This is a genomic window from uncultured Sphingomonas sp., from assembly GCF_934560975.1.
Lineage (GTDB): Bacteria > Pseudomonadota > Alphaproteobacteria > Sphingomonadales > Sphingomonadaceae > Sphingomonas_I.
Genome location: NZ_CAKTFO010000001.1, coordinates 230687 through 286958, shown reverse-complemented (window position 1 = coordinate 286958; position 56272 = coordinate 230687). Strand labels below are relative to the sequence as shown.

54 protein-coding genes, 1 tRNA gene and 2 pseudogenes (2 of these 57 cut by a window edge) are annotated in these 56272 nt (G+C 66.5%); 34 read left to right on the top strand and 23 right to left on the bottom strand.

Annotated elements, in window-relative coordinates; genetic code table 11:
• The 11 genes from treY to Q0D93_RS01220 form a co-directional block, all read left to right on the top strand.
• Positions 1-359 carry the end of a malto-oligosyltrehalose synthase gene (treY, locus tag Q0D93_RS01270; RefSeq protein WP_294390255.1) on the top strand. 2113 nt of this gene lie to the left of the window's left edge, so only the last 359 of its 2472 coding nucleotides appear in the window; its start codon lies beyond the left edge, outside the window; it ends in the stop codon at positions 357-359.
• Positions 360-428: 69 nt separating this feature from the next.
• The gene (locus Q0D93_RS01265; protein WP_294390252.1) at positions 429-710 is read left to right on the top strand and encodes a hypothetical protein; all 282 of its coding nucleotides are present in this window, start codon (positions 429-431) and stop codon (positions 708-710) included.
• Positions 707-1144 (top strand): periplasmic heavy metal sensor, encoded by a 438-nt coding sequence (locus Q0D93_RS01260; protein WP_294390250.1) that lies wholly within the window; start codon positions 707-709, stop codon positions 1142-1144. Before Q0D93_RS01265 ends, Q0D93_RS01260 begins: the two co-directional genes overlap by 4 nt.
• Positions 1141-1701 (top strand): RNA polymerase sigma factor, encoded by a 561-nt coding sequence (locus Q0D93_RS01255; RefSeq protein ID WP_294390244.1) that lies wholly within the window; start codon positions 1141-1143, stop codon positions 1699-1701. Before Q0D93_RS01260 ends, Q0D93_RS01255 begins: the two co-directional genes overlap by 4 nt.
• Positions 1702-1740: 39 nt before the next feature.
• Entirely contained in the window at positions 1741-3462 is a 1722-nt protein-coding gene (locus Q0D93_RS01250; protein WP_294390240.1) for a copper resistance system multicopper oxidase, read from the top strand.
• Complete coding sequence (locus tag Q0D93_RS01245; RefSeq protein ID WP_294390237.1) at positions 3459-4565, top strand: copper resistance protein B; 1107 nt, start codon at positions 3459-3461, stop codon at positions 4563-4565. The genes Q0D93_RS01250 and Q0D93_RS01245 overlap by 4 nt, the downstream gene beginning before the upstream one ends.
• An 83-nt stretch (positions 4566-4648) precedes the next feature.
• The gene (locus Q0D93_RS01240) at positions 4649-6028 is read left to right on the top strand and encodes a cation:proton antiporter (protein ID WP_294390235.1); all 1380 of its coding nucleotides are present in this window, start codon (positions 4649-4651) and stop codon (positions 6026-6028) included.
• Positions 6029-6117: 89 nt separating this feature from the next.
• The gene (locus Q0D93_RS01235) at positions 6118-6654 is read left to right on the top strand and encodes a peroxiredoxin (protein WP_294390649.1); all 537 of its coding nucleotides are present in this window, start codon (positions 6118-6120) and stop codon (positions 6652-6654) included.
• A gap of 14 nt (positions 6655-6668) precedes the next feature.
• Positions 6669-7070: a cupin domain-containing protein gene (locus Q0D93_RS01230; protein WP_294390646.1), complete on the top strand. Its 402-nt coding sequence runs from the start codon at positions 6669-6671 to the stop codon at positions 7068-7070.
• A gap of 72 nt (positions 7071-7142) precedes the next feature.
• On the top strand, positions 7143-7331 hold the full coding sequence (locus tag Q0D93_RS01225) for a DUF3008 family protein (protein ID WP_294390231.1): 189 nt from the start codon (positions 7143-7145) through the stop codon (positions 7329-7331).
• A gap of 25 nt (positions 7332-7356) precedes the next feature.
• The gene (locus tag Q0D93_RS01220) at positions 7357-7665 is read left to right on the top strand and encodes a hypothetical protein (protein ID WP_294390227.1); all 309 of its coding nucleotides are present in this window, start codon (positions 7357-7359) and stop codon (positions 7663-7665) included.
• Between the two features lie 178 nt (positions 7666-7843).
• Here Q0D93_RS01220 and Q0D93_RS01215 read toward each other — a convergent pair whose 3' ends face one another.
• The 7 genes from Q0D93_RS01215 to Q0D93_RS01185 all read right to left on the bottom strand — a co-directional run bounded on the left by Q0D93_RS01215 (position 7844) and on the right by Q0D93_RS01185 (position 12024).
• Complete coding sequence (locus Q0D93_RS01215) at positions 7844-8506, bottom strand: glutathione S-transferase (protein ID WP_294390225.1); 663 nt, start codon at positions 8504-8506, stop codon at positions 7844-7846.
• 107 nt (positions 8507-8613) lie between these two features.
• Positions 8614-9267 (bottom strand): ribosome biogenesis GTP-binding protein YihA/YsxC, encoded by a 654-nt coding sequence (gene yihA, locus Q0D93_RS01210; RefSeq protein WP_294390222.1) that lies wholly within the window; start codon positions 9265-9267, stop codon positions 8614-8616.
• Positions 9264-10970 carry a membrane protein insertase YidC gene (yidC, locus tag Q0D93_RS01205; RefSeq protein WP_294390219.1) on the bottom strand — a complete coding sequence of 569 codons (1707 nt, stop codon included), beginning with the start codon at positions 10968-10970 and terminating at the stop codon, positions 9264-9266. Before yidC ends, yihA begins: the two co-directional genes overlap by 4 nt.
• Positions 10971-10991: 21 nt before the next feature.
• Positions 10992-11204, bottom strand: coding sequence for a membrane protein insertion efficiency factor YidD (gene yidD, locus Q0D93_RS01200; RefSeq protein ID WP_294390216.1), 213 nt, complete (start codon positions 11202-11204; stop codon positions 10992-10994).
• Positions 11201-11527: a ribonuclease P protein component gene (gene rnpA, locus Q0D93_RS01195; RefSeq protein WP_294390213.1), complete on the bottom strand. Its 327-nt coding sequence runs from the start codon at positions 11525-11527 to the stop codon at positions 11201-11203. Before rnpA ends, yidD begins: the two co-directional genes overlap by 4 nt.
• 17 nt (positions 11528-11544) lie before the next feature.
• Complete coding sequence (rpmH, locus tag Q0D93_RS01190) at positions 11545-11679, bottom strand: 50S ribosomal protein L34 (RefSeq protein WP_294390210.1); 135 nt, start codon at positions 11677-11679, stop codon at positions 11545-11547.
• A gap of 90 nt (positions 11680-11769) precedes the next feature.
• Complete coding sequence (locus tag Q0D93_RS01185) at positions 11770-12024, bottom strand: hypothetical protein (protein WP_294390207.1); 255 nt, start codon at positions 12022-12024, stop codon at positions 11770-11772.
• A gap of 120 nt (positions 12025-12144) precedes the next feature.
• Between Q0D93_RS01185 and Q0D93_RS01180 the strand changes: the two are divergent.
• The 3 genes and pseudogenes from Q0D93_RS01180 to Q0D93_RS14845 all read left to right on the top strand — a co-directional run.
• A pseudogene (locus tag Q0D93_RS01180) lies at positions 12145-12789 on the top strand (magnesium chelatase domain-containing protein); the annotation flags it as partial.
• 206 nt (positions 12790-12995) lie between these two features.
• Positions 12996-13382, top strand: a complete 387-nt coding sequence (locus Q0D93_RS01175) for a hypothetical protein (RefSeq protein ID WP_294390205.1) — start codon at positions 12996-12998, stop codon at positions 13380-13382.
• A 1095-nt stretch (positions 13383-14477) separates the two neighbouring features.
• Positions 14478-14762 (top strand): DUF3892 domain-containing protein, encoded by a 285-nt coding sequence (locus Q0D93_RS14845; protein ID WP_366510230.1) that lies wholly within the window; start codon positions 14478-14480, stop codon positions 14760-14762.
• Positions 14763-14948: 186 nt separating this feature from the next.
• On the opposite strand, the gene Q0D93_RS14840 is transcribed toward Q0D93_RS14845, so the two are convergent.
• Positions 14949-15137, bottom strand: coding sequence for a DUF6771 family protein (locus Q0D93_RS14840; protein ID WP_366510229.1), 189 nt, complete (start codon positions 15135-15137; stop codon positions 14949-14951).
• Between the two features lie 129 nt (positions 15138-15266).
• Here Q0D93_RS14840 and Q0D93_RS01170 point away from each other — a divergent pair, with 129 nt between their 5' ends.
• Positions 15267-15761, top strand: coding sequence for a hypothetical protein (locus Q0D93_RS01170; protein WP_294390202.1), 495 nt, complete (start codon positions 15267-15269; stop codon positions 15759-15761).
• A gap of 148 nt (positions 15762-15909) precedes the next feature.
• On the opposite strand, the gene Q0D93_RS01165 is transcribed toward Q0D93_RS01170, so the two are convergent.
• The 3 genes from Q0D93_RS01165 to Q0D93_RS01155 are packed head-to-tail and all read right to left on the bottom strand — an operon-like array spanning position 15910 to position 18163.
• Positions 15910-17325, bottom strand: a complete 1416-nt coding sequence (locus Q0D93_RS01165; RefSeq protein WP_294390200.1) for a hypothetical protein — start codon at positions 17323-17325, stop codon at positions 15910-15912.
• Entirely contained in the window at positions 17322-17921 is a 600-nt protein-coding gene (locus Q0D93_RS01160) for a recombinase family protein (RefSeq protein WP_294390195.1), read from the bottom strand. The genes Q0D93_RS01165 and Q0D93_RS01160 overlap by 4 nt, the downstream gene beginning before the upstream one ends.
• A gap of 17 nt (positions 17922-17938) precedes the next feature.
• Entirely contained in the window at positions 17939-18163 is a 225-nt protein-coding gene (locus Q0D93_RS01155) for a hypothetical protein (RefSeq protein ID WP_294390192.1), read from the bottom strand.
• 1402 nt (positions 18164-19565) lie between these two features.
• On the opposite strand from Q0D93_RS01155, the gene Q0D93_RS01150 reads away from it, so the two are divergent.
• Genes Q0D93_RS01150 through Q0D93_RS01135 form a run of 4 tightly spaced genes read left to right on the top strand, consistent with a single transcriptional unit; the run spans position 19566 to position 24073 of the window.
• Entirely contained in the window at positions 19566-20147 is a 582-nt protein-coding gene (locus tag Q0D93_RS01150; protein WP_294390190.1) for a hypothetical protein, read from the top strand.
• Entirely contained in the window at positions 20144-21082 is a 939-nt protein-coding gene (locus Q0D93_RS01145; protein ID WP_294390187.1) for a hypothetical protein, read from the top strand. The genes Q0D93_RS01150 and Q0D93_RS01145 overlap by 4 nt, the downstream gene beginning before the upstream one ends.
• Positions 21082-21813 (top strand): hypothetical protein, encoded by a 732-nt coding sequence (locus tag Q0D93_RS01140; RefSeq protein WP_294390184.1) that lies wholly within the window; start codon positions 21082-21084, stop codon positions 21811-21813. Before Q0D93_RS01145 ends, Q0D93_RS01140 begins: the two co-directional genes overlap by 1 nt.
• A gap of 1 nt (position 21814) precedes the next feature.
• Positions 21815-24073 (top strand): hypothetical protein, encoded by a 2259-nt coding sequence (locus Q0D93_RS01135; RefSeq protein ID WP_294390181.1) that lies wholly within the window; start codon positions 21815-21817, stop codon positions 24071-24073.
• 32 nt (positions 24074-24105) lie between these two features.
• On the opposite strand, the gene Q0D93_RS01130 is transcribed toward Q0D93_RS01135, so the two are convergent.
• Complete coding sequence (locus tag Q0D93_RS01130) at positions 24106-24651, bottom strand: hypothetical protein (protein ID WP_294390178.1); 546 nt, start codon at positions 24649-24651, stop codon at positions 24106-24108.
• Between the two features lie 480 nt (positions 24652-25131).
• Here Q0D93_RS01130 and Q0D93_RS01125 point away from each other — a divergent pair, with 480 nt between their 5' ends.
• Positions 25132-25632, top strand: coding sequence for a hypothetical protein (locus tag Q0D93_RS01125; protein WP_294390175.1), 501 nt, complete (start codon positions 25132-25134; stop codon positions 25630-25632).
• Between the two features lie 134 nt (positions 25633-25766).
• Here Q0D93_RS01125 and Q0D93_RS01120 read toward each other — a convergent pair whose 3' ends face one another.
• Together Q0D93_RS01120 and Q0D93_RS01115 are read right to left on the bottom strand one after the other, a co-directional pair.
• Positions 25767-26096: a hypothetical protein gene (locus Q0D93_RS01120; protein ID WP_294390173.1), complete on the bottom strand. Its 330-nt coding sequence runs from the start codon at positions 26094-26096 to the stop codon at positions 25767-25769.
• Positions 26097-26154: 58 nt separating this feature from the next.
• Complete coding sequence (locus Q0D93_RS01115; protein ID WP_294390170.1) at positions 26155-27768, bottom strand: recombinase family protein; 1614 nt, start codon at positions 27766-27768, stop codon at positions 26155-26157.
• 34 nt (positions 27769-27802) lie between these two features.
• Between Q0D93_RS01115 and Q0D93_RS01110 the strand changes: the two are divergent.
• Positions 27803-28684, top strand: a pseudogene (locus Q0D93_RS01110) (ATP-binding protein); the annotation flags it as partial.
• A 75-nt stretch (positions 28685-28759) separates the two neighbouring features.
• Positions 28760-29362, top strand: a complete 603-nt coding sequence (folE, locus tag Q0D93_RS01105; RefSeq protein WP_294390167.1) for a GTP cyclohydrolase I FolE — start codon at positions 28760-28762, stop codon at positions 29360-29362.
• A gap of 17 nt (positions 29363-29379) precedes the next feature.
• Here the strand turns inward: folE and Q0D93_RS01100 are convergent, their stop codons facing one another.
• Entirely contained in the window at positions 29380-30420 is a 1041-nt protein-coding gene (locus Q0D93_RS01100) for an oxidoreductase (protein ID WP_294390163.1), read from the bottom strand.
• A 68-nt stretch (positions 30421-30488) separates the two neighbouring features.
• On the opposite strand from Q0D93_RS01100, the gene mgrA reads away from it, so the two are divergent.
• Complete coding sequence (gene mgrA / locus Q0D93_RS01095; RefSeq protein ID WP_294390160.1) at positions 30489-31559, top strand: L-glyceraldehyde 3-phosphate reductase; 1071 nt, start codon at positions 30489-30491, stop codon at positions 31557-31559.
• Between the two features lie 63 nt (positions 31560-31622).
• Here mgrA and Q0D93_RS01090 read toward each other — a convergent pair whose 3' ends face one another.
• On the bottom strand, positions 31623-31991 hold the full coding sequence (locus Q0D93_RS01090; RefSeq protein ID WP_294390157.1) for a MerC domain-containing protein: 369 nt from the start codon (positions 31989-31991) through the stop codon (positions 31623-31625).
• A gap of 117 nt (positions 31992-32108) precedes the next feature.
• Here Q0D93_RS01090 and Q0D93_RS01085 point away from each other — a divergent pair, with 117 nt between their 5' ends.
• Both Q0D93_RS01085 and Q0D93_RS01080 read left to right on the top strand, forming a co-directional pair.
• Entirely contained in the window at positions 32109-32936 is an 828-nt protein-coding gene (locus Q0D93_RS01085; protein ID WP_294390152.1) for a cytochrome b/b6 domain-containing protein, read from the top strand.
• Entirely contained in the window at positions 32929-33684 is a 756-nt protein-coding gene (locus Q0D93_RS01080; RefSeq protein ID WP_294390150.1) for a molybdopterin-dependent oxidoreductase, read from the top strand. Before Q0D93_RS01085 ends, Q0D93_RS01080 begins: the two co-directional genes overlap by 8 nt.
• A gap of 164 nt (positions 33685-33848) precedes the next feature.
• On the opposite strand, the gene Q0D93_RS01075 is transcribed toward Q0D93_RS01080, so the two are convergent.
• Positions 33849-36374: a glycoside hydrolase family 9 protein gene (locus tag Q0D93_RS01075; protein ID WP_294390148.1), complete on the bottom strand. Its 2526-nt coding sequence runs from the start codon at positions 36372-36374 to the stop codon at positions 33849-33851.
• A gap of 286 nt (positions 36375-36660) precedes the next feature.
• On the opposite strand from Q0D93_RS01075, the gene Q0D93_RS01070 reads away from it, so the two are divergent.
• Together Q0D93_RS01070 and Q0D93_RS01065 are read left to right on the top strand one after the other, a co-directional pair.
• Positions 36661-39156, top strand: a complete 2496-nt coding sequence (locus Q0D93_RS01070; RefSeq protein ID WP_294390144.1) for a glycoside hydrolase family 9 protein — start codon at positions 36661-36663, stop codon at positions 39154-39156.
• Complete coding sequence (locus tag Q0D93_RS01065; RefSeq protein WP_294390142.1) at positions 39153-40265, top strand: aldose epimerase family protein; 1113 nt, start codon at positions 39153-39155, stop codon at positions 40263-40265. Before Q0D93_RS01070 ends, Q0D93_RS01065 begins: the two co-directional genes overlap by 4 nt.
• An 18-nt stretch (positions 40266-40283) precedes the next feature.
• On the opposite strand, the gene Q0D93_RS01060 is transcribed toward Q0D93_RS01065, so the two are convergent.
• The 3 genes from Q0D93_RS01060 to Q0D93_RS01050 are packed head-to-tail and all read right to left on the bottom strand — an operon-like array spanning position 40284 to position 42272.
• The gene (locus Q0D93_RS01060) at positions 40284-40571 is read right to left on the bottom strand and encodes a hypothetical protein (protein ID WP_294390139.1); all 288 of its coding nucleotides are present in this window, start codon (positions 40569-40571) and stop codon (positions 40284-40286) included.
• A gap of 52 nt (positions 40572-40623) precedes the next feature.
• Positions 40624-41511: an NAD(P)H-hydrate dehydratase gene (locus tag Q0D93_RS01055; protein ID WP_294390138.1), complete on the bottom strand. Its 888-nt coding sequence runs from the start codon at positions 41509-41511 to the stop codon at positions 40624-40626.
• The gene (locus Q0D93_RS01050; RefSeq protein WP_294390136.1) at positions 41508-42272 is read right to left on the bottom strand and encodes a histidine phosphatase family protein; all 765 of its coding nucleotides are present in this window, start codon (positions 42270-42272) and stop codon (positions 41508-41510) included. Before Q0D93_RS01050 ends, Q0D93_RS01055 begins: the two co-directional genes overlap by 4 nt.
• Positions 42273-42397: 125 nt before the next feature.
• Between Q0D93_RS01050 and Q0D93_RS01045 the strand changes: the two genes are divergently transcribed.
• Positions 42398-44761, top strand: a complete 2364-nt coding sequence (locus Q0D93_RS01045; RefSeq protein ID WP_294390133.1) for an HAD family hydrolase — start codon at positions 42398-42400, stop codon at positions 44759-44761.
• A 139-nt stretch (positions 44762-44900) separates the two neighbouring features.
• Here the strand turns inward: Q0D93_RS01045 and Q0D93_RS01040 are convergent, their stop codons facing one another.
• Complete coding sequence (locus tag Q0D93_RS01040) at positions 44901-45263, bottom strand: Na+/H+ antiporter NhaA (RefSeq protein ID WP_294390130.1); 363 nt, start codon at positions 45261-45263, stop codon at positions 44901-44903.
• A 52-nt stretch (positions 45264-45315) separates the two neighbouring features.
• Here Q0D93_RS01040 and Q0D93_RS01035 point away from each other — a divergent pair, with 52 nt between their 5' ends.
• From Q0D93_RS01035 to Q0D93_RS01025, 3 genes are all read left to right on the top strand, one after another.
• Positions 45316-46401, top strand: a complete 1086-nt coding sequence (locus tag Q0D93_RS01035) for a polysaccharide pyruvyl transferase family protein (RefSeq protein WP_294390128.1) — start codon at positions 45316-45318, stop codon at positions 46399-46401.
• Complete coding sequence (locus Q0D93_RS01030; RefSeq protein WP_294390125.1) at positions 46388-47779, top strand: Coenzyme F420 hydrogenase/dehydrogenase, beta subunit C-terminal domain; 1392 nt, start codon at positions 46388-46390, stop codon at positions 47777-47779. Before Q0D93_RS01035 ends, Q0D93_RS01030 begins: the two co-directional genes overlap by 14 nt.
• A 65-nt stretch (positions 47780-47844) precedes the next feature.
• Positions 47845-49311 carry an ATP-binding protein gene (locus tag Q0D93_RS01025; RefSeq protein WP_294390122.1) on the top strand — a complete coding sequence of 489 codons (1467 nt, stop codon included), beginning with the start codon at positions 47845-47847 and terminating at the stop codon, positions 49309-49311.
• Positions 49312-49425: 114 nt separating this feature from the next.
• Here Q0D93_RS01025 and gloA read toward each other — a convergent pair whose 3' ends face one another.
• Positions 49426-49938, bottom strand: a complete 513-nt coding sequence (gene gloA, locus Q0D93_RS01020; protein ID WP_294390120.1) for a lactoylglutathione lyase — start codon at positions 49936-49938, stop codon at positions 49426-49428.
• Positions 49939-50159: 221 nt separating this feature from the next.
• Here gloA and Q0D93_RS01015 point away from each other — a divergent pair, with 221 nt between their 5' ends.
• Positions 50160-50786, top strand: a complete 627-nt coding sequence (locus Q0D93_RS01015) for a PEPxxWA-CTERM sorting domain-containing protein (RefSeq protein WP_294390116.1) — start codon at positions 50160-50162, stop codon at positions 50784-50786.
• A 130-nt stretch (positions 50787-50916) separates the two neighbouring features.
• Here the strand turns inward: Q0D93_RS01015 and Q0D93_RS01010 are convergent.
• Positions 50917-50992 (bottom strand) — tRNA-Thr (locus tag Q0D93_RS01010).
• A gap of 113 nt (positions 50993-51105) precedes the next feature.
• On the opposite strand from Q0D93_RS01010, the gene Q0D93_RS01005 reads away from it, so the two are divergent.
• Both Q0D93_RS01005 and Q0D93_RS01000 read left to right on the top strand, forming a co-directional pair.
• A complete protein-coding gene (locus tag Q0D93_RS01005) occupies positions 51106-52326 on the top strand; it encodes a hypothetical protein (RefSeq protein ID WP_294390113.1) in 1221 nt (406 codons plus the stop codon).
• Positions 52327-52429: 103 nt separating this feature from the next.
• Positions 52430-56272, top strand: the 5' portion of a protein-coding gene (locus Q0D93_RS01000) for an NAD-glutamate dehydrogenase domain-containing protein (RefSeq protein WP_294390108.1). Its footprint extends 804 nt past the window's final position; only the first 3843 of its 4647 coding nucleotides appear in the window; its start codon is at positions 52430-52432; its stop codon lies off the right edge, out of view.

Below are 56272 nucleotides of genomic sequence, written 5' to 3'. Positions count from 1 at the left end.
ATCCGGCCGAAGCGCGGTCCCTGCTCGGGCAATGGCGCGACGGCCGGATCAAGCAGGCGGCGATCGCCCATGCCCTGCGGCTGCGGCGCGACCATCCGGAGCTGTTCCGCCACGGCCAGTTCCGCCTCCTCTCGGCTAGCGGGCAGCGGGCGGAGCACCTGTTCGCCTTCACCCGGACGCTGGATGCGGATCGGTTGCTGGTCGCGGTTCCGCTGCACTGTGCGAAGGGCGCGACCGGAGCCGAGGAACTGGCGATCCCGGGGGAATGGTGGGGCGACACGGCGCTGGACGTGGACGGGCGGACGTTCCGCGCGGCCGACCTGTTCGGAGACATGCCCTTCGCCATCAGGATGCTGTAGACCGGCCTTCGCGGTCGATCGTGAGGGATGTCGGCATCCGTCGCGTAGAGCGTCAGGAAGGGATGGACGATGGACGGCCTTGATGATCGCCTGCGCCTGTTCGCCGCGTCCGAGCCACCGGGCGGGTTCGACAGCCGGATGGACGAACTGGCGGCGCGGATCACCAGCGGGCCCGCCAGGCCGGGCGCCCGCGCGCCACTGAGCCTGGGCATTGCGGCGATTGCGGGGTCCGCCCTGGTGGGACTGGTGGGTGCGGGGGTATCGTCCGGCCCGGCCTATGCGGCGGCGTCCCCGCTTCAGCCGGAGGTGGCGCTCGCCCCATCCACCCTGCTCGACGATCGCCGCCGGTGAGGGCCTTCGGGATCGCCCTGCTCGCTTTCCTGGCCGGGCTGGCCGGGGTTGTCGCCGGGCGGCTGCTGCTGCCACGGCCGCTCGCGCCGCCGCAGGGTTCGTCGTCCGTCTTCGCCTTCGTGCTCGACCGGCTCGACATCGACGCCCGCCAGCGCGCGCAGGTGGAGGCGCATGAGGCGATGTACCGCGCCCAGCGCGATGGCCTCGAACGGCAGCTGCGCGCCAGCAACGGGGCGCTGGCGGCGGCCATCAAGCGGGAACATCGCAACGGGCCGCTGGTGCGGGCGGCGGTGGATCGCACGCATGTCACCATGGGCGCGCTGCAGAAGGCGACATTGGACCATCTGTTCGAGGTTCGCGCGATCCTGCGGCCGGATCAGGCGCGGCGCTTCGATGGGGAGGTGGAGCGCAGCCTGACCGCGACCGACAGGTGAACGCCGACGGCGCGCCCGCCGACGCGGTCCTGGCGACGCGCGCGGCACAAGGCGATCCTGCCGCCTTTGCCGCGTTGATGCGACGGCATCGCGCCCCGATCTATCGCCTGGTGCGCGGCCATAGCGGCGATACGGACGAGGCGCTGGACCTGGTGCAGGAGGCGTTCCTGGCCGCGTATCGCGCGATCGGCCGCTTCGACCCGGAGCAGTCCTTTGCCGCCTGGATGTCCCGCATCGCGATCAACAAATGCCGCGACTGGCGGCGGCGGCGCGCGGTGCGGCGCCTGTTCACGCTCGCGCAGCCGATCGCGGAAGCGATCGACGTGCCGGACGACCGCGTTCCGGTGGACGAGGCCGTGGCATGGCGGCAGGAGGCGGAGCTGGTCGCCCGCGCAATCGCCGCCCTGCCCGCCAACTTGAAGGAGCCTTTGCTGCTCCACACGATCGAGGGGCTGTCGCAGCGGGACACCGCCGCCATTCTCGGCATCAGCGCCAAGGCAGTCGAGACCCGGCTCTATCGCGCCCGCGCGCGGCTCCGCGCGATGCTGCCGGAATGAGGCGCGGATGAGGGGTAGGTCCGCCGGCTGCGTATGAGGATGCAGGGGAGACGTTCCATTCCACTGCATCATCTCAACCGGCGGAGCCTGCTCGCCGGGGCCTTTACCGCGCTGGGCGCGACCGGCTTGGACGGCCTGTTCCCCGCCTGGGCGCAGGCGGTGTCGCCGGGCGTAACGCCACGGGATCCGGACGTCCTCGGCGGTGAGGAGATCCGGCTAACCGCCGGGCACCGGGCGATCGCGATCGACGGGCGCAGCGGCCATGCCATTACGGTGAACGGCACCCTGCCCGGCCCCCTCCTCCGCCTGCGCGAGGGGCAGACGGTGCGGATCACGGTGGACAACCGTCTGGACGAGGATACGTCGATCCACTGGCACGGCCTGCTGGTGCCGTTCGATCAGGACGGCGTGCCGGGCGTGAGCTTTCCGGGCATCCCCGCCGGGGAAAGCTTCACCTACGACTTTCCGCTGATCCAGGCGGGCACCTATTGGTATCACAGCCATTCCGGCATGCAGGAACCGATGGGGCAGTATGGCCCGATCGTGATCGATCCGGAAGGGACCGACCCGATCCGGTCGGATCGCGAGCATGTGCTGGTCCTGTCCGACTGGAGCCCGATCCACCCGCACCGGATCATGACCCGGCTGAAACAGCAAAGCGGCTATTTCAACTGGCAGAAGCAGACCTTGGCATCGTTGGTCGGCGGGCGCGACCAGCGACTGAAGGACCGGCTGGAGTGGGGCCGGATGCGGATGGAGCCGAGCGACATCCTCGACGTGACGGGCGCCACCTACAGCTATCTGGTCAACGGCCATGGCAATGTCGGCAATTGGACGGGCCTGTTCCGGCCGGGCGAGCGCGTGCGGCTGCGCATCATCAACGCCGCCGCGATGACGATCTTCAACATCCGCATCCCCGGCCTGCGGATGACGGTGGTCGCCGCCGATGGCCAGCCGGTGAAGCCGGTCGCGGTGGACGAGATCCAGATCGGCAATGCGGAAACCTATGACGTGATCGTGGAGCCGGGGGAGCCGCGCGCCTACGCCTTCGTGGCGGAAGCGATCGACCGCTCGGGCCTGGTCCGTGCCACTTTGGCGCCACAGGCGGGGATGGTCGCACCCATCCCGCCCCGGCGCCCGCGCCCGCTTGCCACCATGCGCGACATGGGAATGGACATGTCGGCTATGCCGGGCATGACCATGGACATGTCCATGCGCAACCCGGCCCACGCGCCGGGCATGGCGCTGACGCCGGGCGTGCAGACCATCGCGCCGATGCCGGCCGATCGCACAAACGAGCCGGGCCAGGGCCTGCGCGGGGCCGAGCACAAGGTGCTGGTCTATGCCGATTTGCAGGCCCTGGCGCGCAACCCGGACCCGCGCCCGCCCTCCCGCGCGCTGGAGATCCACCTGACCGGCAACATGGAACGCTATATGTGGGCGTTCGACGGCAAGGCCTACTCGCCGGTGCTCGATCCCGTTCCGTTCCGGGCGGGCGAGCGGGTGCGGGTGACGTTGGTCAACGACACGATGATGGCGCATCCCATCCACCTGCACGGCCACTTCTTCGAGCTGGTGACGGGCAAGGGCGACCATGCGCCGCGCAAGCATACGGTGACGGTGGCGCCGGGCGGGATCGTGATGTTCGACCTGACCGCCGATGCCGTGGGCGACTGGGCCTTTCACTGCCACATGATGCTGCACATGCATGCCGGCATGTTCCAGGTGGTGACGGTCCGCGCCGACGGAGATGCGGCATGATCCGCCTGTTCGCGCTCGCCCTGCTGGGCTTCGCCGCATCCGCCATGGCGCAGACCCATGACATGCACGGCCATCACGGGATGGCGATGCCGAAGGTCGCGCCGGTAGCGCCACGCAAGGCTGCTCCGCCGAGCAGGCCGAAGCCGGCACCGGCCCGCAAGGCGCATCACCCTCAGCCCAAGGCAGCTACCCCCACGGCGGTGGACAGCGCCCCGGCAGCGCCACCTCCGCACGATCATTCGATGATGGACCATGCCATGCCCGCCGCGGACAGGCCCGTTCCCGTTCAAGTGGATGCACCCCATGACCATCACATGATGATGCACGGCATGGCCGGGAAGGCGGAAGGTCAGCCGACGGAGGTCGGCCACGCGGCACCTCCGCCACCACCGGGCGACCATGCGGCGGATCGGCTCTACCCGGCGGCGCGGATGGCCGCCGCGCGCCGCCTGCTCGCGCGCGAACATGGCGGAATGACCTATTCCATGCTGATCGCGGACATTGCCGAATGGCAGGCCCGCAAGGGGCGCGACGGTTATCGCTGGGACGGCGAAGGCTGGTTCGGCGGCGACCTCAACCGCCTGGTGGTGAAGACCGAAGGCGAAGGCGCGCGCGGGCGCACGTCGGGTGCGGGCGAGGCACAGGCGCTCTACAGCCGGGCGATCGACCCCTATTGGAACATCCAGGCAGGGCTGCGGCAGGATTTCGGAGGGGGCAGATCACCGGCTTATGCGGTGGTGGCGGTAGAGGGGCTCGCGCCGTTCTGGTTCGAGACGGAAGCCTCCGCTTTCCTGTCCCAGGACGGCAACGCCTTTGCCCGTTTGAGCGGCTATTACGACCAGCGGATCACGCAGGCGCTGGTGTTGCAGCCGCGGGTCGAGCTTGCGATGTCGGCGCAGGACGTGCCGCGCCAGCGCCTCGGATCGGGCCTGACCGGCATGCAGCTCGACCTGCGGCTGCGCTACGAGATCCGGCGCGCGTTCGCCCCCTATGTCGGCATCAGCCACGAACGGCGCTTCGCCCGCACCGCGCGCCTGGCGCGCATGGCGGGCGACGATGCCCGCTCAACCAGCATCGTGTTCGGGATACGCGGCTGGTTGTGACATTCGCCAATGGCCGGTGGCGCGCGGATGTGCTTACCTCCCGTGCGGGGAACAACGAAAACAGAATCGGGGGGATTTCGGACATGACGGGCGGATTGGCGGACAGCCTGAACGCAACAATAAGCGGGCTGCTTTCGGCGCATGGGCCGGCGGCGGCCAATGGCATCGGCAAGAGCTTTGCGCCGGGCGATTACAGCGTCCACTTCTTTCTGCAGCTGGCCGTCATCATCCTCGCCTGCCGGGTCGTCGGCTGGCTAGGCCAGAAGCTGCTCGCCCAGCCGCAGGTGGTGGGCGAGATGATCGCCGGCGTGCTGCTCGGCCCCTCCCTGCTCGGGCTGCTGTGGCCCCAGGCGCAGGCGGCCCTGTTCCCGGCCGAGACCAAGAACGTCCTCTATGTCGGCGCACAGCTCGGCGTCGGGTTATACATGTTCCTGGTCGGCACCACGTTCCGGATGGATCATTTTCGGGCCAAGGCGCGCAGTGCGTTCAGCGTATCGGCGGCGGGCATCGTCGCACCGTTCCTGATCGCGGTGGCGATCACGCCATTCCTGCTGACCGTGCCCGGCCTGTTCACGGCGGGCATCAGCCGCGCCAACGCGACCCTGTTCATGGGGGCGTGCATCGCGCTGACCGCCTTTCCGATGCTGGCGCGGATCATCAACGAACGCGGCCTGGCCGACAGCGCGCTCGGCACCTTGTCGCTGACCGCGGGCGCGTTCGACGATGCGGCGTCATGGTGCGTGCTGGCGATCGTGCTGGCCGCATTCGGCGCCGGTCCGGGCGTGGCATTGGTCGCGATCGGCGGGGCCGTGCTGTATGTCGCCTTCCTGATCCTGTTCGGCCGTCAGCTGCTCGCGCCGCTGGGCCGGGCGGTGGAGCGGCGCGGCGAGATGAGCCATACCGTATTGGCCGTCACCCTGATGCTGTTCTGCCTGTCCGCCTTCTTCATGGACGCGATCGGCATCCACGCCATCTTCGGCGGCTTCATCCTCGGCACGTTCATGCCCAAGGGCCTGTTCACGGCGGAGCTGAAGAAGAAGGTGGAGCCGGTCGCCGTGGTGCTGCTGCTGCCGATGTTCTTCACCTATTCGGGCCTGAACACCCGCATGGACATGGTCAATTCGGCGTCCCTACTGCTGATCGCATTGGGCATCCTGGCCGCATCGATCCTCGCCAAGTTCGGCGCCTGCTATGCCGCCGCGCGCTGGTCCGGCGAGGATAACCGCACCGCGCTGGGCATCGGCGCGCTGATGAACTCGCGCGGGCTGATGGAGCTGATCATCATCAATATCGGCCTGCAAAAGGGGGTTATCGGGCCCACCCTGTTCTCCATGCTGGTGCTGATGGCGATCGTCACCACCATGATGGCGAGCCCGTTGTTCGAGCTGGTCTACGGCCGGAGCGCACGGGCCGGCGGCGAACTGGATCGGGCGGCCGGCCCGTCCGGACTGCGTGCCGCCTGACCGGGCCATTGCGCGATGGTGACAGGCCAAACGCGCACTTGGTGCCGGCGGTGAAGCCGGGTAGATTGACCGAAACCAAGGAGATGCCGATGGTGCGCCTGCTGTCCGTCCTGATCGCGCTTGCCGCGCCCATAGCGGCCGATGCCGCGCTGCCGATCGGTGCCAAGGCGCCCGATTTTTCGACCCAGGTCAGTCTGGCCGGCAAGCCCATGTCCTTTTCGCTCGCCAAGGCGCTGAAGAAAGGCCCGGTAGTGCTGTATTTCTACCCGGCGGCCTTTACCCAGGGCTGCACGATCGAGGCGCACCAGTTCGCCGAGGCGACGGACGATTTTCGTAAGCTGGGCGCGACCGTGGTGGGCATGTCGGCCGACCCGATCGACAAGCTCAACCGCTTCTCGGTCGAGGCGTGCCGCAACAAGTTTGCGGTGGGATCGGCGACGCCCGCAACCATCACCGCCTATGACGTGACCCTGCCCAAGAACCCGGCCATGTCCAACCGCACGTCCTACGTGATCGCACCGGACGGCAAGGTGATCTTCGCCTATTCGGCGATGGACCCGGCCGGCCACGTCCACGGCACGATGGATGCGGTGAAGTCGTGGAAGGCCGCGCACCGCAAGGGGTGACCGACGCCGCCGCCATGATCGCGCGTTTCGGCCTGTCCCCCCATCCGGAGGGCGGCTGGTATCGCGAAACCTGGCGCGCGCAGGCGGAGCCGGGGCGGCGTTCACCCGGCACCGCGATCCTGTTCCTGCTGGAACAGGGGCAAAGGTCGCGATGGCACCGGGTTGATGCGGATGAGCTGTGGCTGTGGCATGCCGGCGCGCCGCTGAACCTGTCCATCGCGGCGGCCGACGACGCGCCGCCGGCTCCGGATATGCTCCACGCGATGAACCCGCAGGTTCGCGTCCCCGCCGGCCACTGGCAGGCAGCTGTGGCGGATGCGGGATGGGCGCTGGTGTCATGCGTGGTGGTGCCCGGCTTCGACTTTGCGGGCTTCACCCTTGCCGCCGAAGAATGGTCGCCGGGCCCTCCCATGTAGCGATCCGGCAAGGGTTGAGCCGAAACCGCCGCTGGCGCGTTATCCCGGCAGTCCAGCACGGGAGCAGGTACGATGCCGGCCAGGTCAGCAGCCCAGCAGAAAGCGGCGGGAGCCGCCTTGTCCGCCAAACGCGGCGACACGCCCAAGAGCAATCTGAAGGGCGCGTCCAAGAGCATGGTCGAGTCCATGTCCGAGAAGGAGTTGGAGGCCATGGCCCACACCAAGCGCCAGGGTAAGCCCGAGCACGTGGCAGACGCATAAGCATAAGCAGAACAGAGGAAGAGAGATGCCTGACATCCAATGGGACAGCGAAGCCAGCCTGATGCGCGTGATCCCGATCGAAACCAGCGGTGACGCGCACGAGGAATTGATCGCGCGCGGCGCGCTTTACGAACTGGTCGGTGCCTTTATCGAAATGAGCCCCGGCCAGCAGGACGGTCTGGTGCTGCGCGCTGCGGGGTCGGACTGGACGCAGGAATATGACAGCGACGCCATCCGCGAACTCGCCGCCCGGCCGGAATATACCACCGCGCACGGTGCCTATGACACGGCCGACCTGAACGAAGATCCGGACCGGCAAGAGGTGCAGGCCTGACCGAGAGCCACCGCCGGTGCATGGCGCCGGTGCATGGCGCCGGCGCGGCTTCGGTCAGGGGCGTAGGTCGGCGGGCCGGCAGCCATTGCGCATGATGCATGATGGCCGACACGCCGTCACGGCTACCCTGTCATCTAGATCGGTGCGAGACTTTGTATTCGTTCGGGACCAATGGCCTTCACTGGTCCCGTTCATAGCGGTCGAGCACCCACGGCTCGACCGCGGCTTCGGCATACCATTGCTGCATCCAGGGGTGGGCCAACATGCGGGCGCAATAGACCTGGGCGAAATCGGGCAGCGGCAGCGCATAGGTGTCGAACCGCGAAACGACCGGCGCGAACATGATGTCGGCCGCGCCGAACTCCCCGAACAGGAAGCCGCCCTCGCCGGCGAAGCGGTCCAGCGCCTGCCGCCACAAGGATGCGATCCGCGCCACGTCGGTGGTCGCGGCATCGCTGACCGGCGTGGGATCGTAGCGGCGACGGAAGTTGGTGGGGCATTCGCGGCGCAGGTCGACGAAGCCCGCATGCATCTCGGCGGCGATCGACCGGGCAAAGGCGCGCGCCGTGTCGTCCGCCGGCCAGAACAGGTTCCGCCCGACCCGGTCCGCCAGATGATCGATGATCGCCAGGCTTTCCCACACGGCCACGTCCCCGTCCCACACGATCGGGACCTTGCCGTTGGACACCGCAAGATCGGGCTTGGCGCGGCGTTCGGCCCAATCGTCGGCATACATGGCGACCACCTCTTCCGCGAAGGGCAAGCCGGATTGCTTCACCGCAAGCCAGCCCCGCAGCGACCAGGAGGAATAGGCCTTGTTGCCGATGATCAGCCTGAGCATGGTGCCCCTTCACAGCAGGAGGTGGGCGCCCTCCATGATCGCGGCGTGGGCATATGGCAAGCGGGCCGCCCCCCCTTCCGTTGCAGTCGCCCGAAGGCGACCCGGCGCTAGAGGATCGATTCGAAGATCGCCGTGCGCAGTTCCGCGATCCCCCCGCCCTTTTCGCTGGAGGTGGCGATGATGTCCGGGTGGGCCGCGGGGTGGCGGCGGGCTTCGGCCGAGGTGGCGGCGCGCACCGCCTCAAGCTCCGACGCCTTGACCTTGTCGCTCTTGGTCAGGACCAGGCGATAGCTGACGGCCGCCTGGTCGAGCATCGTCATCACGTCGCGGTCGACATCCTTCAGGCCGTGACGGCTGTCCACCAGCACCAGCGCACGCTTCAGCGTGGCCCGGCCGCGCAGATAATCGTTGACCAGATGCCGCCACTTCCTGACGACGTCCTTCGGCGCTTCGGCGAAACCATAGCCGGGCATGTCGACGAAGCGGAGGCGCAAGGGCTCGCCCACGTCGAAAAAGTTCAGTTCCTGCGTCCTCCCCGGCGTGTTGGACGTGCGGGCCAGGCCGTGGCGGTTGGTCAGCGCGTTCAGCAGCGACGACTTGCCGACGTTGGAGCGGCCGGCAAATGCCACCTCCGGCACGTCGGCGCCGGGCAGGAACTGCAGGCCGGGCGCCGACTTCAAGAAGGCGATCGGCCCGGCGAACAGCTTGCGCGCCGCCTCCGCCAGTTCGGCGTCGCGCTCGGCCTGGAACGCGTCCGTCACTTGGCGGCCGCGGGCGCGTCGCTCAGCCCCGGCGTGCGACGGTAGAGATACCATTGCTGACCGATGCTGAGCAGGTTGTTGACGACGTAATACAGCTGCAACCCGGCCGCGAGCGGCGCGAAGAACAGCATCATCAGCCACGGCATGAAGCCCATGATCTGCTGCTGCGCGGGATCCATCTGGGTCGGGTTCAGCTTGAACTGGAAGTACATGGTGATGCCGAGCAGGATCGCCAGCACGCCCAGATGGAGGAAGCCCGGCGGCGTGAACGGCAGCAGGCCGAACAGGTTGACCGGCGTCAGCGGATCGGGCGCGGACAGATCCCTGATCCACAATGCGAAGGGCTGGTGGCGCATCTCGATCGACAGCATCAGCACCTTGTAGAGCGCGACAAAGATCGGCAGCTGGATCAGGATCGGCAGGCAGCCCGCCAGCGGGTTGACCTTTTCCATCTTGTAGAGCTGCATCATCTCCTGCTGGAGGCGCGGCTTGTCGTCCTTGTAGCGTTCCTGCAGCGCCTTCAGCTTCGGCTGCACCTTGCGCATCGACGCCATCGACGCGAACTGCTTCTGCGCCACCGGGAACAGCAGGGCGCGGACGATGATCGTCAGGCAGATGATCGCCACGCCGAAATTGCCGATATGCGTGAACAGCCAGTCGAGCAGGTAGAAGATCGGCTTTTCGAACCACACGAACCAGCCCCAGTCGATCGTGCGATCGAAGCCGGCGATACCCTGCGCCTCGTAGCCGTCGAGGACGGACACTTCCTTGGCGCCGGCGAAGAAACGCTGCTCCACCGTGGCGACCTTGCCGGGCCGTACCCCGATCTGCTGCCCGGAGACATCAGCCTGGTACAGCCCGCCCGCGCCCGCACGGAAGCCGGCGTCGACGGAGGCGTCCTGCGCCGGGATCAGCGCCGTCTGCCAATATTTGTCGCCGAAGCCGAGCCAGCCACCACGATTCTGGAAGCGCGTGCCGGCCGGGCCCGCCTCGTCCAGATCCTTGAAGTCGATCGAATAATCGGTGGCGCCGTTGAACTGGCCGATCGGGCCGGTATGCATCGTCCAGCTGGATGCATCCTTGGACATGCCGACCCGGCTGACCAGGCTGTACGGCTTGACCAGCACCGCGCCGCGACCGCCATTGGCGACCGACTGGCGGACGGTGAACAGGTAATTCTCGTCCACCGCGATCTGCATGCGGAAGACCTGGCCCTGGCCGTTGTTCCAGCTGAGCGTCACCGGCCGGCCGGGCGCGACCTCGTTGGCATCGGCGGTCCAGACGGTGTCGGCGCGCGGCACGGCGACGCCCTCGCCCGCCCAGCCGAACTGCGCGAAATAGGCGTCCGGCGTGCCGCTCGGGCTCAACAGGCGCACGGGCGGGCTGTTGCGCGCCACCGTCTCACGATGCGTGGTCAGCACCAGATCGTCGATCCGGGCGCCGCGCAGGTTGATCGAACCGGCGAGACGCGGCGAGCGGATCGCGACGCGCGGACTGTCGCGCAGCACCATCTGGCGGTCACGCACCACGCCGGGGGCATCGGGCATCGCCTCGGGCTTGGTGACCGGCACCTGCTTGCCGTTCACGATCTCTGTCGAAGGCGGCGCCGCGACCGGGAAGAACCGCTCCGACAGGAAGGTCCAGCCCAGAAAGATGGCAGCCGAAAGCACCATCGCCAGGATCAGGTTGCGCTGATTTTCCACGTCGAGATTTCGCCTTGAACGTCAGGGAACGGGATCAAAGCCGCATCCGCCCCAGGGGTGACAGCGGAGGAGCCGCCTGATGGCCAGCCAGCTCCCCTTGAAAGCCCCATAGCGCGACCAGGCCTCGATCGCATAGGCCGAGCAGGAGGGTTGATAACGGCAGGTGGGAGGAATGAGGCGCGAAGGCCCGATCTGCCACGCGCGCGCGAGCAGGATCAAAGGCCGCGCAATCACCGCACGGCCTTTGTCAGCGCCTTGCGCAACTCCGCACCCAGCGCCGCATAATCGCGCTCCACACCACCGGCGCGGCCGATCAGCACGTGATCGGCGCCGGAAATGCCGGATTGCGGCAGGATGTCGCGGACAAGCGCGCGGAAGCGCCGCTTCATGCGATTGCGCACCACGGCGCCGCCAATCTTCTTGGTGACGGTGTAGCCGATCCGCATGACGGGATCGCCATCGCCGCGTGGCCGCACCAGCAGCACAAAGCCGGGCATGGGCACGCGCCGGCTATTATTGGCGGCCAGGAAGTCGGCGCGGCGGACAAGCTGCCGCACCGGCAAGATCAATTCGCTCAGGCCGAGAGCTTGGAGCGGCCGCGCGCGCGGCGGGCAGCCAGCACCTTGCGGCCGCCGACAGTGGCGCTACGCGAACGGAAACCGTGGCGACGCTTGCGCACGAGCTTGCTCGGCTGGTAGGTCCGCTTCATTTTTTCTGCCTCTGGGTTCGCAATGCAAAAGGCCGCCGATTGAGAGGCGGCCGTCAAGTTGGGCGCGGATAGAGAAACCGGCCGGCGGAGTCAATCAGGCTGCGGCGCGCACCGCAGCCGTTCGCGCCGGCGCAGCGTGCTGCCGCGTCGCATCACCGTGTCGCAGGCATGACCGAATCTTGGAAAGCGCCGCTTGAACAATACGTATTGCCGCCGCGCCCAGCAGGAGTTGCGCAGCAGCAGCACCAGCCCCGCGGCAAAGACGAAGATGCCGCCCGGCCCCGGCAACGCGCCTACGACCGGCGACAGCACCACCAGGAACCAACCCAGGCACAGGATCGCCAACCGCGAGCCAGGATGCTTTGCGCGCATGCCCACTACATGCGTATTGCATCCTGCCACCGCAACCCCGCTCGACAGCGCGGACGAACCCGCTACAGAACAGGCGGGGAACAGGGGAGATGCATGGTCGCGCTGGTTTCAACGGTCGCCTATCTTGGGCTGGAGGCGCGCGCGGTCGAGGTGCAGGTGCAGGTGACGCCGGGCCTGCCTGCCTTTGTGGTCGTGGGCCTGGCCGACAAGGCGGTGGCGGAAAGTCGGGAGCGCGTGCGCGGCGCGCTGGCGGCGATCGGCCTGGCTCTGCCGCCGAAGCGGATCGTGGTGAACCTGTCCCCGGCCGACCTGCCCAAGGAAGGGTCGCATTACGACCTGGCGGTGGCGATGGGCCTGTTGGGCGCAATGGGCGTGATCGATGCCGAAACGCTGTCCCAATTCCTGGTGGTGGGCGAACTGGGGCTGGACGGCCGCATCGCCGGCACGCCGGGCGTGCTGCTCGCCGCGTTACATGCGGCCGAGCAAGGGCTGGGCCTGATCTGCCCCGCCGCCCAGGGGCCGGAGGCGGCCTGGGCCGGATCGGTCGAGATCGTGTCCGCGCCGCACCTGATGGCGCTGCTCGACCACCTTCGCGGCACCCGCGCGCTGCCGGCGCCCGGACCGGGCGAGGCGAGCATGGCGGCGCAGGGGCCCGACCTCCGCCAGGTGAAGGGGCAGGAAACGGCCAAGCGCGCGCTGGAGATTGCGGCGGCGGGCGGCCACAATCTGGTGCTGTTGTGATGTAAAGACCCGACGTAGTTTGCCCCTGGATCGGCCGCAGGGGCATAACGAAGTGCGGCAAACGAGCTGCCATGCGGCTCGACCTCGGCATGCGTGCACAATGCAGACTATCTGCAATCCCAAAAGCGCGTTGATCCGCCGCAGCCCACCGACCACCGTTCCCCTTACACCGAACGGGGGACACAATGGCGGACAGGAGCATCTTGGCGGTTGATGGCGCACTCAAGGCGCTCTCTAGGTTCCTGAACCCCGCTTCGCCGGTCAGGCGTGCCTTGGTGTTCATCTACGTGGCACGCAACGAACCCGCCACGCTGGAGCAAATCTCGAAGCGCCTGCGTATCCCGTCAGGCACCGCCTACGACGACCTGAGGGCGCTCGGCAAAGTGGACCCCGGTGGCAAGGAAGGTTCGCGGCTCCTCTTGGAGATGCCTGGAGGGCCTCAGGACCCCGCCTACCGCTACACTCTGTCTCCTCGCGGGAAGATGCTAGTCGATTGCATCAACTTCGAGGTAGCTGCGGGGCTGCTGGAGGCTGAAGAGGACGAGCCATTAGACGACTACTTCGAGGCCACTCGCCACACGCGAGGATAAGTAGTTAACAAACCAAAGCGGAGTGAATTGCTTTCACTTCATCCCCTGATTGCGGCAGAAACGACGTTGTCACGATTCGTGGCGAACGGGGGAATACATGAAACGATTGATTTTGGCGGCTTGCGCACTGTGTGTCGCAAGCTCAGCAATCGCGCAGGTCCACGTCCGGGGCTACACAAGAAGGGACGGAACGTACGTCGCGCCGCACTACCGCTCCTCTCCTAATTCTTCGACCCTCGACAACTACTCCACGCGGGGCAACGTCAATCCGTATACCGGGCAAGTCGGCACGAAGGACCCTTACGGCTCCAGCTCGACCTACAGCAACCCGTACAGCCGCCCTTACAGCGCCCCAACGACACTGTACGGCAGCGGTCAGGACGACCCGCAGTAAGCGCTTAGCGAGGGACACTACATGAAGCTGGCAATTGTGCTGGCTGCCGCGTTTGCTGCGGTGGCCTCTCCAGTCGCGTGGGCACGGCAGCCCCTTAGCGACACTCAGATCAAGCAACAGATCATCAAGCAATCCATTGCTGCCTATCCTGGCACCTGTGCGTGCCCGTACAATTCGGCCCGCAATGGTTCGAGCTGCGGGGGACGTAGCGCTTGGAGCCGTGGGGGCGGCTATGCCCCGCAGTGCTACCCGGCCGACGTCGGGAAGGCTGAAGTGGCCGCGTGGAAGGTCCAGCACTGAGCTGAATAGGCAGCAGGAGCGAGCGGCAACCTAAACGCATCGTGCTCCTGCTGCTCCGCATTGCCTCCAGGTCAACCGATGCTGGAACAAAGCAGGTCGCGCACAACATCTACGCCACCGCTCAGCACAGACGGGCTATATAAAGCAAAGTGCAAATGTTGCGGGACAGCAACGGTGCCAAGATGTTCTTCACGCAGGTTGATGCCCAGGGTCGACTCTTTATCCGGTATTAGGGATGATGAGCGCGACATGAATTGGGCCGAGGACGGCAATCCCCGGCCCTTTCATCCGCCAAACGGAGCAATCGTCGGCGGACAGGTGCTTACTTCCACGGGCAACGTGTCCGTTTCGAGGCGTATGGTCAAGGCGATTGCGATTACCCGTGTACGGGAGCAACGTTTATGACTACCTATCGTGCAGACTGCCACTCACCTGACAATCTAGACTTAGACCGTCGCATCCAAGGACTCGGAGGAACGAGTCCGAGCGCGTGGTGGTTCGGCATTGACACGATCATTGCGATGATAAGTCAAGAGCATGTATTCTACACTATGGTACGTGGACAAGTAGCTCTTATTGTTGTCAAACAGCATCCGGTCTCGCGCAGAAAGTACCTTGCGACCGCAGCCGATGGCCTCCTAGAAAACAATTTGTTGAACCTTCCGCGCTGCCCAGGGGCGAGATAAATTCTCGCTGAAGCAAGCGGACGCTACGAGTACGCGGCCGAGGAGAGTTTCTTGGCCGCGTATTGATGCAGAGATAAGCCCCGAATATCACCCTTGAAGCACGTTTGACCTAGAGCATGCGGGCTCAGTAGCAGTGCGAGGCCTAATGCAAGGGCCCGCTTCCACCACCCTCAGCCGCTCGTTCATCTATAGCCTTAGGGTAAGCTGGTCCGGGTTGGGCTCCTGCCCTTCCCCGAGCCCCCGAACAATCCTGACGGCCATGGCGTCCGCCGCACGCTCTCTCAGGCGCTCGTCACGCACGGTGAGGCCTAGGCGTGCCCATGCGGGTGCCGTGAGGAGCATTGAGGCGATTGCGGGGGCGCTGAGTCGTTCCATGCAGCAATGAGAACACATCAGGAACACAGCGGCAAGCGCCGATCTGAATCGCGGAAGAGGCGAGTGCTTGACCCGCCCCCGTCCACCTGCTTGAGACAGCAACTGCGCAGGTTTGCGCTGGGGGAAATCATGAAGAAAATCATCAAGGTGGCAGTTGCCGCCTCGTTGCTGTTTGGCGTGTCTACAACCACTCAAGCGGCCGGTTGGGGTCTTGAAGCAAACGGGGCGCGTTCACACGGTCGCTGGGGCGGTGAATTGGGCGCGGGCTATCGTGCAGGGTTCGGGGCGTTTGATATCACGCCAGCGGCAGGTGCTTTCGTCTTCAAGGGCGACAGCAACGGCTACTTTGAGACAGAGGACCGGAACGGTACGGAACGCTGCCGGGCTCCGAACGGTCAGTTTGCAGATAAAGACAAGTGCAACCGGTTGGATGCGAAGGCTTATTTGCGACTAGAGGCGGGCGTAACCATCCCACTCTTTGCTCGCGTTGCGGTGGGCGGCAGGCTGATCAGCGGCGATATTGACCCGTATGGCTCGGTTGCGCTCCCGCTGGGACCGAAGTTCGCGATCAAGGGGAACGCTGGACCCCACTACGGCGCTCTGGGCGTGACTTTCGGGTTCTAACGCGCGAAGCCTCGTGTGCGGTCGAGTTTTGGATCGGTTCCGAACGCCGCGCACGAGGCACTTAGCCCCGAAAGCGGCAAAGCCGGACATTTCATACACGTATGCTCCGGGGCTCCTCTGGCTAACCGATAGCCAGTGCGGGGCTTTCTCAGGCGGCCTTGAGCTTAACCGAAGCTCGTTGCTCGGTTGGTCGACCGATCATTTTCTCAACCTGCAACTGGAAGGCTGACTGCAACGCCACCTCGGCAGCCTGTAGATGCATACGGGGCACAACCAGGCTGTCGTGGACAGGAAGGCTTCCTATCCCATCGCTGCGCAGTCGAGCCATCGCCCGTCTGATTACCTCGGCTTCGGTAAATTGAAGGTCTAACGCTGCTGGCATCCCCGGCCCACCGAGGCGCTCAAGGATCGGGTGCCCGGCAAGCGTTGCCGCCAGTGCATCTGCAAACGGGTGGTCCGCCTGGAGCGTTCGTCCTCCATGATCCCGTCTATATTCCCGCCGGGCGTCAGCGCCCCACCGCTTAGCGTTGGCCGCCCCTTTGCCGAGCGCTTGGGTAACAACCGCCTTCACAGCTTCCCGGTGAGCGCCCGGAAGGGTGTACAGGTCCGCCTCAAGGCCAGCAGGTAGCGGCTGGTCCAGTAGCGCGTACAGAAGCCGGAGCTGCGATGAACCCATGTCGGCCTCTCCAACCGGTTCACCGCCGATTTGAATGCGACTGCGGCGTTCGTCACCCGATAGCGCCTCGTAAGGCTTGCCCATGCCTGCCCCACGGAGCGAGTAGAAGCGCCCACCCTTGTCCCAACTGAAGCCGGGCACATTGCCGTCGTTGAAGATGCGACGAAGCCCGATGAAGTCGACGCCCGTTACTCCCAGCTCTCGCATGAAGCCGTTGTGGTCCTGGAGGTCCTCAAGGATCGGCTGAAGGAGCGGCGAAGCCACATCAAAGGTAACGTTCTGTCCCGCCCGCTTTGTTCCCCCGCGTCGTTCCTTCGCGGCCCGCAGTTCAATCAGCGGAGCCGCTGGCACGAGCGAAGAAGTGACGAGCTGTAGAGGTGCTGGCGGGCTCCAATGGGCGCTCCAAGCATCGAGAGTAACTCCAGCCGCCCGAACCTCCTCCAAGGCCTTGGGGGTCAACCGAAAGCGGGCCTGCCGCCCGCCATGCTGCGTAATGTCCCCTCGTTCCCCGGTCTCAATGTTGTCGAAGCTGTTCCAGCGAGCGCGGCCCGGCTCAACAGTCAAAAAACCGGCAGAGTCCATGGCGTCTCGCAAGGCTATGAAAACGTCATATCCGAAGCCGAGGAGCTTGGAAGGAAAGTCCTTTGGGGACATGCCATGATAGCCCGCGAGCCCCTTTGCCTCCAGACGTAGAAGGTCGGCCAGCAAGGCACGAAGGGCCGTACGCCGTTTCTGAGTGGTAGCGTGCTGATACGCTGGCGTGGTCCACGGCAAGGTTTCCAGCATGACCTCAGTCAGCCCGATGGCTTCGACGGACTCGGCGTTGCACCGGAGGGTCATACCTTCCGCCGCCTTGTAGTCGTCCTGCGACATGGTGCCGCTGGTCACGCTACCGCACCCTTCAGCGCCTCAGCGGCACAGTAGCGGGCCACAGTGGCCTTGGAGAGCCCGAAGCGCTGCATGGTCTGGCTGATGCTTGCCCCGTTCTCTCGTCGCCATGCTGCCACCTCCGAGGCATCAGCAGCCTTAGGACGCCCGAGGCTCTCCTTACCCTTATGTGTCCTGCCAGTTGCTTCCAAGGCTGCACGCGCCGCCTTTCTGCCGCTCTCGCAGCGCTCTTTAATCCGTTGGCGCTCCATGTCCGCTATCTGGGCAAGGACGGCGACGATCAGCTCCCCCACTCCTCGGCCGATCGGTCCCAAGCCACGAACGTCCAGTGTAATGCCTTTGTCCAACAGGCTGCGGACCATCGCCTGTACGTCAAGCGCATCTCGGCCCAGGCGATCGAGCGCATAGACGTAGAGGGTGTCGCCTTCGCGGACATACTGGAGGAGCTTGGCGAACCCTGGACGATCTTCGGCCTTGGTAGCGCCGCTGACCCCCTCGTCGGAAAATTCACGATCGAACCCACCGCCTAGTGCCTGTCGCTGGGCTGCGAGGCTCTGACTGTCTGTCGAGGTGCGATAGTAGGCGATGCGGGACATGGGGGGCTCCAGGATTGTCAGGCAGCAAGGGCGAGGAGCAACTCGTCGTCACTCATGGCCGGGGCGAGGACTTCCAGGGGCAGCCCAAGGAACTTGCGCTCGTTCGCCAGCTCGCGTTCCGCTTGCGCGACCCACACGGTCCTAAGAGCAACCTCGCTGTCGCCACGAGCCTTCGCGAGGCGGGCACGTTCGCGGATCAGGTGGTCCTCAATGGAGTGGAGGTGGGAAAGGTCGACGGCCATTGGCAGCATCCTGCGTTCAGAAGGTATGGCGTCTTTATGAGACTGTCTCTTTATTACGTCAAGTACCTTTAGACACATTCCGCCTCTGGTCGGAGGAGTTGGCTCACAACCTACAAGTTGTGAAACACCGCCTTGCCCGCTCCGCTCGACCGCACTCACAGGTCCCTCAATGCCATGCTCCATAATGATACATCATCTCTAACCTGCCCTAATTGGCGGTGAATGTCGCCGGGTATGCCAATGCGCCTGCGCTTCCTCCGCAATGGCGCTTGGACCAGCACGATTTGGCAAGGCTGCATAGTCGCACCGGTTCCAGCATCCGGTGGCGCTTGGCGGATTTCTGGCGTTCCTTGCTGCGGCGGGGGAGGTCCGGAGAGGGACGAACAGTGCCGGATGGCTTTGGGTCCCCTCTCGCCGCTGCGGGCTCCCCCTCGCCGTCCTTTGCCGCTCGCAATTCAAAACCGGCGCTTCGCTCGACCCGTATTCTCGCGGTCTGACCCTGAGTGCCTCGCCCGTTTCCCTGAGATTTCCCCCGTTCCCCAGCGTACCCACAGGCCTTCGAAGAGTCCCGAGGGACCCACCCGAATATTTTTGGGTCCCATGAGGCCACTTAGGGTCCACCCGATACTCGGTCAGGGCTCCTGAATAAGGCCCCGGTCCGTAGTTTCGCGGCTGGTTCCATCGGGTCCCTTGAGGTCCCTTGGTGCCTCTTGGGGAAGGTTCAGCTTCACTGCGTCGGCCGTGGACAAAATGGGATGCGATGAGCGAACGGTATGGAAGACCAACGAGGTCGGCTGCAACCGCTTACCCCTGCGGCTACGGATCGCTTCCACAACACCGAGTGCGCCAAGCGCAACCAACCCGAGGGGGCCGATCAGCGCCACGGACAAGTGAAAGATGAACGTTGCTGGCGTATGGTGCCACAACACCGCTTGGCGGTGGCCGTGACGGTAGATGTCAGCCTTCCCGTCCGCGATCCAAGTGAAGGCCTGAATAAGACAAGCGATCCCACCGAGGCCGAGGGTGACTGACGACACAGCCTGACGCAGGGCGCTTGCAGGCTTATTGTAGCCATCTGGGGGACGGAAACGCCTCTTCCTCATGAAGCAGATACTACGCGGCTATGCTTTATCAGCGGTTACAGTGCCCTCATGCCTTCTAGCGATTTAGAATGTTTCGTGAATGGCAGCAGCGCCCCAGCGGTTCGGGGGACCCAGCATCGAAGGCTACGGTTGGCTGCGACCCCAAACGATAGTGCAGATATATGGACAACCCGCCCGCGCTGGTCCGTCCAGTCATCTTCGCGTTCGCCTTGTTGGGTTCTCCAGTCCCGAACGCTCCTCCTCAATCCCCCAGGCATCCCGTCCGCTTTCTGAAGCGAGCGCATGCCCATCACGGACCTATGACCGCAACAGCTACCCTCGCGATCGGCGAGAACCCCTTTGCCCTGGAGTACAAGGGCCACCCAATCTCCTACACCATGCTCGACGGGGTCCCCTGGTTCTATTTGAACGACCTACTCCCCGCCATGAACCTGAACGAACACGCAATTGCCGATGTTCAAGGTCCCAGCTTCCCCGCTCACGCGAAACAGACTGTTGAAAAGGTTACGGAAGACGGTTCGGAAACGTCGATCATCCTCTCGCCGGTAGGCGTCTGGTTCTTCGGTCAGCTGAGGTACGCCGACCGTCAGCAGGGGATTTCTGCCTGGGCACGCCGCGAAGCTAAGCGCCTTTGCCCAACCCCCCGACCCGGCGATCCGGCGATGTTCCTGACCCTGAACGCCGACAAGACGCTGCCGCCGCGCCCCTGGAGGTACTCGGGATGGCTTAGCGAGTGGCGAGACCTCAAGGACAAAGGCGAATATCTCACACCCCACATGGCCTTCGTCTTGGAGTGCGCCGACAGAGACGCAGCCGCCATGGAGCGTTTCCTCCAGCGCCGAGCGGAAGCCACTAAGAACGCTGAGGAGGTGTCAGCATGACAGTCTTCGGCGGCCTCTTCGGCCACGATAAGAAATCCGCCCGCGCCACCGGCGCTTATGCAGACCTCCCGCAAGCGCCTCCCGTCCCAAACGGCACGGGGCTGACCGGCAATCTCGCGACTGGCCTTCGGGTCCCCGGAGCTGACCAGCCGACCTTCCAGCACCAGAAGCTTCCCACCCCTCCCCCCATCCTCAAGCGACGCGGAGCGTTCGACGACGAGCATTACCAGCAGACCATGATGGCTCTTGCTGCGGCCTTCTTCGGGTCCAACGGGCTCGGCGAGGGGCTCTCCAACGCGGCCAAGACGATATACTCGCAGAACGACGGCCTCCGCAAAGCGGAGCGGCCGCAACTGGGTGGCCCGGACGACGCCTTCGAGGTGTACACGGACCCCGAGACCGGCGAGCATACTTACAAGCCGATCCAGGCCGCCGTGGATTACCTGCAGGACAAGCGGACCAAGGCCAAGGACGTCCTAGACGCCAACGGTCGTGTCATGTTCTCGATCAACAAGCTCCCGCCCGCCCAGCGCGAAGCCGCTTTCCAGGAAGTCCGGTCCAACCCGGACGTCTATGGCGTCCACGCACCCAGCCTCCCGGAACACTGGAGCGACACCTATGGGACCATCGCAGGAACAAGCGGGATGACGGTGTCGCAGGCCATGTCGCACGACCAAGCGGCTACGAACGAAGTCAACCGCGACCGCCACCGCGACCTCGCCGATGCGGACCGCACCGTCCGTACAAGCATCACCGCAGGCCGTGCCTCAGCCGCAACCCGGCAGGCCGACGAACGCATCGCTCTTGCCGTTAAGTCGGGCGCCCGCGCCGACCGCAGCCAGAACCGGCAGGACCTCAAGGCGGGCGTCGTGGGCGGCTATCAGTACCGCCGCGATCCCGTCACCGGCAAACTCCAGAGAAGGAAGGTCCAGTAATGGCGACCAATGACGGCTGGGAAGACGTAGTCGACCCCTCCGAGGTCACGATGGCCTCCCACGCGCTCCTCCCCTCCGCCCCTCCCAGCAAGAAGAAGGGCACAGGAGGCGTCAGTCCTGACGACCGCAAGCTGATGAACAAGTACCGCGACGCATCCGACGCGGCCGATCAGGTCATCCGCAACGCGGGAGCCTTCGAGAGCCGCGAGGGTCGGTTCCATACCGGCGCTGGCAAGGCCGCCATGTTCGGGGCGATGTACCCCAACACGGACGGCGCTATCGGCCCACTCAAGGCGGCTGGCGGTGCCCTGCTGCGCGGCACGGTGGGTTACCTCTACCCCGATCGCGATCACGCGGACTATCAGTTCCTCAACAGCCGCGCGGCGGCCCTCAACAACGCAGCTCTCCGCATGGAGAAGGGCGTTCAGACCCAATCGGACGAGGCTCGCATCGCGCGGGAAAACGTCGGGGTCGACAAGAGCCCTCAGGTCAACCGCGACATTATCCGGGGCAACATGGACAGTGCGGCTATCGCACATGCTCGCGCTCAGTCCGCCGCAGCCTGGACGGCTACTCACGGCGGCCTCACGGGCACCAAAAACGCCCGAGGCATGACCTACGACCAGTGGTTTAACCAGGTGGTCGCGCCACAGGCCCTCTCCCGTGCCCATCCCGCACCTAAACAGAACGCTCCATCCGGCTCTGGCTGGGGCATCGAAAGGATCAAGTAACATGGCGACCTATCGGGTCACAGGCCCGGATGGGTCCATCCATCAGATCACCGCCCCGGACAGTGCCTCTCCCCGAGAGGTGCAGGCCTACGTTGAGCGCCAGCTCGGCAAGGCACCTCAAGGGCAGGGCGTCCTCAACTCGCTACATGGCGCGGCCTCGTCGGCTCTCGACGGTGCCTTGCCGGGCGCGGGCGGCGTCGCCTCGGGCCTTCTGGGCATGGCGGGCAATGCCATCGCGGCCCCGTTCTCCTCCAGCGTCGACTTCGACCCCGCAGGCTCCTTCCGCAGCTCGCGGGAGGCCAGTGAGCGCCACGAGGAGCGCTTCAAGCAGGACCACCCGAACCTTGGGGCCACCGCGACAGCAGCGGGCTTCGTCGGCGGTCTTGCGCTCCCGGTCACCAAGCTCGGCCTGGGTGCCAAGGGCGCTCAAGTCGCCCTCAAGGGCCGGACGCTCAACGCAGCGGCCAACGGTGCGCTGTACGGCGGTGCAGGCGGTCTCCTCGATAGCCACGCAGGAAGCCCCGGAGATGCCCTCAGGGACACTGCAAGGGGCGCACTGACCGGGGGTGCCATGGGCGGAGCAATGCCTTCCATGGGCCGTTTGGCGGCTCCTGTGACCCACCCGATCGCCGAGGGCATGGGACGCATTGCCGCTCCGACGATGGAACGGCTGGCTGCCATGGTGCCGCCCTCCGTGGGCCGCAGGTTCAAGAACCGCGCTGCCATCCTTGGGGCGAACCCGGCCAATGCCCAGGCGTCGCGCTATGTCGGGCACCAGATGGACAAGGCGGGCATGGACAGCGCAGCCCTGACGAAGGAGCTGCGGCGTCGGCAGGCCATGGGGGTTCCCGCAGTCCCCGCAGACGTCAACGAGCATCTCCGCGAGGCTTACGGGTCCGCTACCCGCCGACCCGGCCCGGCCACCATGGCGGTCCGCAAGGCGATCGACGACCGCCAGCGTCAAATGTCCGAGCGCGTCTCGACGCACGTTGAGGCCACCCTTGGCCCGGCGACGAACGTGGAACCGCAGGCCGCCACGCTCAGCCAGCAGGCCCGTGCCGCAGCGGCCCCGCTGTACGCTCGGAGCAACGCCGAGCCGATCCCGTTCACGCAGGAGCTACAGACGCTCTTCGCCCACCCGGACGCCAAGAGCGCCATCAACGTCGCCGGTAAGCAAATCTGGGCGGACGCGATCCGCAACGGCCATGCAGACCCCCGAGCGGCGCTGAAAGCAAACGGACTGCGAGAGCAGCCGGACGGCTCCTTCGAGATTGCCGACGTGCCTCCCATGGCGATGTACGACCACGCCAAGACGGCGTTCGATAGCGCCATATACCACGGGGAGGGGTACAACGCCGCCCCTGAGGTCAACCGGGCGGGCAAAGCCACCAACGACCTCCGCAGCCGCCTCCTGGGAATCATGGACGGCGACGGGATCACTCCAGGGCTCAATCCGCACTGGAAGCCCGCCCGTCAGGCCTATGCTGGCCCCACGCAGAACCGCAAGGCGCTGGAGCTGGGCGAGCAGATGGCGAAGGACGATGCGACCGACGCGGGTAACCGCATGGCCGACATGACCGGCAGCCAAATCGACAACTTCCGGCTGGGCCACCGGTCCGGCATGGTCCGGGACCTCCAGGCCCTCGGGGATTACGGCAATGCCGCCCGCAAGGTCGAGGGCTCCCTCTCCAAGCGCTCGGCGATCGAGACCGTCCACGGACCCGACAAGGCTGAAGCCCTCTTTGACCGCCTCGCGGCCGAGCACGAGGCCTACCAGACGTGGAGCGCCGTCCGGGGCAACTCGATGACCGCAGGGCGCGAAGTGGCCGACCAGATCGCCGCCCAGGAGCAGGCCCTCGCCGACACCGGCCGGGGCATCTGGGCCGCAGTCCGTGGCCGCCCGCTCGACGCCCTCAAGCACGCTGCGGGGGCCTTCAGTGGCGAACCGGCCCGCACCAACGCCGTGAACGACCGTGTGTCGACCATGCTGTCCGAACAGGACCCCCAGGCGCTCCGCAAGGCGCTCCAGGGTGTCCGCCGGGCTGCCGTGGCCGATCGGGCCGCAAACGCCGCCAGTGTACACCGGGGCCAACAGGTCTCGAAGGTCCTGGGCGCACGCATCGGCGCTGGGGCCGCCACCCCGCCGCCCGGTCAGGCCCTCTTGGGCTACGGCCAGGATGAAGACGGCAGCACCTATCCGGTGTTCGGCGACCCCGGCACCGATTTGGGCGCGGGCTACCAAGTGCCCGACCCCCGGTAGCACCCCGTCCAACACGCGCCTGCCTTAGACCCTCAGCCGCCCTCACGGGTGCCTGGGGGTTCTTTTTTCGACCCGCTTTCGGGAAACAGTGCATTGAAGAACGACCCGCAAATGATCGTAAAGCGTTGTCGCGCGGGGAAGACCGGTAGGAAGTAGCTTTCCCAATCTGTTATTGGATGATCCCAGAACAAGCGCGTAACCTCTTCAACCTCCGGGTTGGAGAAGCTGATCGGTTCGAGCGCGTGAGCAAACAGGTTCCTCACTTGCCGTATCCTGCCAAGCTCTACGGCCTCAGCTCGACTCACTAGCCCCCTGCGCTCGGCAAGCTTGATGAGCCCGCTAAAGGGCAGTCGGCGCTTACCGCTTCTTACCTCAATGCCCTTAGCCTCAAGGGCGTGCGCCAAGGCTGACTCTACGGCGTTCCCTGCCACGAGAGCCACGTAGCGGTCCTTGGACGCTTCATCACTGGCTGGATCGTCCAGGTTCTTTAGCAGCCGGGCGAGTTCACTGCGTGGTGGCACTCGGTTGGTAAGTGTCGCCAGCCGCGTATTTAGGTCGTCTGAAGTCGCCTCGGTCATACTCGCGCCCTGCCCATGCTATCACATGCCTGAAAGCGCCCCCAGGCACGGTTTCTTCCGCTGGTGAGGCCTACCATCTCTGGATCCCGCTATCTGACCAATTGGCATGCGTTGAGTTATCGCGAGACTTACGGCATACAATCTCTCATGCCTACTCCATGCATATTCTGTAGGAAGCCAGGGGGAAGTCACGAACATCTTTGGTCCAAAGCGTTAGGACCTGAGTTGGCTCAGCGCCTTCCGAAAAGCCACAAGCGCTCCTTCAAAGCGAAGGAGGACCTCCTCTCTGGTTCGGATACGTTCAAGCAAAGTGGCATGGCCCCTTACGAGACGACTATTCCGTGCGTTTGCCACGCTTGCAATAACGAGTGGATGAATAGACTCGATGAACGCACTCGGGTAAAAACTACTCGGTTAATACGAGGACAGAACGCATCTTACAGCATAGGTGACACCATACAGTTAGCATCGTGGCTTGCGATGAAGATGATGGTTCGCGATGAATATGTGTCTACCAATTCAGCGTTTCCTGAAGAGGTGAAGACTAACTTTTTTCTAACGGGTCTCGCTCCACGTGAAATGTGGATTGGCCTTGCGTTATGCGATGATCCGATGTGGGCCACCGCCTTTCACCGGCAAGATCGAGCCCTCGCGACCCAGGATGGCCGCATCACGCTCAAAGAGGCCAGTTACACGATGGGCTTGGGCGCAACCGTGGCGTTTGTACAGTTTCCCATCCTTGAACACCCCCAGAAGGTTCCGGCCGATCAGGTACTAACGATATGGCCGGGTCCCTCAGCGTTCGAGTGGCCGGCGCGACGGCTACTGAGCTGGGCGGAAGTACGCAACATTTCGATGAGGTTTAACCCTGACCGCGAGAGCGCGGCCGACCCATTCGGACGAAGCCAGATGCGTCTTCATGCTGCGGCTCATGATAATCGGCACGCGAGGCGATCCAGCCGCCATAATTCAACGGAATGACGTTGAAGAAATCCGGTCGGCGCAACTGCTTGGTGCCCACCGACCGGTCGCTTCACAAAAGTTGCTGTTTAGCTGTCACAGGAATGGGGTAAAGGCCGCCGACCACGCCCCCCCCCTGCTAGCCAAGACCATTTTTACGCGGCCGCCAGCATGGCCTCGACGTCCTGCCACGTCACAACGGCTCGCTGCATCGGGTGCCCTTCGCGGCTAACGTCGGGCTGCTTGAGGACCCAGGTGTCGCCTATACAGATGGCCTCGCCCCCGTCTTCCTCCAACGCGACTGGATGCAGGCCTTTGGCCTCGCTCAGGTTCGCCAGGTCCGCTTTGGTGATTGCGACGCTGTGCCCGCCCTCAGGGGCCTTCTCGTCCGCCTGAAGAACCACCATCAGCCCGTCCCCAATCGGGTACGCCACACCATCCTCAAGCTCGATCTTAAATGGATCGTTCGCCGCAGCCTCAATCATCTATCGTACAGCCCTCTACTCGCTCGCCCCCCATGGGCTTGCCTGATGTGCCGCCAGCTCAATCCGGCGACGAAACTTTGTCCGCTCTCTTCGGAGGCCATACGCCACCCATCCAAGCGTAATGCACGCGGCAGGTCCCGCCGAGGTGCCACTCCAGCTCGATAGTCCCCTGGGGCCAATTTATGACTGCACGCTTAAAGAGTGCCCGAAGCGCACGATTGATTTCGCCCCGGTCTGGCTCTCCTTCGTTGGCCTTTTGTAGGGCTCCGAGCGCCTTACCGATCCGCGAACCGATTACAGGTCCGGCCATAACGTCGCGCTGGTCCTGAAGGGTGGCAAGCTGCTGCTGCATCTTGGGCAGTTGCGTCTCAAGCTCCTGGAGCCGAGCGACAAGAGCTGTAGAGCGGGCGGACAGAAGGAGGTCCACAGCTTCCTCAATCTGTTCACCACAAGCGTAGATCGCGTCCCGAAGGTTACCGATACGGTCCTCCAGCCCTTCAACTTGCTCGATACCATCCCGGCTCTCGATCAGAGATGGTAGCTTAAGGAGGAGCGCCAGCTCTACAGCTGCGTAGCGGACCGACTTGTACTCGCAGCCCAACCCGGCTTTCGCAGCGGCGCACACCAGCGTCGGGGCGCTCCTCTTGCCTTTCTGAACGCGCGTCATGGTCTTCCCACAACGAGGGCAGGCCGCCATCCTCGCTAAGATGTTGGACACCGGAGCCGATGCTTGCCGTCCGCGTGCAGCCCCTTTCGTCGCCAAGAGGGCCTGCACGTCCGCCCAGGTCTCATGCGAAATGACCTGTGGGTAATATCCCTCCAGGGGTTCGAGAGGGACGCGACGCTTCTGCCGTCCGTCATGCTCCATGAGGTGCGGGGTCAATCGGCCGATTACGGCATCGTTTGTCAGAATTTTGGCGATGTAGGACCTACGCCACTCCGTCCCGCGCTTCTTCCCCTCGCCCCAAGTGGGAAGGCCCTCCCTATTGAATGTTTCGGCAATCTTGTGCTGCCCGATGCCCTGGAGTGCCATCGCGAACACTCGCTGGACGACCGCCACTCGCTCGGGGACCTCCTCAATCCGCTGTTCTTCACGGTTGAGGCGGAGCCATGCTGGCACGATACCGGTGAGCGGCTTAGTGGCCGCCTCGCTCCGCTTAGCCGCCCATGATTGCGCGAGGCGCTTCGCCTTTGTGGCGCTCTCCTCATTTGCCCGCATAAACGTGAGGACGGAAACCAACAGGTCCGTGGGGTCATTGTCGAGAGACTGAGGGGTATACTCCCGACCATCGTTGAGCGTCACCACGGAGACTCCCGCCTCCACAATGTCTTCCAGAACCCGCATCGCCTTGCGCGGCACGAGACGGCTTAACCGGTCAAGTTGCTCCACCAGGAGAACGGAGCCTTGGGGTACGAGCCCAACCTCAACTGCCTCCCGAAAATCTGCCAGCCGCCCTGCCTCGGCGTTCTGGCCGCGATAGCCGGAAACGCCCTCGTCGTGGAAGGTCAATGTCTCGTCTAGGTCTAAGCCATGCTGGCGTGCATAGTCCTGCGCCATCTTGGTCTGACGGCGGTAGCTGTCGCCCTTCCGCTGTTCTGGAGTGCTGAAACGCAGGTACGAGTATGCCTTGCGTTGCGGCTTGCCGTCTGCGGAATGCTCTGAATTCGTCATTTGACAATGGTAACTTCTCGGCGGGTCTTTTGTCCATAGTAGTGTGATGGTCGGGCCGCCGGGCGCGGGCAAGTCGCTGATGGCCGCCTGCCTGCCCGGCATCCTGCCCGATCTGACCCCGGCCGAGGCGCTGGAAGTGTCGATGGTGGCGAGCGTCGCGGGCACGCTGGACGGCGGCCGGCTGTCGCGCACGCGGCCGTTCCGGGCACCGCACCATTCCGCATCAATGGCGGCCCTGGTCGGCGGCGGGCTGAAGGTGCGGCCGGGCGAGGTCAGCCTGGCGCATCTCGGCATTCTGTTCCTGGACGAATTGCCGGAGTTCCAGCGAGCCGTGCTGGATTCGCTGCGCCAGCCGCTGGAAACCGGCAAGGTGCAGGTGGCGCGCGCCAACAGCCACGTCACCTTTCCCGCCCGCGTGCAGTTGGTGGCGGCGATGAACCCGTGCCGCTGCGGGCATCTGGGCGATGCCGCCCGCGCATGCAGCCGCGCGCCCAAATGCGCGATGGACTATCAGGCGCGGGTGTCCGGCCCCCTGCTCGACCGCATCGACCTGCATGTCGAGGTGGCGGCGGTGAGCGCGGCCGACCTGGTCCTGCCCCCGCCGGCGGAAGGGTCGGCCGAGGTGCGCGCCCGGGTGGCAGGCGCCCGCGCCATCCAGACCACGCGCTATGCCGGCACGGGGCGGCGCACCAATGCGGAGGCGGACGGCGACCTGCTGGAACAGGCGGCGGGGCCCGACGAACCCGGCCGCGCGCTGCTAGCCCAGGCGGCCACGGCGATGCGCCTGTCGGCCCGCGGCTACACCCGCGTGCTGCGGGTGGCGCGCACCATCGCGGACCTGGGCGGCAGCGAGACGGTCGGCCGCATCCATGTCGCGGAGGCCCTGAGCTACCGGCAGCGCGCCGCCGTCAATTAAGGGCCTTCAACTAAGGGCCGTCAACTAGCGGCCGTTCGCTTGCGGCGGTTCGGTCGCCAGCCTAGACGCTGGGCCATGACCGGCACGACCGAGCCCCAGCCTTTGCCCGAAAAGCCCCATGTGCCCGCGGAGGTGGAGGATGCGATCCGCACCCTGATCCGCTGGGCCGGCGACGATCCCGCGCGCGAGGGGCTGATCGACACGCCCAAGCGCGTGGCGCGGGCGTGGAAGGAATATTGCCAGGGTTATGGCGAGGATCCGTCGCACCACCTGAACCGCACGTTCGAGGAAGTAGGCGGCTATGACGAGATCGTGCTGCTGAAGGACATACCCTTCCAGTCGCATTGCGAGCATCACATGGCGCCGATCGTCGGCAAGGCGGCGATCGCCTATCTGCCGCGCGACCGGGTGGTCGGCATCTCCAAGCTGGCGCGCGTGCTGCACGGTTTCGCCCGGCGCCTGCAGGTGCAGGAGCGGCTGACGGCCGAGGTGGCGGATTGCATCTGGCAGCGGCTGGAGCCGCATGGCGTCGCGGTGGTGATCGAGGCCACCCACGGCTGCATGACCGGGCGCGGCGTCGGCACGCACGGCGTCACCATGACCACCAGCCGGATGATGGGCGTGTTCCGCGAGGATGAACGCAGCCGGCGCGAGGTGCTGGCGCTAATGGGGCATTGAGGCGGCGGAAAACCGCCTCAGCAGCGCGGATTGTAGCGGAGCAGGCGCCCTTCCCGCGCGCTGCGGCGGGCACAGTCCAGCAGGGCCATGCCCACCAGCGCGTCGGCCGGATCGACCGGCGGCGGGAAGCCGCCACGGATCGTCTCCGCCACGCCGCTATAGAAAAGCCGCCAGTCGCCGCGCTCGGTGCGGATCCGCTCCTGCGTGCCGTCGGGATAGACGATGATGCCGTAATATTCCGGCACATCCTCGCCATAGGTCTCGCCCGCCGGCAGACCGCCGGCGCGGAGCAGCCCCTCCTGCGGGTCCAGGCCATATTTGACGAAGCTGCCGGCGGTGCCATGCACGGCGAAGCGCGGGCGCGTGGCCGCGACCAGGCTGGAGGATGACAGGATCACCCGCATCGCGCCGTAATGCAGCGTCACCTCGAAATAATCGTCCACCAGCGCGTCGCGCCGCTGGCTGGCGACATCCCCGGCGACATGGTCCGGCGTGCCGAACAGGGCGATCGCCTGATCCACCAGATGCGGACCCAGGTCGCTGAGCAGGCCGCTGCCCTCCCCCGGCACTTCGCGCCACCCCTGCTTGATGGCGGGACGATGGCGATCCCACCGCATTTCCACCAAGCGGACGTCGCCCAGCCGCCCCGACCCCAGCAGCCGCCGCACCGTGACGAAGTCGCCATCCCAGCGGCGATTGTGAAACACGGTCAGCATGCGGCCGCGGGCCAGCGCCAGTGCGGCCAGATCCCGGCCCTCCTGCGCGTCCACCACGAACGGCTTGTCGATCACCACATGCTTGCCCGCGAGCAGGGCGTCGCGCGCCAGTTCGGCATGGGTGTGGTTGGGGGTGGCGATCACCACCAGCTCGACCGAGTCGTCGGTGAACACCACATCCGCATTGCCGGCGACCACCGCATCCGGATAGGCAGCCGCCACCGCATCTGCCCGCGACGTCACCACGTTGCGCAACGCCAGCCGCGGCGTGGCGGTGATCAGGGGTGCGTGGAAGTGGGCCCCTGCAAGCCCGAAGCCGATCAGCGCCGTATTGATCGTCATCCCCGCTCCTTGATGGACAATGTTAACCGTCCCGATATGGAAGTGCCATCAGCAGCTTGGAGCGAACCATGGCCTTCCCGACTCCGTATGTTTCGGACCCGCTACGATATGATGGCAGGATGGTCTATCGTCGATGTGGCCGCAGCGGGCTCGACCTGCCCGCCATATCGCTCGGCCTGTGGCAGAATTTCGGCGGCGCGGACGTGTTCGAAACCGGCCGCGCCATCCTGCGCCGTGCCTTTGACCGGGGTGTAACCCATTTTGACCTCGCCAACAATTATGGCCCGCCCTACGGATCGGCGGAGGAGAATTTCGGGCGTGTGCTGGCGACCGACTTCGCCGCGCATCGCGACGAACTGGTCATCTCCACCAAGGCCGGATGGGACATGTGGCCAGGGCCCTATGGCGACGTGGGCGGCAGCCGCAAATACCTGATCGCCAGCCTGGACCAGAGCTTGAAGCGGATGGGCGTCGATTATGTCGATATCTTCTATTCGCACCGGGTCGATCCCAAGACTCCGCTGGAAGAGACGATGGGCGCGCTGGCGCAGATCCATGCGCAGGGCAAGGCGCTGTATGTCGGCATTTCCAGCTACGAACCGGGCCTGACCGCCAAGGCGGCGGCGATCCTGGCCGAGTACAAGGTGCCATTGCTGATCCACCAGCCGAGCTATTCGCTGCTGAACCGCTGGATCGAACGGGACCTGCTCGCCACGCTGGACCGGCTCGGCACGGGCTGCATCGCCTTTTCGCCGCTGGCGCAGGGGATGCTGACCGATCGCTATCTGAACGGCGTGCCGGAAGGATCGCGCGCGACCCGCAATGGATCGCTCAAGACCGACCTGGTGACGCCGCAAGCGGTAGAGCGCATCCGCGCGCTGAACGACATCGCGAAGGCGCGGGGCCAGACGCTGGCGCAGATGGCGATCGCCTGGGTGCTGCGCGATCCGCGCGTCACCTCCGCTTTGATCGGCGCGCGCACGGTGGAGCAGCTGGACGATTCGCTGGACGCGGTGAGGAACCTCGCTTTCTCCGCCGACGAACTGGAGGCGATCGATCGTCATGCGCAGGACAGCGGCATCAACATCTGGGCCGGATCGTCCGACATCACCACCCTGCCGGAAGGGAGCAAGGCGTAAGCCTGCACCGCCGCGTCCTGTCGAGTGCCGTACCGGATCGCGGATGCGCGGTCCGGTGCGGGATCAGGCGACCGGCGCGTGCTGCAGCTTGCGGTGATGCCAGTTGGCAAGGTGGGCGGCGGCGATAAACAGGCTGCCCACCACTGTCGCCAGCGTTTCCCGCACCGTGCCGTCCCAGATCACGACCGCGAGCGTGAGCAGGGTCAGGCCGAACACGCCGGAGACGAGCGGGCTGGCGAGGTGGTGCCGGCGATACCCGGCGAACAGCACGCCGGCGGTGGTGGGCACGGCCAGCACCAGCGCGAACAGGTGAAAATTGGTGGGAATCGGCAGCACGGTCGTGACGACCGGCAGTGCCAGCACGATCAGCGGCAGGGCCAGGCAATGGATCAGGCACGCCGCCGCTGCCCCGATCGCCAGGGCCTCCATCATATCCGACATCCGGCGCATGGATCGCACATGGGGCATCCCTGCCAAAAAAGCAATGATATACTGTATCAGTCGCCCGATCGGTGACGTGGGCCATGGCCCGTGCTAGGGGCGGAGGCGATGGACGATCGCCCGCCCCGCCCCCTGCTCTACCGGCATCGGCTGCCGACGCGACTGTGGCACTGGCTGAATGCGCTTGCCATGCTGATCCTGCTGTTGAGCGGGCTGATGATCTTCAACGCCCACCCCCGCCTCTATTGGGGCCGCTACGGCGCGAACTTCGACAAGGCCTGGCTGCAGATCGGCCCGAGCCCGACCGGTGGCGGACAATTGGCGATTGGCGGCGCGCATATCCCGACCACGGGGGTGCTCGGCCGCTGGAGCGATGCGCAGGGGCGACCGCAGGCGCGCGCTTTTCCATACTGGATGACCTTGCCCTCGCGCTACAGCCTGGCGGGAGCGCGGCGGTGGCATGTCCTGTTCGCGTGGGTGCTGGTGCTGGGCGGCCTTGCCTATGTGGTGGCGAGCCTGGTCAACCGCCATTTCCGGCGCGACCTGTGGCCGTCGCGGGCGGAGCTGGAGCCGCGGCATCTGTGGGGCGACATTCGCGACCATGCCCGGCTGCGCCTGCCGACCGGCGATGCGGCGGGCCGCTACAACATCCTGCAGAAGCTGGCCTATCTGCTGGTCATCTTCGTGCTGATCCCGCTGATGATCCTGACCGGGCTGACGATGGGACCGGGGTTCAACGCAACCTTTCCGCAGTTGCTGGACCTGTTCGGCGGACGGCAATCGGCGCGCTCGATCCATTTCCTGTGCGCCATGGCCCTGCTCGGCTTCGTCGGCCTGCATCTGGCGATGGTGGTGGCGGCGGGGCCGGTGAACGAGACGCGGTCGATGATTACCGGCTGGTTCCGCACTCCGCCGGAGCGGCGACGCCATGAATGACCTGTCCCGCCGCCGCGCGCTCGGCACGCTGGGCGGCGGCGCCCTGCTGCTCGGCGGATGCGATCGGTTGGCCGCGACCCAGCCGCTCCAGCACGCCTTTCACGGCGCGGAGGGGCTGACCTACCGCGTCCAGCGGCTGCTGACCCCGCGTGACGCGATGGCGCCGGAGTTCCACGGCGCGGACCTGTCGCCGGTGTTCCGCTCCAACGGCACGGCCATGCCCGCGTCGGCCGATTATGCCGCATCGCTGGCGAGCGATTTCCGCGACTATCGCCTGCATGTGGGCGGGCTGGTGGCGCGCCCCCTCGCCATCCCGCTCGACCGGTTGAAGGCGCTGCCGCAGCGGGCGCAGATCACCCGGCATGATTGCGTCGAGGGGTGGAGCGCGATCGGCAAGTGGACCGGTCCCGCGCTCGGCCCGATCCTGCGCTTCGCCGGCCTGTCACAGGCGGCGCGGTATGTCGTGTTCCACTGCTTCGACGATTTCGGCGGCACGGCTTATTATGAGAGCATCGACCTGGTCGACGCCTTTCACCCGCAGACGATCCTCGCCTGGGCGCTGAACGACCGCCCCCTGCCCGTCGCCAACGGCGCACCGGTGCGGGTGCGGATCGAACGCCAGCTCGGCTACAAGCACGCCAAATATGTTCGCGCGATCGAGGCGGTGGCGAGCCTGGACCGGATCGGGCGCGGCAAGGGCGGCTATTGGGAAGATGTGGGCGATTACGCCTGGTATGCCGGGATCTGACCCGCCGCCGGCTTGAATCCTCCTCTCTAGTGTCGAAGCAGCTCCGTGCTCCCGCCTGCGCAGGAGCACGGCGTCGTTCCGAACAAGTCGTAGTCCGCCGCTGCCCAGAGGCGGCGGACCGGCGCGGGGCACATCCGCCGCCGGCCTGGGATGGACGCGACGCGCTACTTCGTCTCGCGCGCCAGATCGTTGGCGGCGTGCACCAGCTGGATCCAGTCCGGCCCCATCGGGATCACATATTCATTCTCGCCCCAGAAGAAGGGCCAGTCCTCACGGTTTTCGGGAAGGTCCGGCTTGATGATGAGCATCCCCGGCACGATCCCGCCGGCGATGTAGCTGAAGTCGGCGCGGTTGTTGCCATAGGCCACCTCCTTGGTGACCGATCCCACGCCTGACACGAAGGAGCGGTCGTTGCCGGGATGATGGCCCAGCATATAGTCGATCGCCCGGAACACCGCCGACCCGTCGACGATATCGGGAAAGGCCTTGTGCAGCGCATAGGCGGTCATGCCGTAATTCTGGACCGCGCCGTTGCCGGCCCAGCCGCCTTCGGTAATCGGCACGCCGAACGGGTTGGCGGTCAGGCTCTCCCTCGCCTTTGCCGCCCATTCCCGCACGGCGGGGATCATCGCGTCGCGATAGGATGCGGGCATGTAGGGCAAGGCCTGCACCGCCGTGGCGGCGACGGCATCGAACTTGGCGGAAAGCGCCGGCCACATCTCCTGGATGCGGGCGGCATATTTCTGGTCCCTGGTCGTCGCCAGCAGCTCCACCGCCGCCGTAAACTCTTCCACGTCCAACGGTCCGCCGGTGGTGTTGCCATAGTGGAAGGTGTTGGGTGCGTGGCTCTTTTCCTCGGCCCAGGTCTTGGTCGCGATGGCGAGCGCCTTGGCCGCCAGCGCATCGTCATAGCCGCGCAACGCGCGCGACGCCGCCGCTAGCGCCGCGGTGGAGCCGAAGTTCAGCGCGGAGGCATGGCTGGTAAAGGCCCAACGATCGTCCGGCGTCCCGCTCCGCCCATCCTTATACTCGTAAGGCTTCAGCTTGGGATCGTAGACGTAGCCGTCGGTCTTGTTCACCGCATCGCCCAGATGGGTATATTGCGCCACGTCGGGCTCGACGATGCCGTCGATCGCGAAACCGACCGCATCGTAGTGGGCGACCAATTGCAGCACGCCGTGCTTGATCTGCTGCTGCATGTCCGGCGCGCCGTCGGGGACGTGCATTTCCACCCGGCAATGGTCCCAATTGACCTCGGTCGTGTCGCGCGTGGGGCGGAAGCGTTCCCATGTCTCGGCCAGCTGGCGCACCACGGCATATTGCGATTGGGTGCGGATGTCGAAATCGCCCGCATCGAACCACCCGCCGACGTTCAGGCCGGGAATATGGTCCATCCCCTTATACTTGGTGTTGGTGCTCGGCCCCTGGGCGTAGAGGTCGATATGTTCGTGATCGGCCGGCGCCTGCAACGCGTCGTCGCGATGGGGGTCGCCATGCCACACGCGATAGGCCTCGTTCACGAACATATGATCCATCGCCACCGGCATGTAGACGTCGAGCGTCGGATGCCACGCATCGCCATAGATGGTGTCGGCGATGCGGAACGGCGCGGTGCGCGTCTTGCCATATTCCAGCACGTACAGGCCGGGCGTCTTCACGCTGGAAAAGTCGAACTGGAGATATTTGTAGCGGAGATAGGTGCCCCACGGCCTGGCCGCGCCCGACAGGACAGGCGTCATCGCGCCGGTCGGCTGCACCTGCAACAGTCGCACCGGGCCGGTCGCCGCATCGTTCCTGTCTAGCTCGATCGTGGCGAGCTTCTTCTGGCCCGGCGCATAGCCCAGCTGCGAATGGGCGATGGAGGGCGGACGGACCCATGCCGGCACGCTGTTGGCGGACACGGTCCAGTTCAGCACCGCGCCGGTCTTGCCCGAAGGCAGCAGCGAGCGCAGCACGAACCAGCCATTCTGCGCCTGGTTGCGTCCGTCATAAAGCTGGATCGGAACGTCGCCCGACACGCTGACACGGCGCGCGGGATCGTCCGGCGCCAGCACGAAGCTGTGCCCGCTTGCCATCGGCAGCGGCTCAGCCCCCGGCCCGTCCGCCCGCCCGCTGGCGGCGTTGCGCTCGGCCGTCCGCACCATCGCGCTTTCCGGATGGAGCGGGAAGCCACCGGCCTGACCATCCACCATATAGCTTTTGTGGAAATAGGCCGAGGGGATGAATTCCAGGTTGAAGCCGGCCTTGCCCGCCAGCGCCGCCGGCAGCGGATCGGTCAGGATCACGCGGATCGCCAGCTGGTCGCCATGCGGCTCGGCATGGATGACATAGCGGAACTTGTGTTCGGGATATTCCAACGTGACGTCGATGGCATGCGTGCGGGGATCGACCTTGCGTTCCACCAAGCGCCCGATCGCGTCCCACTGCGCCGGCGTGGCGGACAGGCGGACGTCGCCATTGGTGGCGGTGCGCTCGCCCTGCTGGATCAGTTCGATGCCGGAAATCTTGGAGTCGGCGAACAGCCCGTCATACCAGTTGCTGAACACCAGCCAGTTGACGCCGCGCGCCTCGTAATAGCCCGCCGGCGACCAGGTGAGCGGGGCGGCGGGCACTGCCTCCGCCACCGCGGGCAGTGCCAGCGCAGATACCGCCAGCAGTAGCAGGCGGCGGAACGAACAGGTACCGGGCATCAGCGATCCTTCTCCAGATCTTCGGAAAACAGGTGGATCGATGGACGTGAAGCAGCCATCGCCGCAGCGCGGGTGAGCACCGCGGGCATCGTCAGGCCGGGCAGGTCGAACCCTTTCACCCCATCCTCCCTCGGCGCCGTTGCGGCGCCATGCCCCCGGTGATTCCGGGTGACCGGCACAGGATTATGGGAACGCTACCATCTTGGCAAATTGCCTTTTTCCTGCACCAAGTTAGACCAAGGTCGCAGAGGTGGGACAACCATCCGCATCGTAAAGGAGAGGCATGATGACACGATTTCGTCTGGGCAGCGCATTACTTGCGCTCACCGCATTGACCGCGCCGGCTTTCGCCAGGCCGAACCTGACCCTGAACGCGCAAGGCTATTTCGCTACGCCGGGGCTGAACGTCATGTCGTTCAGCGATTATTATCCGGACGGGCACCAGACCGGCGTCACCATCATCCAGCATGGCATGCGCACCGCCGCCAACGGCGACCTGCGGCTGGAGGCGTCGCCCGGCCAATGGTCGGCCATGCCCGCCACCGGCGAGCGGACGGTGGATGCGGCGACCAACACCGTGTCCCGGCACCTGTCCTTTCCCGATCCGGCCAAGGACCGCACCGGCTTCAACCCGATCGTCTACCCCGACCTGAAGATGGGCTATTCGGTCAGCGTCACGCCGCTGGAGGGCGACAGCTTCCGCATCCGCGTCGACCTGGATCAACCGCTGCCCGCCAAATATGTCGGCAAGGTCGGCTTCAACCTGGAGCTGTTCCCGACCGACCTGTTCGGCAAGAGCTGGCTGATGGGCAACCAGTCGGGCATCTTCACCCGGCAGGCGGACGGCCCGATGACGCCTGACGCCACCGGCGAGCAGATCGCCGCCCCGCTCGCCAGCGGCGGCACCACGCTGGTGGTCGCGCCCGAAAGCGACACGCAGCGGATGACGATCGAGAGCAAGACCGGCGCGCTGGCGCTGATCGACGGGCGCGGCAACCTCAACAATGCCTGGTATATCGTGCGCGGGCTGGTGCCGGCCGGCGCCACCAAGGGCGCGATCGAGTGGGTGGTGACGCCCAACGTCGTGCCCGGCTGGAAATATGATCCGGTGCTGCAAGTGTCGCAGGTCGGCTACATGACCCAGCAGCCCAAGCAATTGGTGGTGGAGCAGGACCCGGCGGACAGCGCCGCCGACACCGCCCGCCTCTATCGCCTGACGGGCACGGGACGCGAAGAGGTGAAGCGCGGGACGCCCGCGTCATGGGGCCGCTTCCTCCGCTACGGATATCGCACCTGGGACTTTTCGGACGTGACCACGCCCGGAATGTATGTCGCCACCTATCGCGGCAAGGAGACGCAGCCGTTCAAGATCGGCGACGACGTCTATGACCGCCATGTGTGGCAGCCGACGCTGGAATATTTCCTGCCGGTCCAGATGTGCCACATGCGGGTGGAGGAGAAATACCGGGTCTGGCACGGCCTGGACCATATGGACGACGCGCTGATGGCGCCGGTCAACCTCAACCATTTCGACGGTTATGCGCAGGGCCCGTCCACGCTGACCAGGTTCAAGCCGTTGCAGCATGTGCCGGGACTGGACGCGGGCGGCTGGCACGATGCCGGCGATTATGACCTGCGGGTGGAAAGCCAGATGGGCACCACCTGGCTGCTGGCGAAGATGGTGGAGGAGTTCGGCCTCAACTATGACGCGACCACGATCGATCAGGTCAAGCATCTGGTGGAGATCCACCAGCCCGACGGCAGGAACGATGCGATCCAGCAGATCGAACATGGCCTGTTGAGCGTCATGGGCAGCTATCGCGCGTTCGGGCGGCTGTATCGCGGCATCCAGGACGCCACGCTGAAACAATATACGTTGCTGGGCGACGCATCGAGTTCGACCGACAATGTGGTCAACAAGCCGGTGGCGGGGCTCGGCACCTATTTCCAGGGGCCGCCGATCAAGGCGGACGACCGGCTGGTCTTCACCGAAGACAATCCCAATCGCGAGATCGAGGTGGCCGGGCAATTGGCCACGGTCGCACGCGTGATGCGGACGCAGGATGCGAAGCTGGCGGCCGAAACGCTCGCCGCCGCGCGCGACATTGCCGGCAAGGCGATCGACCGCGCCACCAGCGTCGATGCCAAGGCGTTTGCGCTGAGCGAACTGTACCTGTCCACCGGCGACACGGCCTATATGGATCGACTGGTCGCGATGAAGAGCGACATCGTCGCCAAGATCGACCAGGCCGGCTGGGCGATCGCATCCGTGATCGACCGGGTGCCCGACGCCGCGTTCAAGGCGGAGGTCCGCACCGCCGTCGCCGCCTATCAGGCGAAGCTCGCCGCCGCGGCCAAGGCGGATTCGCCTTATGGCGTGCCCTACAAGCCCGACATCTGGGGCGCGGGCTGGATCATTCAGGAATATGGCGTGAAGCAGTGGATGCTGCACAAGGGCTGGCCCGATCTGGTCCCCACCGGCAATTTCGTGAACGCGCTCAACTTCGTGCTGGGCGTGCATCCGGGCCAGAACACCGCATCCTTCGCCAGCGGCGTCGGTTCGCATTCGGCCACCACCGCTTACGGCGTCAACCGCGCGGACTGGAGCTACATTCCCGGCGGGGTCGTGTCCGGCACCGCCTTGATCCGGCCCGATCTGCCTGAACTGAAGGTATGGCCCTATTTCTGGCAGCAGACCGAATATGTATTGGGCGGCGGCGAGACCAATTACATGTTCCTCGTGCTGGCGGTGAACCAGCTCTACAAGAAAGGCCCGCAGTGATCGTCCGCACCGCCCTGCTCTCATTCCTCCTGCTCACCGCCGCCACCCCAGCGGAAGCGGTGAAGGAGACGGATTTCGGACGCACCAAGGAGGGGCGGGAAGCGCACCTCTACACTTTGTCCAACGGCAAGGGGATGCGGGTCAGCTTCACCGACCTGGGTGGCGTGATCACCGCGATCGAGGTGCCGGACCGTAACGGCAAGCGCGCCAATGTCGTGCTCGGCTTTTCCAATGCGGCGGAATACCAGGCCAAGAACGACAATTACTTCTTCGGCGTGCCGGTCGGCCGTTTCGCCAACCGGATCAAGGGCGCGCGCTTCGCGCTGGACGGCCACACCTATCAGCTGACGCCGAACAACGGCCCGAACCTGCTGCATGGCGGGCCGCCTTTCTACCATCAGCGTTTCTGGGCGGTCTCCACCTTCGCGCGCGGCAACAGCGTGAAGCTGAGCCTGGTCAGCCCGGACGGGGATCAGGGTTTCCCGGGCGAGGTCCGGCTGAGCATGACCTACACGCTGACCAGCCGGAACGAACTGCGCATCGACTACCGCGCCACCAGCAGCAAGCCGACCGTCGTCAACTTCACCAACCACAGCTATTTCAACCTGGCGGGCGAAGGCAGCGGCGATGTCGGCGGCCAGGTGATCCAGATCATGGGCGATCGCATCGCGGAACTGGACGATCAGGCGGTGCCGACCGGCCGCATCCTGCTCGTCAGCGGCGACTATGACCTGCGCCAGCCGCGCATGATCGGGGACGGGCTGGCGGCGCTGAAGGCCAAGGGGGTCGGCGGCTACGACAATCCCTGGGTGTTCGGGGAAGCGCCCCGCCGCAAGCCGGTGCTGGTGGCGCGCGCCACCGACCATGCGTCCGGCCGGATGATGGAGGTGCTGACCACCGAGCCGTCGATGCAATTCTACACCGCCAACAGCGAGTGGGGCACGGACGCCGGCCCCAGCGGCACGATCTATCGCCGTCATGGCGGCTTTGCGCTGGAAACCCAGCACCTGCCCGACAGCCCGAACCAGCCGGCTTTCCCGACCACAACGCTGCGGCCGGGACAGGTGTTCAAATCGACGACGATCTACCGCTTTCCACGGCGCCCGTAATCGCGTGGGCGAGCGGCGTCAGGACGGATGCCCTTCCGCCTCGTCGAGCGAGCGGAGCTGCGCTTCCCGTTCCGCATTGACGTCGCCGGAAGCAACGCCCGTATCCTGCGGTGCGTTGGGGCTGGTGCCGGTGGGTGCCTTTTGCGAGCCGCCGAGGGGATCGGGATCCGGCCCCTCGCGCAGGATCCCGCCGCCACCCGGGGTCTGATCGAGCTGGTCGTCGCTCAGCACAGCGGCGGCGTTCAGGTCGTCGCGCGGCTCGGGGCTGGCATTCAGGGGCGCAGTGTTGGGCTGTTCGGTCGGCATGGGGCTCTCCTTGTCCGACCTGAACGGATGGGCGTCGCGACCGATCCGCGCTTCATCCCGCGTGCGCGGCGAGCAGGCGCGGCAGACGTGGCGGCAGGTCGCGACCCAGAAAGCCAACGGGCCCGATCTCGTTCGCGGCGGCAAGCCCGACCTGCGCATGCAGCCACACGCCCCATCCCGCCGCAGTCAGCGGGGCACAGCCGCGCGCCAGCACCCCGCCGATGATCCCTGCCAGCACGTCCCCCGACCCGCCGGTGCCGAGGCCGGGCGTGTCGCTATGGTGGGTCAGCAGCGTGCCATCCGGCGCGGCGATCACGGTACGCGCGCTCTTCAGCACGATCACCGCGCCGAACCGCCGGGCAGCGTCAACGGCGGCGCGTTCGGGGTCGTCCCCGATCACCTGTTCCAATTGGCCGGTGAGCGACGCCATCTCGCCGTGGTGAGGGGTGAGCACGGCGCGGCCGCCATGTGCCGCCACCATGTCAGCCAACGATCCGGCGCAGGCCACGCAGGCGGCATCCAGGACCAGCGCCAGCCCGTCACGCGGCGCGGCGATGGAGGCGCGGAGCAGCACGTCCACCTCCTCCCGCCCGCTCATGGCCGCGCCCAGCACCGCCGCCTCGCACGTCTCCATCTGCTCGCGGATCAGGGGCGCCGCGTCGGCCGCGATCTCGCCCCGCTCATTCTCCGGCAGGGCGACCATGCCGGCTTCGGGCATGAGGAGGCCGAGCGGAATGGCGAGCGGTTCGATCGTCGCCATCCGCACCTTGCCCGCGCCGACCCGCAACGCCGCCTCCGCCACCAAAGCCAGCCCGCCCGGTACGCGGCGTCCCCCGCCCACGGCCAGCACACGACCGCGGCTGTTCTTGTCGGTGCCGCTGTCGATCGGCGGCAGCGGATTGGCGCAGCGCCAGTCGCGGTCGATCCGGGGCGGGCTCATCCGCGTGCCGCCACGATCGGGTCGGGCGCGGCGGTCGACACCTCGCCCTCCTGCTCGACCGGCACGACATCGTTGTAGCGGGCGAGACGGAGCCCCCCCATCGTTCCCTCGCCGGGATCGAAGCGATATTCGGTGACGCCGCAATTGGCGACATTGGCCTGGCGGTCGATCGCCAGGATCGCCGCTTCGTCCATCCGCTCGATGATGTAGCGCAGGCACAGCACCACCACCTGATGACACACGATCATCACCCGCCGCCCGCCATAATGGAGCGACACGGTGTCCAGCACCGAACGCAGCCGCAGGATCACGTCGCACCAGCTCTCCCCACCCGGCGGACGATGGTAGAATTTGCCCAGCAGTCGGCGAAACTCGGCCTGTTCGGGGTAAGCCGTGGCGATGCCGGACGTGGTAAGCCCGTCCAGCATCCCGAACTCCTTCTCGCGCAGGCGCTCATCGCGGCAGAATAGTCGCTCGCCCGCCATCCCGCCTGCATCGCGGAACAGCTCGGCCGTGCGCACCGCCCGGACGTAGGGCGAGACCAGCAGCGCGTCGGGGCGATCGCCCTCCGGCTGCTCACCGAACCATAGGCCAAGCGCATGGGCCTGGCGCTCGCCCAGCGGGCTGAGCGGCACATCCACATCGCGCCCGTCAATGGCGATGCGGTGCAGCTCCGCCGCCAGCGCGGCATCGCGCGCGACATTGCCGGCGCTTTGGCCATGCCGGACGATCCACAAACGTTCGGGCCATCTCTGCGTCATGCTCTCCCAACACAAGCAGCGCGCAGAAGGTTGCGTGCGTCCGTCACGCACCGGCAAGGTTAAGGGAATCGCAACGCTGTTGGTCGATATGCGCGGGATTGGCAGGTGCCGGAGACATTCGACCGATGAAGACCCAGGTCCGTGCGCACGAGATTGCGACATTGCTGGACGACGCGCCGGCGGATGTCCGCATCCTGTCGCTCGACTGTTTCGACACCCTGCTGTGGCGCAACCTGCACGCTCCCAGCGACCTGTTCGCGGACCTGCCTTTCGCCGGCGGCGCGATCGAGCCGCGCCTGGGCAGCGAAGGCCATGCCCGATCCCGGATGCTGGCCGCGCACGACCGAGACGAGGTGTCGATCGAGGCCATTTACGACCAGTTCCTGCCCGGCGCGACCACGGCCGAGCGCGCCGCCGCCGTGACGCGCGAGCTGGATGCGGAGGCGCGGCACTGCTTCGCCTTCGCGCCCACCGTCGCCCTGATCCGCGCGGCCAAGGCGCGCGGGCTGCGCGTGATCGTGGTCAGCGACACCTATCTCGGCGAAGTCCAGCTCCGCGCGCTGATCGGGCGTGCCGCCGGCAATGACGTGGCGGGCATGATCGACCAGATCTTCTGTTCGTCGGAGCATGGCCTGTCGAAGAGCCAGGGGCTGTTCCGCCCGGTGCTGGAGGCGCTGGGCGTCGATCCGTTCGCAATCCTCCACGTCGGCGACAATCCGGTGGCGGACGCGGAGGCGCCCCATGCCCTCGGCATCCGCGCCGTGCATGTCGAGCAGTTCGATCCCGTCACCCACCAGCGGCTGCGCATGGAGGCGGCGGCGGCGGCGATGATCGATCCGGCGGTACGGATCACCCGCCCGCTCTTCCAGCCGCATCGCCCGCAAGTCGCGCTGCGTGTCGAGGACGATGCCGCGACGATGCTGGGCCATGACGTGCTCGGCCCGATCATGCACGCCTTCGCATCCTGGGTGCGGGACGAGGTGCGGGCGATCGCGGACGCGACCGGCCGGCCGGCCAAGCCTTTATTCCTGCTGCGCGACGGTTATCTGCCGCAACAGGCCTTTGCGGCGGCGGGCTTCGGGGATGCGGCCGCCGTGTCGATCAGCCGCTTCACCGCCGCCGCCGCCAGCTTCCCCGACGAAGCGGCGATCCGCGCCTACCTGGTCGACAAGCACAAGGAACGGCCCGATATTCTCGCCCGCCAGCTGCTGCTGACCGACGGCGAGATGCGGCAGATGGGGTCCACAAACGCCCAGTTCCGCCGCGCCGCGACCGAGCCCAAGTGGGTGCGTACCATCACCAAACGCAGCCACGCTTTGGCCGAGCGGCTGGTCACCCACGTCCGGCATGAAGGCGGGATCGAGCAAGGCGATACAATCGTGCTGGTCGACCTGGGCTATAATGGCAGCGTCCAGAATCTGGTCGAGGGGCTGCTGGTCGAAAAGCTCGGCGTGGCGGTGGCCGGCCGTTATCTGTTGCTGCGCGAACGGCGCCCGTCCGGGCTGGACAAGAAGGGCATGATCGACACCCGCCACTATGAAGGGCGGCTGACCGACGCGCTGAGCGGGCCGATCGCCGTCGTGGAACAGCTGTCCACGGTCGCGCAGGGCTCGGTGGTGGACTATCACCCCAATGGCAAGCCGATCCGCAAGGCCGCCGACGTCAAGGGTGCGCAGAGCGTCACGCGCGACGCGATCCAGGCGGCGTGCCTGCGCTACGTGCGCGAGGCCGGCGCGGGCATGCACCGCCCGCCCGCATCCGACGATGCGGATTGCCGCCGCCGGCATGCGGCCGCCGTGCTCGCCCGTTTGCTGTACCTGCCGATGGCGGAGGAGGTCGCGTTGCTCAAGCGGTTCGACCATGACGTCAATCTCGGCACCAAGGCGCTGGTGAAGCTGGTGAACAGCGAGGCATCGGGCGAACAGCTGCGCCGGCGCGGCCTGCCCTACATTTCGCAGGCGGTGCGGATGTACCTGCCGGGCGAGGTGCAGGAACATGGCTTTCCGCTCGCCTTGTCGCTGCTGTCGGTGGGCCGGTTCGGGCTGGATTTCCGCCATAGCGATTTCCAGGTCGGCGGCATCGACGTGCCGGTGCTGCTGGCGAGCGCCACCGGGCAGACGCTGACCACGGTTCAGGCGTACCCGACCCATGACGGCTATTACCTGCTGACCGCCCCGGCGGGGGACGGCACGCTCGCCCTTGGCATCCAGCTCGGCGCGGTGGCGGAGGTGGTGCAGATCGAGGAACTCGCTTTCTATCCCGTAGCGGAGTTTTCGGAGGTCACCTGCCCGCCGGCCGCGGTGCCGCCGTCGCCGGTGTTCGATGCGATGGAGACGATCGCGCCGGGCCTGCTGCGCTGCGAGGAGCGCGGGCTGGTGTTCGTGCCGCCGCCGGGCATGGTGGAGGACGGCCCGCTGTTGCTGGCGGTGGCGTTCCGTCCGGTGGTGCGGCGGGCGGCATCCGCCGCCGCCTTATCGCAGGCCGCCTGACCGGGATCAAAGGGGAGCCGCGCCGTCCGGCCGGGCCAAACGCAGCACGATCATGGCGCGATCATGCCGCAGGCTTCGGTGATGATCGGCAGGCCGCGTTCCGACCAGGCGGAGAGCTGGCCGGTCACAAACTCCCGCCTCAATTCCAGCCGACGAACAGCAAGAACAGGCTGATCCGTCCGTCGTCGGTCCAGTACAGCACGGACAAGCGGCCCACCCGTGCCCCCAGCAGATCGAAATAGAGCGACGCTGCCGGGCTGTTGGCGAGAATCATGACGACAGCGGCAGCCGCCATCAGCAAGGTGCCGCCCGCCGCCTCGTTGCGCAGGAATCGGGCGATCGCCGATGCGGCGCCGCTTGGAAGGATGGAAGCCATCCCTGCCAGCCCCCAGCTTTGCTGATCGCAAATAGAAGTGGCTGATTTGCCAGCGACAAGCGAAACGTGGCAACGGACGCCACGCAGGGCGGAACCGGCATGGCGCCCGGTCGCTTGGCGCTTCACGATCCGCTCCGCCGCCCGGTGGAGCGGTTGCTGACAGAGGGAAAGGATTTGGATGGCGGACGACGTTCGCAAGCGGATCGGCGTGCTGACCTTCCACCGGTGCATCAATTACGGATCCTATTGGCAGGCGCGTTGCCTGGTCGAAGGGCTGCGCGCGCGCGGCCACGACGTGATGCTGCTGAACCACGATTCCCGGCGGGTGAACTGGAAGGAGGCGCGTTGCGCGTTCCAGCCGCTGCTGCCGGAACGAACCGCGCGGGCCGATTTCCCGCTTTATGCCGCCAAGACGCGCAAGTTCCTGGCGGCGTTCGACGCCATGCCGACCTCACCGCGCTTTCCGCTGGACCAGCCGGAAATGCTACCGCCCTATGACGTGGTCGTGGTGGGCAGCGACGAGGTGTGGAATCAGCGCCACCCCTGGTATGGCGGCCAGGCGACGTTCTACGGCACCAAGGTGAAGGCGGGGCAGTTGGTGTCCTATGCGGCCAGCTTCGGCAACCACAATGCCTCCGAGGGGCTGGAGCCGTGGTGGGCCGAACAGCTGCGCAATTTCTCCAGCATTTCGGTGCGCGACGAGAATTCGCGCCAGATCATCGTCGCCGCGCTCGGCATCGAACCGGCGATGGTGCTCGACCCGGTGCTGCAATTCCCACCCGACAGCACCGATGTGGGCGACGGCGATGACGGGGAGCAAGCGCCCTATCTGCTCGTCTACGGTCACAATTTCCCCGATTGGTACAGGGATAAGGTGCGCGCGTGGGCGGACCGGCAGGGGCTGCGCGTGGTCAGCCTCGGCTATCGCAATGAGTGGGCCGACGAACAGCGCATCGATGCCGGACCGCATGATTTCGCGCGCATGATGCGGGCGACGTCGGCGGTGGCGACCAATTTCTTCCACGGCTGCGTGTTCGCGCTGATCAATGGCAAGCCGTTCGCCTGCGCATCGTCGACCTATCGCAACAACAAGGTGCGCGACCTGCTGCATGGTTTGGATGGCGCGCACCATCTGCTGGATGAGAACAGCGTGGCGACGGACTATGCGGCAGCGCTGGGCCAGCCGCTCGCCCCCGCGATCGGCGCGCGGATCGAGGAACTACGACGGAGTTCGAACCAGTATCTCGACCATGTCCTCGCCTGATCGGGCGGTCAGCCGGGCCGAGATCGTCGGGTCGGACCTGTGCATCGGCTGCGGCGGCTGTGCCCGGCCCGACACCGGCATGCGCTGGGACACGCATGGTCAGCGCAAGCCGGACGGCCCCGCCGCATGGCTGAGCGCGCCCGACCCGGTGCTGACCCGGACCTGCCCGTTTTCGCCCGGCGCTGCCGCCGACGAGAACGACATTGCGGAGGCTCGCTTCCCTGATGCACCGGCCACGCACGACCTGATCGGCCGCTACGAGGCGGCGTATGTCGGCCATGCCGAAGAGGACGGCTTCCGCATGGGCGGAAGTTCGGGCGGCATGGTCAGCTGGGTCGCGGCCGAATTGCTGCGCCGGGGCCTGGTGGATGGCGTGGCCCATGTCTCCCCGCGCGACCCGGCCGAGGATGGCGGGCGCTTCTTCGGCTATCGCATCTCCCGTTCGGTCGAGGCGGTGCATGAAGGAGCGAAGTCGCGCTACTTCCCGGTCGATCTGGCCGAGGTGCTGGAGGAGATCCGCACGGTGCCCGGCCGCTATGCCGTGGTCGGCGTGCCGTGCTTCATCAAGGCGGTGCACCTGCTCCGCCGGGAGGAGCCGGTGCTGCGCGAACGCATCGCCTTCACGCTCGGCCTGTTTTGCGGGCACAACAAGAGTGCGCGGATGGTCGAGAGCTTCGCCTGGCAGCTCAGCACGCGCCTGCCCGCCGTGCGCGCGGTCGAATATCGGTTGAAGCAACCCGACCGGCCTGCAAACTGGTACACCGCCCACCTCGCGCTGCGCGACGGCAGCATTCGCCAGCAGGATTGGTGGCACCTGGCCGACGGGGACTGGGGCGCGGGCTTCTTCCAGAATCCGGCCTGCAATTATTGCGACGACGTGGTGGCGGAAACCGCCGACGTGGCGTTTGGCGACGCCTGGGTGGAGCCTTACTCCTCCGACGGACGCGGCACCAACGTGGTGGTCGTCCGCTCGCCGGAGATCGCGGCGATGGTCGACCAGGCGCGGGCCGAAAACCGGCTTACGCTGGATCAGGTGGACGCCGACTTCATCGTCCAGACCCAGGCCGCCGGGTTCCGCCACCGGCGCGAGGGGCTCGCCTACCGCCTGACCTGGGCCAAAGGCGGACTTACGCCCGTCAAGCGTGTCTTGCCAGGCCGGGGCGCGCTGCCGCTCAGGCGACGCCTGGTCTATCGGCTGCGCTTCGGCATCGCCAAATGGAGCCACCGCATCTTCGCCGCCGCCCGGCGGCTGGACCGGCCGGCGCTCTACACCCGCTGGGCCAAGGCCTCGCTCCGCCTCTACCAAGCGCTGACCTGGTCTCAGGGACGACTTGGCGCGGCGTTCGACCGCATCGAACGGATGATGGCCGCGAAATAGGGTTATGGTGCCGTTTGCGATGAGTTGGGTTGCCCTTCGCGGATTCGATCCGGCAAAGGCCGCGCATGGCCACCGACATCGAAATGGGCAACACGCCGGACGGCGGGCGGGCGCGGCTCGACCTTGAAGAACTGCTCGCCAGCCGCCTGCTGGTGCAAGGCAATTCCGGGTCCGGCAAGTCCCACCTGCTCCGCCGCCTGCTGGAGCAGAGCGCCGGCTATGTGCAGCAGGTGGTGATCGATCCCGAAGGCGATTTCGTCACGCTGGCCGAAGCCTTCGGCCATCTGGTGATCGAGGCGGCGGACTATACCGAAGCCGAAAGCGCCAGCATCGCCGCGCGCGTCCGCCAGCATCGTATCTCGGTCGTGCTGAACATGGAGGGGCTGGAGGTCGATGCGCAACTGCGCTGCGCCGGCGCGTTCCTCAACCGCCTGTTCGATGCCCCGCGGGACCAATGGTATCCGGCGCTGGTGGTGGTGGACGAGGCGCAATTGTTCGCGCCCGCCGCCGCCGGCGAAGTAGCGGAGGATGCCCGCCGCGTCTCGCTCGCCGCCATGACCAACCTGATGTGCCGCGGCCGCAAGCGTGGCCTGGCGGGCGTGATCGCGACCCAGCGCCTGGCCAAGCTCGCCAAGAATGTCGCGGCGGAAGCGTCCAACTTCCTGATGGGGCGCACCTTTCTCGACATCGACATGGTTCGGGCCGCCGACCTGCTCGGCATGGAGCGGCGGCAGGCGGAGCAGATCCGCGACCTTGCGCGCGGGCAGTTCCTGGCGCTCGGCCCGGCGCTCGCCCGCCGCCCGTTCCTGGTCCATATCGGGGAGGTGAAGACGAGCGGCGCCGGCGGCTCCTTCGCGCTCGCGCCCCTGCCCAGCCTGGACCAGGGCGACCGCCAGGCTCTCTTGTTCGACATGCTGGAGCCGGAAGCGCCGCCCCCGCCCCCCCCGCTGCCTCGCCAGGTGGAGCCGGTCGACCATCTCCTCGCCCGGCTCGCCGCCGAGCGATCGGAGCCGGCGGACGACGGCGAGCCGCCCGTCCCGCCCTCGCCGGAGACAATCGACGCCGTGCTGGCCGACATGGTGGCGGATAGGGACGAGCTGCGCGCGCCGGGGGCGCTGTTTCACGATTTCGGGCTGCGCTGCCGGATGCGGGGCGTGGCCCTGCCGCCCTTCTCCCCACCGGTGTTCGCGCGGCGGCTGGCGCTGGCGCGTGCGGGTATCTTCTCGGCCGAACTGGCGGACGAAAGCTGGGCGACCGCGCTGCAACTGGCGGAAAGCGTGCCGGAAGATATGCTCGGCGTGTTCATGACCATCGCGCGTGCCGCCCGCGATCAGGCGCCCTGCCCCTCCGACGACGACATTGCCCGCGTCTACGGCACGCAGTCGCTCGGCCGCATCCGCCGCCTGCTCGCCTACATGGAAAGCAAGAACTACATCGCGCTGCGCGTCGACCTGCGCGGCCGCCGCACCGCCGCCATCCCCCAACTGGGCTGGACCACCGAGCCGGAAGCGGTGCCGGGCGCGGCGGCCTGACCGGATTTCACCCAACGGCAATCGAACGAAGCTCGACGCTCCATCACAACTCGCCGCAGTCGACATGGCGACGGGCTTTGACGGGATTGCGTTCTGGTGGTGGGCGCGTCCGTGCTAGCCCGCCGCGGTGACCGCGCCCGTCATGCCGTTGGGTGACAGGATCTCGATCCAATAGCCGTCGGGATCGAGGATGAAGGCGATGTCCTTCATCTTGCCCTCGTGCGGGCGCTTCTTGAACGGCACGCCGAGTTGCTCGAACCGGGCGCAGGCCGCCGCCACGTCGGGCACGCTGATGCCGAGATGGCCGAAGCCGCGCGGCTCTGCATTGCCGTGGTGATAGCCGGCGAAGTCGGGGTCGCTCTCCGTTCCCCAATTGTGGGTCAGTTCCAGCGTGGTTTCGCGCGTGAAGATGAAGCGCGCCCGCTCCGCCGGATCCGCCGGCACGTCCTCACCCTCGTTCAGATAAGCGAGGAAAAAGAGCGAGAAGCGCATCTCCTCGAAGTCGAGTTTCTGCAGCAGGGTCATGCCCAGCACATCGCGATAGAAGCCGATCGACGCCTCCGGATCGCGGATGCGCAGCATGGTCTGGTTGAACACAAATCCTTCGGTGCCGGGTGCGCGGGTCATGTCCCTGTTTCTAGGCGAGCGTCCATCGCGCGTCCACATCGCTGCCATGCGCACGCGCGATCGCGTTGCCGCCTGTCTCGATCATGCTTATGCCCCACAGCACCGACGATGCGCAGCCCCCCCCCCAAATGGGGGTGCCGGGCGACCGGTTCGGGGACTGTGGCGATCCTGGTTAACATGGGATTACTCCCGCCGGCCGGGGGGCCTTGGGAGTTCGTCATATGCGCCATCTAGCCTTTGCCGTCATCCTTGCGCTTGCCCCGGCATCCGCACATGCCGTCACGATCGACTTTGAAACACTCGGCTTCGATGGCGAGACCAATCCAGGGCCGAAGGGAATCGCATCGCCGCTGGTGATCGGAGACTATACCTTCACCGCTACCGATCCATTCGGGCTGCCGCCGATCCTCGTCTATCCGCGCCAGAGCACCAACAATCCCGATTTCGGCGGCACCAGCATCGTCCCCAACCGCTCCGACCCCGGCATCACCATCACCCGGACGGATGGCGGCGTTTTCGCCTTCAACGCGGTGGATCTGACCTTCGCCTATGACGACCAGAATGCGTCCTTCCCCGGCGGCCTTGCCACCTTCACCCTGGACGGCGACGCCTTTTCGCTGACGCGCGCATTCGACAATGCGCCGGGTTTCCAGACCTTCGGTATCAACGCTTTTGTGAGCAGTGTGCGAATCAGCGCGGACAGCGCCTTCGCGATCGACAATGTGGTGCTGGACGAGGCGACCGCAGCCATTCCGGAACCGGCCGCCTGGGCGATGATGCTCGCCGGCTTCGGCGCCATCGGCGCAGCCATGCGGCGGCGACAGACCGCCGCGCCCGACTTCGCCTGATCCAGGCCCCTGTCACGGACGGCGTCGGCCACCCCGGCCGGCGGCGTCCATGCCGGTCCACCGCGGTGCGCAAGGCCCACACCACACGAGCATACGGATCGTGGCGACGGCACATTCAAAATGTCTGGGATGGTGCCGCCTACAGGACTCGAACCTGTGACCCCCGCATTACGAATGCGATGCTCTACCAGCTGAGCTAAGGCGGCGTCGGGAGGGGCGTTACCAACGGAAAAGGTCCAGCACAAGAGGCTGTTGTCCTTCATTCTTCCTAAACCACCGCGGCCACAGGATCGAGCAAGGCGGAAAAGCAGGCGGCGACATGGACGATCCAGGCGTAGATTTCAGTGGCGCGATGGCGAGCGGGACGGGTGTGGGCCCCGACGCGGTCTTCGGGCGGGAGCGGCGGCTGCATGCGCGCGCCTACGATCATTGGGTTTCCTTGCTGCGCGGGCGGCGGATGCCGTTGCTGGCCGACCTCGACCCCGGCCATCTCGATGATTTCGCCGGACACAGCGTGCTGATCGAACTGGTGGGCGCGGAGCGGCAGCCCACCATCGCCTTTCTCGGCCGCGCGCTGCGCGACGAGGCGGGCATTGCGCCCGCACGACCCGACGTGAGTGAGGTGCCGGCGGAGACGTTGCTGTCGGAATTGCTGCGCCGATTTGGGGAGATTGCCAGCCATGGTGCGCCGATCGGGTTCGAGGCGGAGCTTGCGCGGCATGACGGTGCGCCGATGCTGCATCGCGGTATCCTGCTGCCCTTCGCCGATGACGATGGCGCCCTATCGGCCGTTTATGGCGTGATCAGCTGGAAGATGCTGGCAGTGGTGGACGGCCTGTCCGACATCACCGCCGCCGTCACCAGCGCGTTCAGCAGCCGCCGCTTGGTGCCGGCCACGTCGGTATGGGGTGATGGGCCGGGAGCCGCCGCGCGCCCTGCTCCGCGCACCGGTCAGACTTTGCCGCAACGTCTTACCGGCGCGCGCACCTGGGCCGCGCTGGCGCAGGCCGATCGGACCCGCAGCACGGCCAGCCTCCACGCCGCGCTGGGCATCGCCCACGACCTGCTGCTGGAGGCGCGCAACGATCCGGCGGCGTTTGCAGCACTTGCCCGATCGGCGGAGGTGCGCACGGCGGCGACCGCGCGCAACGTAATCGCCCTGATCTTCGGTGGCCCCGCCTTCGCGCTGAGCCGCATCCAGTACCGGCGCTATGCCTTCGCCCTCGACCATGCCGCCCGCCTAGGCCTTGGTCCGGCGCAGTTCGGTCCTTGGCTTGACCATCAGGCCGGTGGCGTCGTCGCGGCGACGGCGGCCGAACGGCGCGCGCGGCGACAGGATGCGCGGCTGCGCCAGCGCGGCGACACCTGGGACTGGATGGTGTCCCGCCCCGCGCTCGGCCATGTGGCGTTGAGCCCGATCGAGAATGACATGCTGCTGCTGCTCGGACGTCGCGCGGCGCGCGGGGTGGACGTGATCGCGTCGGTCCCCTCCGCCGCGCCGCTAACGGATGCGGCGATCGCGCGGGTCCGCGCCGCCTGACACGCCGCCACGGCTTGCCCCCTGCCATCCGCAGGCGCATAGGCATGGTCATAGTCGACACAGGCGCATGCGGCCCCCGCCGCTGAGCGTGCCGGAGAGCCGAATGACGAATAGCGAGCTTGCTGCCCCCCGCACCGGAGAGGAGGCGACGCAAGCGATCGCCGCGGCGTTGGTCCATGGCGCCCTGCCCGGCGAACTGGACGGGTTCGACGGCGCCGCGCGTGTCGATGCGGCGACCTTCCTGGGTGGCGTGGCGGCACGGCGCATCGTCGGCAGCGCGGCGGTGGCCTTGGCCCCGCTTGAGACGGACGGCGTTCACCGGCGGATGCGGCTGGGCATCGTCAATGACGACATGCCGTTCCTGGTGGACTCGGTGGCGGCCACCCTGGCCACGCACGGGATCGATATTCACCGCCTGCTCCACCCCGTTTTGCCGGTCCGCCGTGACGGGGACGGCGCGCTGGTGGCCATCCCCGATCACGACGCCAGCGGTGAACGGCGCGAATCCATGATTTACATGGAAACCGACCGGGTCGACGCAAAGCTGCGGCGGGTGCTGGAAAGCGAGATCGTCGACGTGCTGGGCGATGTTCGCGCCGCCGTGACGGACTGGCCGCGCCTGCAACTCGCGATGCGCGACGCGGCGCAGACCCTGCCGGATGGCGAGGGCGCGGCCCTGCTCCGCTGGTTCCTGGAACGGCATTTCACCCTGCTCGGCCATCAGGTGGAGCAGCGGAATGGCAGCACGCAGGGCGATCTCGGCATCGCGCGCGTCGGTCCGATCGCCTTGTGGTCCGACGTGGCACGCGCCGCCGCTTATGCCTGGTTCGACGAGGGTGGCGCTGCCCCGCTGGTGATGAAGAGCAACCGCGAGGCGACCGTGCATCGCCGGGCCCCGCTCGACCTGCTGGTGGTGCCGGTGCGGGAGAATGGCGTCATTGCCGGCCTGTCGCTCCACGCCGGCCTGTGGACCAGCGCGGCGCTGCGATCGCCATCGGACAAGGTGCCGGTGCTGCGGACGCGGCTGGCCGCGATCGAGGAGCGTTACGACTTCGACCCCGGCGGCCATGCGGGCAAGGCGTTGCGCCACGCCTTGTCGGACCTGCCGCACGACTTGCTGACCAGTTTCGACGCGCCGGTGCTGGAGCATGTGGCGCTGACCGCGATGAGCCTGGCCGATCGCCCCCGGCCAAAGCTGGTGCTGGCCCCCGGCCCGCTGCGACGTCACCTGTTCGCCTTCGTGTGGCTGCCGCGTGAGGCTTTCTCGACGCGCCAGCGCGAGGCGATCGCGGCGATGCTGTCGCAGGCGGCCGGCGCACCCATAATCGGCTGGGCGCTGGACCTGGGCGAAGGCGACCTCGCCCTGATCCGCTACACGCTGGACCTGCCGGTCGATGCCATCCTGCCCGATGCGGACGCGCTGGATCGGCAGCTGGAAGCCATGCTGCGCGGCTGGGCACCCGGCATCGAATCGGCGCTCGGCCATACGGTGGGCGCAACCCGCGCCGCCCGGCTGGTGATCGAGTGGGCGGGCCGCTTTCCCGCCGACTATCGCGCCCGCAACGGGGTGGATCAGGGCGCGGCCGATACGTTGCGCCTGGGCGACCTGACCGACGAGGGCGCGCGATCGGTGCGGCTGTATCGCACGGCCGGGGAAGATGGCGCACGCCTGCGGCTGAAGGCGTATCGTCTGGGCGGGCTGATCCCGCTGTCCGAAGCGGTGCCGGTGCTGGAGAATTTCGGCTTTCGCGTGCTGGAGGAGCTGCCGACCGCGCTGGGCGACGGCAGCGCGCACCTGCACGATTTCCTGGTCGAAGCCGCCGACGCCGATGCGGCCGATGCGCTGGTCACGCACGCCGACGCGGCCGAATCCGCCATGGCCGCCGTGCTGGCAGGACAGGCCGAGAATGATGCGTTCAACGCCCTGATCGCGGGGGTGGGGCTGGAACCCCGCGCGGTGGTGCTGGTGCGGGCCTGGTTCCGCTACCTGCGCCAGACCGGCCTGCCGTTCGGCCTGGCCACGGTTGCCGGCGCGCTTCAGCGGTCCGCCGATGTCGCGCGCGCGCTGGTGGCGCTGTTCGACGCACGCCACGACCCCGCCGCCACGGCGGATGCCGACGCGGCGGAGCAGGCGCTGGATGCGGCCCTGGCGCAGGTCGCCTCGATCGAGGATGACCGCATCCTGCGCAGCCTGGCCGGGCTGGTTCGTGCGATCCTGCGCACCAACGCCTTCGCGCCCGCCGCCGCGGAGGCGCTGGCCTTCAAGCTGGAATCCGCGCGCGTGCCGGGCCTGCCCAAGCCGCTGCCGTGGCGGGAAATCTGGGTCTACAGCCCGCGTGTGGAGGGCATCCACCTGCGCGGTGGTCCGATCGCGCGCGGCGGCCTGCGCTGGTCCGACCGGCGCGACGATTTCCGCACCGAAATCCTGGGCCTGATGAAGGCGCAGGTGGTGAAGAATGCCGTGATCGTGCCGACCGGCGCCAAGGGCGGCTTCTATCCCAAGCAGCTCCCCTCCTCCGCCGATCGCGACGCCTGGCTGGCGGAGGGCACCGAAAGCTACCGCATCTTCATCCGCACCCTGCTGTCGATCACCGACAATCTCGTCGAAGGGCAGGTGGTGCATCCGGATCAGGTGCGCGTGCTGGACGGCGAGGATCCCTATTTCGTCGTCGCCGCCGACAAGGGCACCGCGACCTTCTCCGACATCGCCAATGCGATCGCGACCGAGCGCGGCTTCTGGCTGGGCGACGCCTTCGCCAGCGGTGGCAGCTATGGCTACGACCACAAGGCGATGGGCATCACCGCGCGCGGCGGCTGGGTCTCGGTCCAGCGCCATTTCCGTGAGCGCGGCGTGGACGTTCAGGCGGATCCGGTGCGGGTCGTCGGCTGCGGCGACATGTCGGGCGACGTGTTCGGCAACGGCATGCTGCTGTCGAAGAGCCTGAAACTGGTGGCCGCGTTCGATCATCGCCACATCTTCCTCGATCCCGACCCCGATCCGGCGGCGAGCTGGGCGGAGCGCGACCGCATGTTCGCGCTGCCGCGTTCGTCCTGGGCGGATTACGACACGTCGCTGATCTCGCCCGGCGGGGGCGTGTTCCCGCGCACGCAGAAGAGCATCGCATTGTCGCCGCAGATCCAGGCGGTGCTGGGCGTGGCCGACAGTGCGCTGGACCCGTCCGCGCTGATCTCGGCCATCCTCAAGGCGCCGGTCGACCTGTTGTGGTTCGGCGGCATCGGCACCTATGTAAAGGCAGCCGGCCAGAACAATGCCGAAGTGGGCGATCCCGCCAACGACGCCCATCGCGTCAATGGCGCGGAGTTGCGCGCCCGGGTGATCGGCGAAGGCGCCAATCTGGGCGTCACCCAGGCCGGGCGGATCGAGTTCGCCTTTGCCGGCGGCCGCATCAACACCGACTTCATCGACAATTCGGCGGGCGTCGACTGTTCGGACAATGAGGTCAACATCAAGATCGCGCTGAACCGCGAGATGATCGAGGGCCGGCTGTCGTTCGAGGGTCGCAACGCCGTGCTGGTCGAAATGACGGACGATGTCGCCCATCTGGTGCTGGAGGATAACCGCCTCCAGACGCTAGGCCTCAGCCTGGCCGACCGCGGCGGCGCGGGCGCGGTTCCGGCGCAGCTGCGCGTGGTGGAAACGCTGGAGGCGACCGGCCGCATCGACCGCGCGGTGGACGGGCTCGACACCAACACGGCCCTGCTCCGCCGCGCGCAGGAAGGCCACGGCCTGACCCGTCCGGAACTGGCGGTGATCCTGAGCCACGGCAAGCTCGCACTGCAGGCCGCGATCGAGGCGAGCGACATTGCCACCGATCCGCTGTTCGACGGCCTGCTCAAGGGTGCGTTCCCCCCGGCCATGCAGGCGCGCTTCGGCCAGGCGATCGAGGATCACCGCCTGCGCCCGGCGATAATCGCCACCAAGGCG

Coding starts and splice junctions, on each gene's coding strand:
- Q0D93_RS01265 (WP_294390252.1), top strand. CDS start 429: ATGGACGGCCTTGATGATCGCCTGCGCCTGTTCGCCGCGTCCGAGCCA.
- Q0D93_RS01250 (WP_294390240.1), top strand. CDS start 1,741: ATGCAGGGGAGACGTTCCATTCCACTGCATCATCTCAACCGGCGGAGC.
- Q0D93_RS01245 (WP_294390237.1), top strand. CDS start 3,459: ATGATCCGCCTGTTCGCGCTCGCCCTGCTGGGCTTCGCCGCATCCGCC.
- Q0D93_RS01240 (WP_294390235.1), top strand. CDS start 4,649: ATGACGGGCGGATTGGCGGACAGCCTGAACGCAACAATAAGCGGGCTG.
- Q0D93_RS01235 (WP_294390649.1), top strand. CDS start 6,118: ATGGTGCGCCTGCTGTCCGTCCTGATCGCGCTTGCCGCGCCCATAGCG.
- Q0D93_RS01230 (WP_294390646.1), top strand. CDS start 6,669: ATGATCGCGCGTTTCGGCCTGTCCCCCCATCCGGAGGGCGGCTGGTAT.
- Q0D93_RS01225 (WP_294390231.1), top strand. CDS start 7,143: ATGCCGGCCAGGTCAGCAGCCCAGCAGAAAGCGGCGGGAGCCGCCTTG.
- Q0D93_RS01220 (WP_294390227.1), top strand. CDS start 7,357: ATGCCTGACATCCAATGGGACAGCGAAGCCAGCCTGATGCGCGTGATC.
- Q0D93_RS01215 (WP_294390225.1), bottom strand. CDS start 8,506: ATGCTCAGGCTGATCATCGGCAACAAGGCCTATTCCTCCTGGTCGCTG.
- rpmH (WP_294390210.1), bottom strand. CDS start 11,679: ATGAAGCGGACCTACCAGCCGAGCAAGCTCGTGCGCAAGCGTCGCCAC.
- Q0D93_RS14845 (WP_366510230.1), top strand. CDS start 14,478: ATGACTACCTATCGTGCAGACTGCCACTCACCTGACAATCTAGACTTA.
- Q0D93_RS14840 (WP_366510229.1), bottom strand. CDS start 15,137: ATGGAACGACTCAGCGCCCCCGCAATCGCCTCAATGCTCCTCACGGCA.
- Q0D93_RS01170 (WP_294390202.1), top strand. CDS start 15,267: ATGAAGAAAATCATCAAGGTGGCAGTTGCCGCCTCGTTGCTGTTTGGC.
- Q0D93_RS01160 (WP_294390195.1), bottom strand. CDS start 17,921: ATGTCCCGCATCGCCTACTATCGCACCTCGACAGACAGTCAGAGCCTC.
- Q0D93_RS01155 (WP_294390192.1), bottom strand. CDS start 18,163: ATGGCCGTCGACCTTTCCCACCTCCACTCCATTGAGGACCACCTGATC.
- Q0D93_RS01150 (WP_294390190.1), top strand. CDS start 19,566: ATGACCGCAACAGCTACCCTCGCGATCGGCGAGAACCCCTTTGCCCTG.
- Q0D93_RS01145 (WP_294390187.1), top strand. CDS start 20,144: ATGACAGTCTTCGGCGGCCTCTTCGGCCACGATAAGAAATCCGCCCGC.
- Q0D93_RS01140 (WP_294390184.1), top strand. CDS start 21,082: ATGGCGACCAATGACGGCTGGGAAGACGTAGTCGACCCCTCCGAGGTC.
- Q0D93_RS01135 (WP_294390181.1), top strand. CDS start 21,815: ATGGCGACCTATCGGGTCACAGGCCCGGATGGGTCCATCCATCAGATC.
- Q0D93_RS01130 (WP_294390178.1), bottom strand. CDS start 24,651: ATGACCGAGGCGACTTCAGACGACCTAAATACGCGGCTGGCGACACTT.
- Q0D93_RS01125 (WP_294390175.1), top strand. CDS start 25,132: ATGAAGATGATGGTTCGCGATGAATATGTGTCTACCAATTCAGCGTTT.
- Q0D93_RS01120 (WP_294390173.1), bottom strand. CDS start 26,096: ATGATTGAGGCTGCGGCGAACGATCCATTTAAGATCGAGCTTGAGGAT.
- Q0D93_RS01115 (WP_294390170.1), bottom strand. CDS start 27,768: ATGACGAATTCAGAGCATTCCGCAGACGGCAAGCCGCAACGCAAGGCA.
- folE (WP_294390167.1), top strand. CDS start 28,760: ATGACCGGCACGACCGAGCCCCAGCCTTTGCCCGAAAAGCCCCATGTG.
- Q0D93_RS01100 (WP_294390163.1), bottom strand. CDS start 30,420: ATGACGATCAATACGGCGCTGATCGGCTTCGGGCTTGCAGGGGCCCAC.
- mgrA (WP_294390160.1), top strand. CDS start 30,489: ATGGCCTTCCCGACTCCGTATGTTTCGGACCCGCTACGATATGATGGC.
- Q0D93_RS01090 (WP_294390157.1), bottom strand. CDS start 31,991: ATGATGGAGGCCCTGGCGATCGGGGCAGCGGCGGCGTGCCTGATCCAT.
- Q0D93_RS01085 (WP_294390152.1), top strand. CDS start 32,109: ATGGACGATCGCCCGCCCCGCCCCCTGCTCTACCGGCATCGGCTGCCG.
- Q0D93_RS01080 (WP_294390150.1), top strand. CDS start 32,929: ATGAATGACCTGTCCCGCCGCCGCGCGCTCGGCACGCTGGGCGGCGGC.
- Q0D93_RS01075 (WP_294390148.1), bottom strand. CDS start 36,374: ATGCCCGGTACCTGTTCGTTCCGCCGCCTGCTACTGCTGGCGGTATCT.
- Q0D93_RS01070 (WP_294390144.1), top strand. CDS start 36,661: ATGACACGATTTCGTCTGGGCAGCGCATTACTTGCGCTCACCGCATTG.
- Q0D93_RS01060 (WP_294390139.1), bottom strand. CDS start 40,571: ATGCCGACCGAACAGCCCAACACTGCGCCCCTGAATGCCAGCCCCGAG.
- Q0D93_RS01055 (WP_294390138.1), bottom strand. CDS start 41,511: ATGAGCCCGCCCCGGATCGACCGCGACTGGCGCTGCGCCAATCCGCTG.
- Q0D93_RS01050 (WP_294390136.1), bottom strand. CDS start 42,272: ATGACGCAGAGATGGCCCGAACGTTTGTGGATCGTCCGGCATGGCCAA.
- Q0D93_RS01045 (WP_294390133.1), top strand. CDS start 42,398: ATGAAGACCCAGGTCCGTGCGCACGAGATTGCGACATTGCTGGACGAC.
- Q0D93_RS01035 (WP_294390128.1), top strand. CDS start 45,316: ATGGCGGACGACGTTCGCAAGCGGATCGGCGTGCTGACCTTCCACCGG.
- Q0D93_RS01030 (WP_294390125.1), top strand. CDS start 46,388: ATGTCCTCGCCTGATCGGGCGGTCAGCCGGGCCGAGATCGTCGGGTCG.
- Q0D93_RS01025 (WP_294390122.1), top strand. CDS start 47,845: ATGGCCACCGACATCGAAATGGGCAACACGCCGGACGGCGGGCGGGCG.
- gloA (WP_294390120.1), bottom strand. CDS start 49,938: ATGACCCGCGCACCCGGCACCGAAGGATTTGTGTTCAACCAGACCATG.
- Q0D93_RS01015 (WP_294390116.1), top strand. CDS start 50,160: ATGCGCCATCTAGCCTTTGCCGTCATCCTTGCGCTTGCCCCGGCATCC.
- Q0D93_RS01005 (WP_294390113.1), top strand. CDS start 51,106: ATGGACGATCCAGGCGTAGATTTCAGTGGCGCGATGGCGAGCGGGACG.